The sequence below is a fragment of the Segatella sp. genome (assembly GCF_977051555.1).
Genome location: NZ_CDRSSE010000021.1, coordinates 1 through 50,005, shown reverse-complemented (window position 1 = coordinate 50,005; position 50,005 = coordinate 1). Strand labels below are relative to the sequence as shown.

Below are 50,005 nucleotides of genomic sequence, written 5' to 3'. Positions count from 1 at the left end.
CTCGAATGGCATCCAAAATAGGAACCGCCGTATGCGGAACCGCACGTACGGTGGTGTGGGAGGTCGGTAAGTGTGAAAATAGGAGGCAAATGCCTTTTGTGATTAGCATTTACCTCCTACCCGATTCGTTTTCAGGCAGCTGAGACTGCTTTCAGGCTGCTAAAACCATTTCAGGCAGCTGAGACGTCTGTCTTAACTCCTTAACTCCTAATCAGAAATCTAGAGCCCTCTAGCCTTGTAAATGCGGTCTTTGGCGTCGTTGATCTCCTGGAATTTCTTCTCGGCTGCACGGCGCACATCTTCGCCCAGCGCTGCTACCTTGTCAGGATGATGCTTGAGCGCCATCTTGCGGTATGCGGCCTTCACCTCATCGTTTGAGGCATCAGGACTGATGCCCAGAACACGGTAGGCATCATCCAGGCTGCCGGTTGAAGAAGCCCCGCTCTCCAGGTTCAGCATCTGGTCTACATCCTCGGCAGAAAGACCCATGTGGATGGCCATCTCCTTGAGTGCCTGAATCTCCTGGGGATTCACAACTCCATCGGCCTGGGCTATCATGACGAGGAAATTGAGCAACTGCAGGCGCTGCTCATACATCATGTTGGCACGTATCTGGTGGCAGCTGTCCTGTATCACCGAACGGTACTGCTGCATGCCCATCTGCTTCTGCTGTTCGAAGAGTTTGAGGAGAATTTCCTCGCCCTGCTGCTTGGCTGCCTCGCCGAAATTCTGATGCAGGAAGCGGCGCACCATCTCCATCTCAGAATGCATAATCTTGCCATCTGCATTGATGATGTAGGAGCTGAGCACCAGCAGCGAAAACATGAAGGAGTTTCGCTCTCCCTCATAGCTCTGCTGGCGGCTGTAGCCCTGGTTGCCGAAGCCCTGGCGGCCGTTGTGCTGCTGGCCGCTGTAGGCATCGTAGGCGTTGTTGTAATGGTGGTCGCTGTCGCGGTTTACCGCATCCAGTCCGTGCTCAAAGAGGGAACCGAGGGCATAGCCTGCCAGGGCTCCCAGCGGACCGGCTGTGATGAAACCGAGCACACCACCAATCCATTTACCTGCTGCCATCTTTTAGTTGTTGAAATAGTAGAGGAAAGAAGCGATGCCTGAGAGGGCTGGCTTGCGCTGACCTTCTATTTCGATGTCAAACTTGATGCTGGTCTTGCAGATGCCACGGATGTTCTGGATGTCGTGGAGAGTGGCTACCAGGCGCACGCGTGAACCGGTGATGACTGGCTGACCGAACTTCATCTTGTCCATGCCGTAGTTTACGAGCATCTTGAGGTTGTTTACCTCGATAATCTGCTGCCAGAGGTATGGGAGTACTGAGAGGGTGAGGTAACCGTGAGCAATGGTGCTGTGGTAAGGGCTCTCTACCTTGGCGCGCTCTACGTCTACGTGGATCCACTGTGGGTCGAGTGTAGCGTCTGCGAACTTGTTGATACGGTCCTGGTCAATCTGCAACCAGTCTGATTCTCCTAACTTCTCACCGAGGTGAGATGCAAATTCCTCGTAGGAATTGATTACTAATTTTGCCATTTCTTATTTTTCTCTTTATTATAAATATTATTGTTTTCTATTTTCCGTCTTCCGCTTCCAGCTTTCAACTATTAACTCAAATCAGTCTCTTCTGAAAATATCGCGGGTGTAAACCTTTTCTTCCACATCATCCAGACATTTGTCATACCGGTTGGCGATGATGGCCTGGCTCTGCTGCTTGAAGGCATCCAGGTTGTTTACGATGCGGCTTCCGAAGAAGGTGGTTCCGTCTTTCAGCGTAGGTTCGTAGATGATAACCTGCGCGCCCTTTGCCTTGATGCGCTTCATCACGCCCTGTATGCTGCTCTGGCGGAAGTTGTCGCTGTTGCTCTTCATCGTGAGGCGGTATACACCGATGGTGCAAGGCTTCTCTTCCTCCTCGCTGAAGTTGTTCTGGTTGGCATAATCGTAGTAGCCAGCCATGTTCAGCACGCGGTCGGCGATGAAATCCTTGCGGGTGCGGTTGCTCTCCACAATCGCCTGAATCAGGTTCTCAGGCACATCGGCATAGTTGGCGAGCAGCTGCTTGGTATCTTTCGGCAGACAGTAGCCGCCGTATCCGAAGGAAGGGTTGTTGTAGAAGGTGCCGATGCGAGGGTCCAGACCCACTCCGTCGATAATCGCCTTGGTGTCGAGACCCTTCATTTCGGCGTAGGTATCCAGCTCGTTGAAGTAGCTCACGCGCAGGGCGAGGTAGGTGTTGGCGAAGAGTTTCACGGCTTCTGCCTCGGTAAGTCCCATGAACAGGGTTTCTATGTCTTGCTTGATGGCTCCCTCTTTCAGCAGTTCTGCAAAGGTGCGGGCTGCCTGGTCCAGTCGCTCGTCATCGTTCGGTCTGCCCACGATGATGCGGCTCGGGTAGAGGTTGTCGTAGAGTGCCTTGCTCTCGCGCAGAAATTCAGGAGCGAAGATGATGTTCTTGCTGCCTGTCTTCTGGCGGATGCTTTCGGTGTAGCCTACCGGAATGGTGCTCTTGATGACCATGATGGCATCGGGATTCACCTGCATCACCAGACGGATGACTTCTTCTACGTGCGAGGTGTCGAAGTAGTTTTTCACCGGATCATAGTTAGTTGGTGTGGCAATCACTACGAAGTCGGCATCCTTATAGGCTTCTTCTCCATCGGTTGTGGCTTTGAGGTTGAGTTCCTTTTCAGCCAGATATTTCTCTATGTATTCGTCTTGGATAGGCGAGCGGCGCGAGTTGATGCGCTCCACCTTTTCGGGTACCACGTCTACTGCCACCACCTCATGATGCTGGCTCAGCAGGGTAGCGATGCTCAGGCCTACATATCCTGTACCGGCTACGGCGATTTTTATCTTTTTATTCTCCATTTCTTTCTGTTCTTTTAGGCAGTCTATACCTTAATATATATATTAGTTGCAAAGATAATGCAAAAGGAGGAGACTACAAAATGAAAATGGGTTTTTTATTAAAAAATAACGCGAGAAAGAGGATGGGGAGAGAAAGGAGGCAGGAAAAGGAGTGCTCAACAAGGCCTCCAAAATTTGCGAATTCTAAAACGGATGGCCGGTTGGGCGGAAATTCGCAAATTTTGAAGGCTGGGGAAACTCTGTTTAAAAACTTCCGGACTGGCCCCGATGCTCTCATAATGTCAATAAATCGGAATAATCAGGAATGGTCTCTAAAAATACATATTTTTTACTTTCATAATCCATCTTGCAGATGTAATGCTCCAGCCCGTTGCTCACCACCAGGAAGTCGACGTGGAGCAGAAGATTGTAGACCGAAATCTGGTCGAATACTTTCTGCGTGATAGGGATATGAGGGGCCTTGTACTCGATAATCATGCGGGGCTGGAGCTCACGGGAGTAGAGCACACTGTCGGCGCGCAGCACCTTGTCGCCACATTTCAGCTGGATTTCGTTGGCGAGCAGCGAGGCTGGATACCCCTTGTGCTCGATGAGAAAATGAACGAAATGCTGGCGCACCCACTCTTCGGGAGTGAGCGTGATGAACTTCCGGCGCAGCACATCCAGTATCTGGGGATGCTGTTTTGAGCCCGAAATCTTAATGTCGAAAGAAGGCAAATTTAAACGAATCATTTTTCTATACCTTATTATATATATGGTTATGTTTCTTTCTTTTCTGTTTTCGATATGGCTTCTTTTCTTCTTTTAACCATACCTCGTTTTCAAAAACTACCTCTTTTATATAGGCAGTTCAATTTATTTTTTGTAACTTTGCAGTCGAAGTGCAGCTGAAAACTGCACCTCAGAAAACTGCGAACCTGGAGGCGGAGCAAATGCTTGTCTGCACCCCCGGAGTTTGCTGGGTGCAAAGTTACAAAAAATAATCCAATGGTAGAAAAGAAAAGTGCAATAAGTTACGAGTCAATCATGAAAGATTTGAAGGCTCGGAAGTATTCTCCCGTCTATGTTCTGATGGGCGAGGAACCTTTTTATATAGATAAGATCTGCGACTACATTTCAGAAAATGTGCTCCAGCCCGAGGAGCGTGACTTCAATCAGACGGTGGTTTTCGGAGCTGATGTTACGGGTGCGCAAGTGGCAGATTTGTGCAAGGGCTACCCGATGATGGCGGAGTATAGAGTGGTGGTTGTGAAAGAGGCTCAGAATTTGCGGAATTTGGAAGCGCTCGAGAAGTACCTCGAAAATCCGGTAAAAACAACCATCCTTGTTTTCTGTCATAAAAACGGCAAGCTCGACAGTCGTAAAAAGTTTTCTGCTCTCGCTGCCAAGGCGGGTGTGGTTTTTGAAAGCAAGAAGCTCTACGACCGAAATCTGCCGGGCTTCATCGAGACTTATCTCAAGACCCGCAAGGCGACCATAGAACCCAAAGCTACCCAGATGGTGGCTGATCATGTGGGAGCAGATTTGCACCGACTCACTTCCGAGCTCGACAAACTGCTCATTTCTCTTCCTGAGAACGACCGGCGTGTTACTCCGGAGATTGTGGAGCGAGAAATAGGGGTGAGCAAAGACTTCAATGCCTTCGAGCTGAGAAGTGCCATCGTCAGCCGCGATGTGTTCAAGGCAAATCAGATAATAAATTATTTTGACAACAATCCGAAGAGCGGTTCTCTCTTTACGCTTCTCCCGATGCTCTTTACTTATTTCCAAAACCTGATGATTGCTTATTATGCACCCAACAGGCAGAACGAAAATGAGCTCGCAAAATTCCTGGATTTGCGCTCAGCTTGGGCTGCGCGCGAATATATTACAGGAATGAGGAACTATACGGGCGTGAAAGTGATGGCGATTATTGAGAAGTTTAAGGAGGTGGATGCGAAGATAAAGGGACTGGATAATCCATCCACTCCGGTGGGTGAACTGATGAAAGAACTCATCTTTTTTATCCTTCACTGATGCTGATGAGCGAGGTGGGGGAGAGTAGGCGAGCTCCTGCTGAGAGTTTTCTCTTGGCAGGAGCTCGTTTCCGTTTTCGCCCTTCTTTGCCGCCTGTTTCCAGAAAGCAGTCAACTAGCGTTTAGCATTATAAATTTGCCCGAAATAGGCGATTTTTGGCTCTTTTGGGGGCGCTTACCTGGCCTCATTTTTGGCGATTTTTGGGCAAAAATGGGAGATTTAAGCGATTTTTTGAGCTAGATGCCTATTTTTCGGTTTTGTCTGAAAATAGACTTAACTTTATTGGTTATCAGTAACTTAGCTAAATTAACCCTCTTCATTACTCGCGAATTTGCCCGTTTTCTTGCCGGTGGGCTTGAAAACGCTAGAAATGGAAAAATTTGCCATTTCCCGTTGTCTGAAATTTGGTGTTTGCATTTGTTAAGGTTTACGTTTCCTAAGTTTATGTTTTTAAATCCATAAATCAAAATGGGTGATTTTGATTTATAAATATAAATGCAAGAAAACTAAATACACGAATTTATGTTTTATATTTATAAAAATAAAGGTAAAACAGAGTGTTTATGGTTATGAATGAATAAATATTCATACTGTATTTTGAATTTGTAAATGTCGAAAACTCAGTTAGTTATGTGTTTTAGTTGTTTTATAAACCATAGACTTTTACATAGGTGTGGGGTAAACATTGCATAAATCGCTCTATATGCCTTTATTTGGGTGGTTTATGGTATGAATAACCAGTGATTTAGCCTAAATCTATAAAGAAAAGGTTCGTCATATATTTTGATTGATTGGTTTATATTTATAAAACTAAATCTAAAAACCGAACACTGGAGTGAGTAGAATTCGAATTTATAAACAGAAACCTAAAGTTTAAAAATCTAAATTTATTCAGAAATATTTGGTTATTCTAAATTTTTGCTTTATCTTTGTAAAATCAACCGAAAAAGGGCCCAAAAGTGGCTTGTTCGGAAATAAAACATCGTATCAGTAGAAAAATGAACGCTAAAAATTTTAGAGCATGAAAGATAGAATCAGACAGCTGATGGAGGACCAACACCTCACTCAGCAAAATTTCGCTCAGATGATCGGAATCTCGACCGCTACGCTGAGCAATATTTTCAACGGGAAGACCAATCCATCGCTTAGCATTGTGGATGGCATCCATAAGAGTTTTCCTCAGGTAAACGTTTATTGGGTACTCTACGGTACTCCTCCTATGTATCAGAACCAGGCTTCCCAGGGTGGCGGCGAAGAGGGTGCTGCAGACATGTATCAGGGCATTACGGATGGAGCAGCCGGTGGTGCTGAGGGGATGAAGCAGGGCAGTCAGCCTTCTGGAGCCGCCTCTGCCGAGCCTATGCTCGATTTTGGAGCCGAAGGAGCCGCAGCCTCCCCTACTTCTCCTTCGCTCTTTGACCAGCCTCAAATGCAAGGTGTAAATCGTACACCTAAAAATGTCGCCCAAGCGGCGGTAAAATATGTAGACAAACCGCAAAGAAAGATTACTGAAATCCGTATTTTCTACGATGATCAGACCTGGGAAACCTTCGTTCCTAAGAAATAAAGTAGGGATTGGAGAACCCTAAAACAAACACATAGGAGCGGCGATAAAGAAAAAATATTTCTTTTCTTTTCGTAAATTCGGATTTTTGATGTACCTTTGCATCGTAGAAAACGTAAGTGGGCGTAACTGGAAGCTACGCGTACCTATTATAATATACGTACATTATATAATAAGCATATTAAAAATTAGCAATAAGATGAAAAAATATGTTCTCGACCTGAAGGTGGTTTCTGTAGAGGCGCTTAGCGATAAGCACGTTTTGATTAAGCTTACCGATGAGAAACCTTTGCCTGAAATCTTGCCTGGCCAATTCGTAGAAGTAAGAGTAGACCATTCGCCTACTACCATGCTTCGCCGTCCTATCTCTATCAATTTCGTGGATCGTGAAAATAATCAGCTCTGGTTGCTCGTAGCAATGGTGGGCGATGGTACCCGTCAGCTCGGACAGCTCAAGACGGGCGATGTGCTCAACTGTATGCTGCCTCTCGGCAACGGCTTCACCATGCCTACCGGGAAGAGCCAGAAATATCTGCTCGTAGGTGGTGGCGTAGGTGTGGCTCCGCTCCTCTATTTCGGAAAACTCATCAAGGATTTCGGGGCTGAAGTTACCTTCCTGCTGGGTGCACGCAAGGCTACAGATCTGCTCGAACTGGATGAGTTTGCCAAGATCGGAAAGGTATGTATCACTACTGAGGATGGATCGGCTGGCGAGGTAGGTTTCGTTACCAACCACTCTGTTCTGGAGAACGAGAAGTTTGATATGATTTCTACCTGCGGACCTAAGCCGATGATGGTGAGCGTGGCTCGCTTTGCCAAGAAGGCTGGCGTGGAGTGTGAGGTTTCTCTTGAGAACAAGATGGCGTGCGGTGTGGGCGCTTGCCTCTGCTGCGTAGAGAAAACTACCGAGGGTAACCAGTGCGTCTGCAAGGATGGACCTGTCATCAATATCAAGAAACTTACTTGGGAAATTTAAGTGAAGAGTGAAGAATTCGTTGGAAACGAAGAACGAAGAGTGAAGAACGGAGAATTCTCTTGTCTTTGTTTGTAAAAACATTTTTAAGTAAAACAGAAGATTATGGCTGATTTAAGTGTAAAGATAAATGATTTGGAGTTGAAGAACCCTGTGATGACTGCATCGGGTACTTTCGGCTACGGATTGGAGTTTGCCGATTTCGTTCCTCTGGAGGAGATTGGCGGTATTATCGTGAAGGGCACTACTCTGGAACCGCGCGAGGGAAACGACTATCCGCGTATGGCCGAAACGCCTCAGGGCATGCTCAACTGCGTAGGTTTGCAGAACAAGGGTGTGGAGTATTTCTGCTCTCACATTTATCCTCAGATCAAGGACATTGATACCAATATGATTGTCAACGTGAGCGGACATTCGCCTGAGAGTTATGCCGAGTGTGCGGCGCGCATCAACGAGCTGGATAAGATTCCTGCCATAGAGCTGAACATCTCCTGTCCTAACGTGAAGGATGGCGGCATGGCCTTCGGTGTAACCTGCGAGGGTGCTGCCAGCGTGGTGAAGGCGGTGAGAAAGGTTTATAAGAAGACTCTCATCGTGAAGCTTTCGCCTAATGTTACCAGCATTGCCGACATCGCCCGTGCCGTGGAGGCTGAGGGTGCCGATTCTGTTTCGCTCATCAATACGCTGATGGGTATGGCGGTGGATATTGAGAAGCGCCAGCCTCTCTTGAGCATCCGCACGGGTGGTTTGAGCGGTCCTTGCGTTAAGCCTGTTGCCCTGCGCATGGTTTGGGATGTAGCTCATGCCGTAAACATTCCGGTTGTTGGTCTGGGTGGCATTTCTTCTGCCAAGGACGCCATTGAGTTCCTGATGTGCGGTGCTACGGCCATTGAGATTGGTACAGCCAACTTCATTGATCCTGCGGTTACGAAGAAGGTGAAGGATGGAATCAACGAGTGGCTTGATGCTCACGGATGCAAGAGTGTGACTGAGATTATCGGGGCCATCAAGTAAATTACACCTTATTATAATAAGGAGTGGCTTATACCTTGACGCCCTGTTTTAGGGCGTCAAGTGGGTTAACTCATTGATATACAATAGAGTAACTTTTTGTAAAAATATAAGGTTATGGATTTGAATCAGATAAACCCTGTTCTGATGCTGGCAACGCTGACTCAGCAGATTGTAGAGCAGGAGAAAGAATTGGCTGCTAAGAAGGATTCTGCGGAACAGGAGACTTCTGCGGAACACTCGTCTGTAAAAGCCTCTCTGAGCGAGAATCTCCTGAAGCGCGGCAATCTGCTGATGCAGATGGGCGACAAGGATGGTGCCGGAAAGGACATGAAGCGCTACCTGGAGCTGAACCCGGAGAAAGTAGGGGAGCTGACAGGAGAATTCAAGGCCGAAGGCAGAGAACATTGCAGATAATAGGAAAGAGCCGCCTAGCTTTTGGGGACATTTTTTTGCATTTTTCCGCGTCCTGATGATAAAAATCGGGCAAAAACATGTTTTTTAGCATAAAATATAAGGAAAATGAAGAAAAATATATCAAGTTGTTTGGCAGTGTCAAAGAAAAATGTTACTTTTGCAAACGAGTTGAGATTTTAGCAAGTTGAGACTCGAAAAAACTGAGCACTGCCTGCTCCTTATAATATATAAAGAGGTGTAAGGAAGAGTTCGGAATTCTGAGCACAGACAAGCTCCTTATATGAAAAGGGCTAGGCTCGGAAAGAACAAAAGTGAGTAACATATAAAATGTAAAGACAATGAAGAAGTTTAACGCATTCTTTTTTAGCTATTACTTTTACTTTGCAAATAATTGTAAAGCGGGAAGTTGCGTGTAAATTTCAACTTAGGATATTAGATTCTTGAAATCATCGAAACGGTCCCGCTCTTATAGAGTTGGACCGTTTTTCGTAACAATAGACAAGATAAAAGAAACATGAAGAGAATAGCAATTCAAGGAGAGCTGGGATCTTTCCACGACATTACTGCCCACCAGTATTTCGAGGGCGAACAGATAGAACTTATCTGTTGTGCTACCTTCGAAGAGGTGTTTGAAAACATCAAGCGCGACCCTACCGTGGTAGGCATCTGCGCCATAGAGAACACCATTGCGGGCAGCCTGCTCCACAATTACGAACTGCTCAGACAGAGCGGAACCACCGTGGTAGGCGAGCACAAACTCCACATAGAGCACAGTATCTGCTGTCTGCCGGAAGATGACTGGAGCACCCTGCAGGAAGTTCACTCCCATCCGGTAGCCCTGATGCAGTGCGGCAAGTTCCTGGCAAACCACCCAGGCCTCAAGGCTGTGGAGGCAGAAGATACCGCAGGCTCGGCAGCTTACATCGCCCAGCACAAGGTGAAGGGGTGGGCAGCCATCTGCTCTTCTTATGCCGCCCACATGTACGGCATGAAGGTGCTGCAGGAAGACATTCACGACAATCCGCACAACTACACCCGATTCCTCGTGGTCTGCAATCCGCAGAAGGCAGCCCTGCTCCGACCTATTGAGAAGGCCAACAAGGCAAGTATCGTGTTCAGCCTCTCACATGATAAGGGATCGCTCTCCAAGGTGCTCACCATCCTGAGTTTCTACGACATCAATCTCACCAAGATACAGTCGCTGCCAAACATCGGACATGAATGGGAATACCTCTTCTATGTAGATCTCACCTTCGACAACCTCACCCGATACCGCCAGAGCATCGACGCCATTACACCACTCGTGAAGAAGATAAAGGTGTTGGGCGAATATGAGGAGAAGGAGTAGGGATTTTTCAATGTTAAATGTTAAGTGTTAAATGTTAACTTGTTAGCAGTAAGCTTGGCATTTGACATGATGAAGATTCCGAAAGAGTAACTTAACATTCAACATTTAACATTCAACATTATAGATAATTATGATACAACCAGCCAATAGAGTAACGGAAATACAGGAATACTACTTCAGCCGCAAACTGAAGGAAGTGGCTAAACTTAATGCCGAGGGCAAGGACATCATCAGTCTGGCCATCGGAAGTCCGGATATGCCGCCTTCTAAGCAGACCATAGACAAGCTCTGCGAGGTAGCCAACAATCCAAACGCACACGGATATCAGCCTACGGTGGGCATACCAGAGTTGCGCAAAGCAATGGCTGGTTTCTATAAGCGCTGGTATGATGTAGACCTCGACTGGGCTACTGAAATCCAGCCCCTCATAGGTAGCAAGGAAGGCATCCTGCACGTAACGCTCGCCTTCTGCAACCCTGGCGACGAGGTGCTCATCCCGAATCCGGGATACCCTACCTATACCGCCATCAACAAGATTCTGGGCACCAAGATTACCTACTACGACCTGAGAGAAGATAACGGATGGCAGCCCGATTTCGACGCGCTGGAGAAGATGGACCTGAGTCGCGTAAAGCTGATGTGGACCAATTATCCTAACATGCCGACAGGCGGTGTGGCGAAACGCGAAACCTACGAAAAGCTGGTAGCATTCGCCCGGAAGCACAACATCGTGGTAGTAAACGACAACCCATATTCGCTCATCCTCAACGAGCATCCGATGAGTATCATGCAGGTGCCGGGAGCCAAGGACTGCTGCATCGAGTTCAATTCGCTGAGCAAGAGCCACAACATGCCGGGCTGGCGTGTAGCGATGATTTCGAGCAACAAGACCTTCATCTCATGGATTCTGAAGGTGAAGAGCAACATAGATAACGGAAGCTTCCGCGGTATACAGTTGGCAGCTGCCGAGGCGATGCTGAACAATACGGATGAATGGCACCGCGAGAACAATATCCAGAACTACCGCCGACGCCGCGACATTGCCGAGGAGATTATGAAGGTGCTCGGATGCGAGTTTGACCCTAACCAGGTGGGCATGTTCCTTTGGGGCAAGATACCTGAGAAATATGCCGATGTAGAAGACCTGACAGAGAAGGTGCTGCATGAGGCACGCGTCTTTATCACCCCTGGCTTCATCTTCGGAACCAACGGCAAGCGATACATCCGTATCAGCCTCTGTGCCAAGGATGAGAAGATGAAAGAGGCCCTGGAGAGAATCAAGAAGGTTTTTGAAAGGTAAAAGGCCTTTGAAAGGTAAAAAGGTAAAAGGGTAAAAAGGTAAAAAAGCCTTAGCACCTTTGAAAGGAGGTAAAAAAGAGCCTTTTCCCCTTTCCGTCCCCGTTCCCAGCGATTCCATCGCTGGTCCCCAAAGAGAAAGAAAAAAGTAAAAATTAAAAATATACGACTATGGAATTAGAATTAGAACCATTGAATTTTCCTAGTGATCAGGAACGCCCTTGCGTCATTGCCGGCCCTTGCTCGGCAGAGACAGAAGAGCAGGTTATGACTACCGCTAAGCAGTTGGCTGCCAAGGGTTGCCACATGTTCCGCGCCGGTGTGTGGAAGCCACGCACCAAACCGGGAGGCTTCGAGGGTAACGGCGAAACAGCTTTGCCTTGGATGAAGCAGGTGAAGGAAGAAACAGGCATGCTGACAGCTACTGAGGTGGCTACCCCAGAGCATGTAGAGCTCGCACTGAAATATGGAATCGACATTCTGTGGGTAGGCGCACGTACATCTGCCAACCCATTCGCCATGCAGGCACTTGCCGACAGTCTTCAGGGCGTAGATGTGCCTGTGCTCGTCAAGAACCCGGTAAACCCAGACCTCGAACTCTGGATTGGCGCCCTGCAGCGTATCAACCAGGCAGGCATCAAGAAACTCGGTGCTATCCACCGCGGTTTCTCCAGCTTCGATAAGAAGATTTACCGCAACCTTCCTATGTGGCAGATTCCTATTGAGTTGCACCGCCGCATACCACAGTTGCCAATCATCTGCGACCCTAGCCACATCGGTGGCCGTCGCGATCTCATCGCCCCTCTCTGCCAGCAGGCAATGGACTTAGGTTTCGATGGCCTCATCGTTGAGAGCCACTGCAGCCCAGACGATGCATGGAGCGATGCCAAGCAGCAGGTTACTCCAGAGGTGCTGGATTACATCCTCAGCCTCCTCGTAGTGCGCGATGAGCATTATTCTACAGAGGGTCTGCATCAGCTGCGCGGTCAGATTGACGAGTGCGACAACCAGCTGATGGATCTCCTGGCTAAGCGTATGCGCGTTTGCCGCGAGATTGGTACCTACAAGAAGGAGCACAACATGACCATCGTTCAGACCAACCGTTACAACGAGATTCTCGACAAGCGTGGTGCCCAGGCAGCTCTCTGCGGCATGAGCCCTGAGTTTGCCGCTCAGATTTTCGAGCACATCCATGAGGAGAGTGTCCGTCAGCAGTTGGAAATCCTGAACCAGAAGTAAAAGGAAACTGGCGATGAGAATATTGATTATGGGAGCAGGTAAGATGGGAAGTTTCTTCATCGACCTGCTCAGCTTCGACCACGAGGTGGCGGTTTTCGAGAAGGATGCCAAGCGACTGCGCTTCACCTACAACTGTTACCGCTTCACCAAGATGGAAGAGATAGAGATGTTCCGTCCCGAATTGGTCATCAATGCGGTGACGGTGAAATATACGCTGCCAGCCTTCGAAGAGGTGCTGCCACATCTCTCTCACGACTGCATCATCAGCGATATTGCTTCGGTAAAGACCGGACTGCAGGAGTTTTACGAGAAGAGCGGTTTCCGCTTCGTGAGTACGCACCCTATGTTCGGCCCAACCTTTGCCAATCTGAACCAGCTTTCAGAGGAGAATGCGGTCATCATCAAAGAGGGTGACTACATGGGCAAGATATTCTTCAAGGACCTCTACCAGAAGTTGGGATTGAGTCTGCATGAGTATACGTTTGATGAGCACGACCAGACGGTGGCTTATTCGCTGAGTATTCCTTTCGTGAGCACCTTTGCCTTTGCGGCAGTGATGAAGCACCAGGATGCTCCGGGCACCACCTTCAAACGCCATATGCAGATAGCCAAGGGCGTGCTCAACGAAGATGATTACCTGCTGCAGGAAATCCTCTTTAACCCATACACATCGGGTCAGGTGGCACAGATCAGAGAGGAGCTTGCTGAGCTCATCGATATCATCGACCACAAGGATGCGAAGCGTATGAAACTCTTCCTCACCAAGATTCGCAATCATGTGAAGGAAGATATTGAGATTAAAGAAAAATAAGATTGTTAAATTTAAGGGGGGCTTATATTATTTCCCCCCATCCGTAAATTTGCAGGTTTTGCATGTGAATGTAGAACTTACGTTATTTAAGATAGATTAAAGATTAAAGGTCTTGCATGTGAATGTAGGGCCTTTTTTTGTATATAATAAGGAAAAAAGGGGGCAAAATGAAAATATGTAAGGAGATTGGGGCGATTTATGAAATATTATTTGTACCTTTGCACCCACAAATCAAAGGATAGATTGTAGAATCAATAAAACAGGAGAGCAGTTCTATTATGAGTGAACAGAAAGAAATGAAAAATATGAAGAATGCTGCAGAGGCACAGACCGCTGGGCAGAATACAACAGAAACAATAGTGAAGCAGACGGAAACTGCTGATGCTGCAAAGCAGAATGATGCTGCAGAACAGCAGACAGATGCTGCTGCTTTTCAGGTAGTGAACGAGGGCTTTTCAACCCACGAAGCTATTGAAGAGGCTAAACGCTGCCTCCACTGCAAGATTCCGCAGTGCAAGAAGGGATGCCCGATTGGTAACGACATTCCTGATTTCGTACACGAACTCTCTATGGGTAACATGGGTGCAGCGATGAGCATCATCAATGCCAAGAGCAATCTGCCTGCCATCTGCGGTAGAGTATGCCCTCATGAGAAACAGTGTCAGGGTAACTGTGTGCTCGGAAAGAAGGGAAAACCGGTACAGATCGGTAAGCTGGAGCAGTTTATTGCCGACTTTGATACCAAGATGAATCTCTCGCGCGAGAAACTGCCACAGAAAACACGTGGTCGTGTGGCTGTCATCGGTTCGGGTCCTGCGGGCTTGACCGTAGCCGGAGATCTGGCGCGTCAGGGCTTCAACGTCACAATTTTCGAGGGGCAGGCTGAGCCGGGAGGCGTACTGATGTACGGTATTCCTGAGTATCGCTTGCCTAAGTCGGTAGTGCGCGATGAGGTGGCTAAGATTGCTGCCCTCGGTGTGCAGTTTATCACCAACTGCATGGTGGGCGAGAACAATGTAACCATCGACAGTCTGTTCCGTGCAGGCTACGACGCCATCTTTATGGGCACAGGTACCAGCGTGCCTCAGAATATGGACTCTACACCGGGCTCCAAACTGCATGGCGTGAGCCAGAGTACTTACTTCTTGCACAACGTAAATGCCTATAACGAAGGCGCTTTGACCCGCGACATGGTTCCTCTGCGCGACGGCGAGAAGGTGGGTGTCATTGGTGGTGGAAACGTGGCCATGGATGCTGCCCGTACCGCTATCCGTCTGGGTGCCGACGTAACCGTGTTGTACCGTAAGACCCAGGAAGAGATGCCAGCCATCCAAAGTGAATATGAGGATGCTGTGAAGGAAGGCGTGAAATTTGAGTGGAAAACTACCGTGGAGGCCTTCCTGAAGGGCAAAAACGGTCGTCTCGGAAGCTGTGTACTGAACACTCCTGAGGGAGAAAAAGTAGAAAAATTCGACAGAATCTATCTCGCCATCGGTTCAAGACCAGCCAACCGTATCGTTTCTACCACTGCCGGAATCGAGGTGGATGAGAAGGGATATGTAAAAGTTGTTGAACGTCCGTTCGGTATGACTACCCGTCGCGGTGTGTTCGCCGGAGGTGATGTGGTACACCGTCCGCAAACTGTAGTTCTGGCAATGAAGGCTGCCAAGGAAGTGGCTCAGGGCATCGCTCAGTATGTAGATGCCATCAAGCTTCTTGAAGAGGCTAAGAGAATCGAGCAGCGCGGAATAGTAGAATAATTACATGAATTCAATAGAATAAGTGAATTATTTCTGTAGTAAAGAAACGGATTCTACAGGGAGTTGTCACTAGGCTCGGCAGATGTGCTGACTGCAGTCGGCAGACCTGCTGACTAGGCTCAGCAGAGCTGCTGAGCCTAGGGGTAATATCTGAGAAGCTATGTGCTTTGACTTAAAAAGCTATATGTTTTGACTTAAAAAGCTATATGTTTTGACTTAAAAAGCTATATGCTTTGACTCAAAAAACTATATGTTTTGACTTAAAAAGCAGTGTGTGCTTACTTATAAAAATATTTCTTAGTTTAAAAACCGTATCTTTCCTTTGAATGATACTATATAAATAGACCAACTGTTATAGACGCTTAATTTTTTTACATTACTCTTTAAATGAACTTAAACTTCTTGGGAAATTTAAAGAAATATCAGATTTAATCATTACTTTTGTATCAGATTCATATATAGTAAGAATAAGTAATTTGTCTGGTACAAAGATAAAGATATAAATCAGAGAAAAAGCATGAAGCGTATCATATTGATTTTAACAGTATTGCTTGCCATATTAGGGCAGGTAGCCTATGCGCAGAAAACTTGTGTTATCGCATCGGCAGAAAATCATGTGCCTATTCGTGAAGCACTTATTCATACCAATAACAATCATTGGGCAAGAACAGATTATCGGGGCTATTGGACGATGCGCTATCAGTTTGACTCGGCAACCGTATCGAAACCAGGTTTTATGAAGGCAACTATCCGGTACAAGGAACTGCCGGATACTCTGTTTCTTTTGCCGGATGCCAAACAATTAGGCGAAGTGACTGTTTGGGGTAAGAATCAGGAAGGCATTAAAAATATGGAAGAGGATATACAGGAGAGGATAAACTCTGTGCCAACTTCATCTGCGGGCATCGGTTTTGATGCTTTCGGCTGGATGGATAAACAGGGGAAACGTGATAGAAAGCATCTGCAACAGGCTAAAAAGGTATTTGAAAAAATGGAACATAAGGATCCGGTTGTAGCTGCTTATGAAAAAGCAACGGGGAAGAAGTATGAATTGACTAATCCGTATGATGTCTCGGCTTTAAAGAAAGATCCTACATCTGAAATGGCTACAGTAGAAGAAAAAGCAACTTCTGGTGCTGAATCAATATCGAAAAAGAATCCGGATAAATAAGCACAAGAGGAAACTGAAGAAATGAGCTCGGGAAAGACAGGGCGAAAGCAATTTTAGCCAACTGGATAAAAAAAAGCATAAACAACTTGGCTTTCTCGAAAAAAAGTCGTATCTTTGTAGCCAAAAAATATAAAGAAAGAAAAATGTTTGAAAATTTAAGTGATAGACTGGAACGCTCATTCAAAATATTGAAGGGCGAGGGAAAAATTACAGAAATCAACGTGGCGGAAACCATGAAGGATGTGCGCCGTGCACTCCTCGACGCCGACGTAAACTATAAAGTAGCTAAGGAATTCACCAATAAGGTGAAGGAGAAAGCACTCGGCATGAATGTGCTCACAGCCGTGAAGCCGGGACAGCTGATGATTAAACTGGTTCACGATGAGCTGGCAGAACTCATGGGCGGTGAAGAAGCCCCATTGAAGCTCGAAGGTCATCCGGCAATCATCCTCATGAGCGGTCTGCAGGGTTCGGGTAAGACTACCTTCAGCGGTAAGCTTGCCAACATGCTCAAGACCAAGCGCGGCAAGAAACCATTGCTCGTAGCCTGCGACGTTTACCGTCCGGCAGCTATCCAGCAGCTCCATGTAGTGGGTGAGCAGGTAGGTGTTCCGGTTTACAGCGAGCTAGAGAACAAGGATGTGCTCAGCATCGCCGATCACGCCATCCAGCAGGCTAAGACCAACGGCAACGATGTTGTAATCGTCGATACAGCGGGACGTCTCGCCATTGATGAGCAGATGATGAACGAGATCAGTAATCTCAAGAATCATCTCCGTCCAGACGAAACCCTCTTCGTGGTTGACTCCATGACCGGTCAGGACGCCGTAAATACAGCCAAGGAATTTAATGACCGCCTCGACTTCAACGGCGTTGTTCTCACCAAACTCGACGGTGATACCCGCGGTGGTGCTGCCCTCAGTATCCGTACCGTGGTAACCAAGCCAATCAAGTTTATCGGTACCGGTGAGAAGATGGAGGCCATTGATGTATTCCATCCAGCCCGTATGGCAGACCGAATTCTCGGCATGGGTGACGTGGTATCCCTCGTAGAGCGCGCACAGGAGCAGTTCGACCTGGAAGAGGCCAAGAAACTGGAGAAGAAGATCAGAAAGAACCAGTTCGACTTCAACGATTTCTACAACCAGATCCAGCAGATCAAGAAGATGGGTAACATCAAGGATCTCGCAGCGATGATTCCGGGTGTAGGTAAGGCTATCCGCGACGTAGACATCCCTGAGGATGCATTCAAGGGCGTAGAGGCCATCATCCAGAGTATGACCCCTAAGGAGCGCACTAACCCAGCCATCCTCAATACATCACGCCGCCAGCGCATTGCCAAGGGTTCGGGCACCAACATCCAGGAGGTGAACAAACTCATCAAGCAGTTTGACCAGACCCGCAAGATGATGCAGATGATGACCGGCAACAAGATGGCGCAGATGATGAGCCGCATGAAGGGTATGCCAGGCATGCCTAAGATGCCGGGAATGTAAGAAGTGAAGAGTGAAGAACGAAGAGTGAAGAATTCATATGTTCTGCAACTTAACATTTAACATTGAACATTTAACATTAAAACAGAATAAAATGCAGCTTATAGACGGAAAGGCGACGGCAGCCGCCATCAAGGAACAGATAGCCCAGGAGGTGGCACAGATTGTGGCCGCCGGTGGCAAGCAGCCACATCTGGTAGCCGTGCTCGTAGGGCACGACGGAGGCAGCGAAACCTATGTGAAGAACAAGGTGCTGGCCTGCGAGAAGTGTGGATTCAAGTCGACCCTCATCCGTTATGAGGAGGATGTTACCGAAGAAGAGCTCCTGCAGTGTGTTGACAAGCTGAACCAGGATGATGATGTTGACGGATTCATCGTTCAGCTTCCTCTGCCTAAGCACATCGATGAGCAGAAGGTAACCATGGCAATTGATTACCGCAAGGACGTAGACGGATTCCACCCGGTAAACGTGGGCAGAATGGCGCTCGGTATGCCTTGCTTCATCTCAGCCACTCCGCTCGGTATCCTCACCCTGCTGCAGCATTATAATATAGAAACCAGTGGCAAGAAATGCGTCATTCTGGGCAGAAGCAACATCGTAGGCAAGCCAATGGCTCAACTGATGATGCAGAAGCAGTATGGCGATGCCACCGTCACCGTATGCCACTCCCATTCCAAGGATTTGAAGAAGGAGTGTCAGGAGGCGGATATCATCATCGCAGCCATCGGCCGTCCTGATTTCGTGACAGCTGATATGGTGAAGCCGGGAGCTGTAGTCATTGATGTGGGTACCACCCGCGTGCCTGATGCTACGAAGAAGAGTGGTTTCCGCCTGAATGGTGATGTGAAATTCGACGAGGTGGCAGAGAAGTGTTCCTTCATCACTCCTGTTCCGGGAGGCGTTGGTCCGATGACCATCTGTTCGCTGATGAAGAATACGCTGGCTGCCGGCAAGAAGGAATATTACAACTAAAAGAAGATTCCGGCTTTTAGGGACTGGTATTCTAGGGAAGATAATTATTCAGAAAAAAGCAGTGTTAAAATCACTGCATACTTGATTTTTTATAACTCTCTAATTTGTGGGGCAGGGCGCAGTGATGCACCCTGCCTTTTTATCACCGTTTCGGCGGATTTGCAACCGCTAAAATGATCGGCGGGAGAAATGCAAGAAAACTCAAAACAGAAACAAACATTTAATCTAAAAATAGAAACATGATAAAACTTAAGTACGTATTTACATCAGCGCTGCTCGTGGCAGCTGCCAGCGGCATTCAGGCTGGCAGTAAGCAACTAGCCGTGCAGACCGACAAGGATGCCCCTGCATACACCATACAGGGCAAGGATTCCATCTGCCAGATATTCATCTATTCGCCAGCACCCAACCAGGGCTTGCATCTGGCTTATTTCACCGATGACGAGCGTTGGATTGACGTAGGACAGCTCTGCGCCAGCGACTACGGTCCGTGGGGTGCAGAAAAGAAGATGTACAACCCCTTCGTGGTAAAAGCTAACGACGGCACATGGCGCGCACTCTGGAGCGTGAACCAGCATTCACCGCAGTTTGCCGTTGCCTATTCAGAAGACCTCATCACCTGGCGTCCGCAGGATTATCCTATCATCCGCGAAAAAGGCGTGAAGGATGTGGCTGCCTATCAGATGGATGACGGCAACTTCGATATCTATCTCAAGACATCCAAGGGCAAGCGATACGTACAGGCAAGCAACGATTTCCGCATCTTCAAGGAGGATACACTGGAAGCTTCTGCTGACGATATACTTTGGCAGCGCGACACCGCAACCATCGGCGGAAAACTTTTCCAGGGCTGCGATTTCGAGGTGCCTGCCGTGCATCTCAACTACATCCGCTCCTGGTTCCATGCCCTCTCAGAAGAGGCAAAACTCAATGGACAGCCGATGCCGAAGACCGATGCCGACCTCGCAGCTTATGCCAAGGACAACCACATCGACCTGCCGAAAGATTCGGAAATCCCTGCCAACCTCAGCATCAATCCACAGAAATCTCATCGCATCTCCAATAAGCTTATGGGCATCTTCTTCGAAGACATCAGCCGCGCTGCCGATGGAGGACTCTGTGCAGAAATGTTGCAGAACGGCGATTTCGAATATAACATGGAAGATCACCGCCACCAGTGGAATGCCACCACAGCTTGGGTGGGCGTGGAGAAAGAGGGCATTGCTACCGAAAACGGGGTGAGCCGGAACAATCCACATTACGCCGTTCTGGGCACTACACCTATTTATAATATAGGCTGGGACGGCATCGTCATCCGTCGGGGAGCTGCCATTGAGGGCAAGGAGGGCAAGCATCAGCCTGCCATCTACGAGGTGAGTCTGCACGCCCGATGCATCGACGCCAAGAAGAAAGACCTCACCCTAGCGCTCGTAAACCAGGAGGGATTGCCGGTATGCCAGACCAAGATTAAGGTGCAGGGAACTGACTGGAAGGAATATAAGGCGCAGCTCATCGTGACCGATAAATATGAGGGCGAACTCGCCAGCGAAGCCACCACCAAGGAGGGCAAACTGGGCAAGAACATCCGCTTCGCCATCCTGCCTAAGGGCGAGCAGAAAGTTGCGGTAGATTTGGTAAGTCTCAAACCACAAGATACTTACAAGGGTCATGGATTACGGAAAGACCTTGCCGAAGCCATTGCCGACCTGAAGCCTCGCTTCGTGCGCTTCCCGGGTGGCTGCATGCTCCACGGACAGGGACTCAAGAACATCTACCACTGGAAGGAGAGCGTGGGACCGCAGAAAGACCGTAAGCCAGCTTACAATATTTGGGGCTATCATCAGACCCGCCAGCTGGGATTCTATGAATATTTCCAGTGGTGCGAGGATATGGGAGCCGAGCCGTTGCCGGTATTGGCGGCAGGTGTTCCTTGCCAGAACTCTGTGGCTGATGAGCGCGGAGTGGCTGGTCAGCAGGGCGGAATCCCGATGAGCGAGATGCCGCAGTACATCCAGGATGTGCTGGACCTGGTAGAGTGGGCGAATGGTGACCCTGCCACTTCAAAATGGGCGAAGATGCGAGCTGATGCAGGTCATCCGGCTCCGTTCAACCTTAAGATGATAGGCATCGGCAACGAAGACCTTATCTCTACCGATTTTGAGCAGCGCTACCTGATGATCTGCAAGGCTGTGAAGCAGAAATATCCTCAGCTTGAGGTGGTGGGCACCGTAGGTCCGTTCCACTTCCCGTCTTCTGACTATATTGAGGGTTGGAAGATTGCTCGCGAAAACAAGCGCTGGATTGATGCCGTAGACGAGCATTATTACGAGCAGCCGGGCTGGTTCCTGAACCATCAGGATTATTACGACCATTACGACCGCAAGGCTCCTAAGGTTTATCTGGGCGAATATGCATCCCGCGGTGCCAATGCGGTAGACAATGCGCTGGCTGAGGGCATCCACCTCTGCAATGTGGAGCGCAACGGCGATGTGGTAGAAATGACATCCTATGCTCCTCTCTTGTGTAAGGACGGATACAGCAACTGGCAGCCGGACATGATTTACTTTGATAATAATAATGTACGCGCGAGCGAGAGCTACAAGATGCAGAAGATGTTCGGTCAGCATGCCGGCGACCTCTACATCTCATCCGTGCTCAGTCTGCCGGATGCGCTGAAGAAATATGTGGGCACCAGTGTGGTGAAGAATTCTAAATCGGGCAAAACCTGGCTTAAAGTGGTGAATGCCTTGCCTCGCACGCTGAAACTCTCGGTTTCTGGCTTGGGCAACAAGCAGGTAACCATCGCAGGCAGAAGCGCTCAGGTTTTTGAACTTTAGCTTTCTTCAGAAGATGTTTTCTGATAGAAACGGATAGAACCAATAATGGCTCAGATTATTCATTTTGAGTAAAATAGAATGGAGAAATAGAATATTAAAATGTTCTTTTTCTCCATTTTTTATGTTTTACAGCATAAAATATGGCCAAAAATTTGGTAGTTAATAATTTTTTTTATTATTTTGCACCTTGAAAATGAAGTTTTAAGTAATTTATATAAAATCAAATTTTAGAGAGAAAATGAAAAAGTTAGTATTAATGTTTGCTGCTGCCGTTATGGCAGTATCTGCATCTGCTCAGACTACACAGGAGAGCAAGTTCTTAGACAATTGGTATCTTGGTGTAAACGTTGGAGCAGCTACAAAGACTACTCACAATGCATGGTTCAAGAACGTAAACCCATCAGTAGGTGTACGTCTCGGAAAGTGGTTTACTCCAGTTTGGGGTGCTGCAGTAGAGGCTGACCTCTATGCTCGTAACCGCAACCTGCCTTATACACACAAGACTTTGGTTCGTGGTGCAAGCGGTAAGTTCATTGGTACAATCAATGCAACAAACCTCTTCTTGGGTTACAAGGGCGAACCACGTAAATTCGAAATCATCCCATTGGCAGGCATCGGTGGTTACCACTCTTTCAACCTTCATAATGGCAACCTCAATGCCCTCACAGCTAACGCAGGTGTTGACTTCGCATTCAACCTCGGCGCAAACAAGGCTTGGCAGGTATATGTAGAGCCATCTATGAATTGGTTCCTTCACGACAACAAGAGTGCTTGCAATGGTTGCCAGTTTGATGTTAACAAGTCTGCTTTCCAGGTTAAGGTGGGTGTTAACTACAAGTTCAAGGGTTCTAACAACTCTCACAACTTCACTATCGTAACTCCACGCGACCAGAACGAGATTGATGGTTTGAATGGTCAGATCAACAACCTCCGCAACGACTTGAATAGCAAGGATTCTGAACTCGCAGCTAAGGACAAGCAGATCAAGGATCTCCAGAATGCGCTCAATGAGTGCCAGAAGGCTCCTAAGTATGTAAAGCCAGCTACTGCTACCAATTTGCAGCCAACAGTATTGTTTACTGTAGGTAAGTCAAAAGTAGAGCGTAGCCAGATGCCAAACATCGAGATGATTGCTCAGTATATGAAGAATCATCCAGATGCTAAGGTTGAAATCAAGGGTTATGCATCTCCAGAGGGTTCTAAGGAACTTAACCAGAAACTTTCTGAGGCTCGTGCCAATGCTGTAAAGAACATTCTCGTTAAGACTTACAAGATTAGCGCAGATCGTCTTCAGGCTAAGGGTATGGGTGCTACTGACAAGCTCTTCAAGCAGGTTGAGTTCAACCGTGTTGCTACATTCAATGATAACAATGCAGCTGAATAATGAAATAAGTAGTTTCAGATATTTGGTCTTGTGACCAGGTCCTCCCAAACTTCGGTTTAGGAGGATTTTTTTTTCTTCTTTTCTTTCTTACATGTCTGGCAGTCTCGCTTTATACTTTTTCGTCAGGTAATCTTAATAAGATAAGAGTTCGGTGTGGTTAATAAGCTCTTTCTTATTTTTTTTTTTGCACAAAATCAGTAGAAATGAGTATCGGTCGTGATAAATTGTAAGCATTTTATTTGTTTTTCTAACAAAAATACGAAGTTTTGTGAAATTTTATACGAAATTAGTTGGCTATTACATAAAATCTCTGTATCTTTGCAGGCAAATTATAACAAATGGGCTCGAAAGAGCCCTTTTAAGCAAGGAAATAAAAGAAAAAAAAGATATGAAACATCCATTAAGAAGTAGCGTCTGCACTGAAGGCAGAAGAATGGCAGGTGCCCGAGCACTCTGGGTAGCTGCAGGTATGAAACACGAGCAGTTTGGTAAACCAATCATTGCTATCGTGAACAGCTTTACTCAGTTTGTGCCAGGTCATACCCATCTTCATGAAATCGGTCAGATCGTCAAGAAGGAAATCGAAGCTATGGGGTGCTACGCAGCCGAATTCAACACCATCGCCGTTGACGACGGTATCGCAATGGGACACGACGGAATGCTCTATTCCCTCCCAAGCCGTGACATCATTGCCGACTCTGTAGAATACATGGTCAATGCTCACAAGGCCGACGCCATGATCTGCATCTCAAACTGCGACAAGGTAACCCCAGGTATGCTCATGGCATCTATGCGACTGAACATTCCTACCGTGTTCTGCTCAGGTGGACCTATGGAAGCCGGACGCTGGAAGGGTGAGAACGCCGACTTGATTACAGCTATGATTAAGGGTGCTGATACAAGCGTTTCTGACGAGGAGATGACGCAGATTGAGCAGTGCGCCTGCCCAGGTTGCGGTAGCTGCTCAGGTATGTTTACCGCCAACTCAATGAACTCACTCACCGAGGCCATCGGTCTGAGCTTGCCAGGCAACGGAACCATTCTTGCTACCCACAAAAACCGCATCCAACTTTTTAAAGATGCAGCACGCCAGATAGTTAAGAACGCTTATGCATATTATGAGGACGGCGACGAGAGCGTATTGCCACGCAATATAGCTACCCGCGACGCATTCCTCAACGCCATGACCCTGGACATCGCCATGGGCGGAAGCACCAACACCGTGCTCCACTTGCTGGCAGTAGCTCAGGAAGCTGGCGCAGACTTCAAGATGGAAGACATCGACCAATTGAGCCGCAAGGTGCCTTGCCTCTGCAAGTTGAGCCCTAATACCCAGAAATACAGTGTGCAGGAGTGCAACCGCGCAGGTGGTATCCTCGGTATCCTGAACGAGCTGAACAAGGGCGGTCTGATCAACGGCGCCGTAAAGCGTGTTGACGGCAAGACACTCGATGAGCAGATGAAGAAATACGACATTACCGGCACTGAGATTGATGCCGAGGCTGACAGAATCTACCACTCAGCACCGGGCAGAAAGTTCTCTACCCAGATGGGTAGCCAGGACGCTCAGTGGGAGAGTCTAGACACCGACCGCGCCGAGGGTTGTATCCGCGACCTTGAGCATGCTTACACTAAAGATGGTGGATTGGCAGTGCTCTTCGGCAATATCGCCCAGAACGGTTGCGTAGTGAAGACTGCAGGTGTAGACCCAGTGCTCTGGCATTTTGAGGGTCCGGCCGTATGCTTTGATTCTCAGGAAGATGCATGCGAAGGCATCCTCGACGGCAAGGTTAATTCAGGCGACTGCGTAGTCATTACCCACGAGGGTCCAAAGGGTGGCCCTGGTATGCAGGAGATGCTCTACCCAACCTCTTACATCAAGAGCCGTCACTTGGGTAAGGAGTGTGCGCTCATCACCGACGGCCGCTTCTCAGGCGGTACATCAGGCTTGAGCATCGGTCACATCAGTCCTGAGGCTGCAGCAGGTGGTAACATCGGCAAGATTAAGGATGGCGACATCATCGTCATTGATATCCCTAGCCGCTCCATCAATGTGAAACTCTCTGACGAGGAACTCGCAGCACGTCCACAGCAGCCGCTGAAGCGCAACCGCGTGGTTAGCAAGGCACTGCGCGCTTATGCCCAGAGCGTAAGTTCGGCAGATAAGGGCGGTGTGAGAATCATCGACTAGTCTTCGAGAGTCTTTGAAAAGACAGTTTTTCGAGTCTTTGAGAAAAGAGAAAAGTTTTTGAATTATTCAGAATAATAATAGATAAATGGCAAAAGAAGTAATAACAGGAGCCGAAGCACTGATGCGCTCCCTGAAAAACGAGGATGTTAAAACCATCTTTGGATATCCGGGCGGCAGCATCATGCCAGTGTTTGATTCACTGTATGGTTACACGAGAGGTGAAAAGAAGATGTTTGACCACATCTTGGTACGTCACGAGCAGGCTGCTGCTCACGCTGCACAGGGTTATGCCCGAGTCAGCGGCGAAGTGGGCGTCGCTCTTGTCACTAGTGGTCCTGGAGCTACTAATACATTGACCGGCATCGCTGATGCCATGATGGATTCTACACCAATCGTAGTCATCGCCGGACAGGTAGGCGTAGGTGCCCTGGGTACCGATGCCTTCCAGGAGGTTGACCTCGTGGGTGTTACCCAGCCAATATCCAAGTGGTCTTACCAGATACGCCGTGCCGAGGATGTGGCATGGGCTGTGAGCCGTGCTTTCTACATCGCCCGCAGCGGACGTCCTGGACCTGTAGTTCTCGACTTTACGAAGAATGCGCAGGTGGCTACATGCGAGTGGGAACCAGTGAAATGTGAGAAGGTTACATCTTATAATCCTTATCCTAAGATAGATGAAAAGGCAGTGGTTGAAGCTGCCGAACTCATCAACAACGCCAAGAAACCATTCGCCCTCGTGGGTCATGGAGTAGAGCTTGGCGGTGCACATAATGAACTCATCGAATTCCTCGAGAAGGCAGATATCCCTGCGGGCAGAACCCTGCTCGGCCTTTCTGCCCTGCCTAGCAACCACCCGCTCAACATGGGTATGCTCGGCATGCACGGTTCTTATGCTACCAACATGAAGACCCAGGAGTGTGATGTGCTCATTGCCATCGGTATGCGTTTCAGTGACCGTATCACAGGCGTACCTTCAAAGTATGCTCCTCAGGCCAAGATTATCCATCTGGATATTGATAAGGCGGAGATTGACAAGGTTATCAAGACCGATGTGGCTGTTGTAGGCGACTGTAAGCAGAGTCTGCCAGCTATTACCCGTCTGCTGAACAAGAATGTTCACCGCGAGTGGAGAGATTCCTTCGAGGAATACCGCCAGCAGGAACAGGAGAAGGTAATAGAGAAGGATATTCATCCTAAAGAGGGACCACTGCTCATGGGCGAGGTTACCAATGTAGTAACGGAAGCTACTCATAATGAGGCAGTTCTCGTAAACGACGTAGGCCAGAATCAGATGATCAGCAGCCGCTACTTCAAGTTTACCAAGAAGCTGAGCATCGTAACAAGTGGTGGCTTCGGAACCATGGGCTTCGGTCTTCCGGCAGCCATCGGTGCCACCTTCGGCGCTCCCGACCGTACCATCTGCTGTTTCTTCGGCGACGGTGGCTTCCAGATGAACATCCAGGAACTCGGCACCATCATGGAGCAGCAGGCACCGGTCAAGATGATTCTGCTGAACAACAACTATCTGGGCAACGTGCGCCAGTGGCAAGACCTGATGTTCGGTGGCCGTCACTCCTTCACCCACATGATGAATCCTCATTATGCAGAGATAGCCAAGGCCTACGGAATACCATACGATGTGGTAATAGACCGCAAGGACCTTCAGGCTAAGGTGGAGAAGATGATCAGCACCAAGGGGCCTTACCTGCTGGAGTGCGCCATCAAGGAGAATGAAGACATCGTTCCGATGACGCTGCCGGGCAAGAGTGTAGATGAGATGCTGCTCGAGTTGAATTATTAAAAGCTCTCGGCTATATATATAATAAGGTGTAAATTCCTTTATGGGGGAGCATCCTCCGAAAAGGAAAGACTCCGAAAAGTAACCGATTATTTTAAAATTTGGAAAAATGGAGAATAACAACGAAAAGAAATTATATACATTGCTTGTTTACTCAGAAAACATTGCCGGTATCCTGAATCAGATTACCGCCGTGTTTACTCGCAGACAGGTAAACATCGAGAGCTTGAATGTTTCGGCCAGCAGTATCAAGAATATCCACAAGTATACCATTACGGTTTGGAGCGATGAAGAGCAGATTGAGAAAATCAACAAGGCAATAGAGAAGAAGATTGACGTGGTGAAGAGCGATTACTACACCGATGACCAGATCTTCATCCATGAAGTGGCTCTCTTCAAGATTTCCACTCCGGTATTGCTTGAAAATCCAGAAGTGTCGCGCACCATCCGCAAGCATGATGCCCGCATGATGGAGGTGAATCCTACCTACAGCACCGTGCTGCTGGCAGGACTTACCGAAGACATCGCCGACCTCTTCCAGCAGCTCAACAGCTACGACTGCCTCCTTCAGTATACCCGAAGTGGCAGAATCGCTGTTACGAGAAGTTTCGATGAGCCAATCTCTGATTATCTCAAGCAGAATTCAGAAGATTAGAATCCTATAAAAATATTGAGCCCTTTGTTCTTCTGGCTTCAAAACTAGATGAGCAGAGGGCTTTTTCGTTTTAAAATAACAAGACAAACAACAAGATAAAAGGACGAGATAGATATTATGGAACAGAAAATATTAGATAAGGTAGGGCGTTACAAATTCCTTTCGGAACCTTTCCACTGCGATTTCAGCAGCCACCTCTTTATGGGGCATCTCGGAAATCATCTGCTCAATGCTGCCGATTTTCACAGCAACGACCGCGGGTTCGGCATGAACTACCTCATGCCCCGACATAAAACATGGGTTCTCAGCCGACTGGCCATTGAGATGACAGAGATGCCGAAGTCTTACGACCGCTTTGTGGTAGAAACCTGGTGCGAGAGTGCCATGAAATATTTCACATCCCGAGATTTCAAAATCTGCGGCAAGACATCATCATCCGAAGAAGCCAAGGTTTACGGCTACGGCAAAAGCGTGTGGGCAATGATTGATACGGAAACCCGACAGCCTGTTGATATTTTTGAAATTCACGACGGGCTTATCAAGGAATATATTGATTCAGAAAAACCTTGTCCTATCCAGGCAAGTTCGAGAGTGAAAATGGGCAAGGAAGCCAAGCTGGTGAGAACCATTGATACCTATTATAATGATGTAGATGTAAACGGCCACATCAACTCGGTGAAATACATCGAACATATCCTTGACCTCTTTGATCTGGATTATTACAAAACTCACTTTTTGCAAAGATTTGAGATAGCTTACGTAGCAGAAAGTCACCAAGGTGACCAACTTCATTTCTATTTGGAAGAAACAGGTGAGGCTGAAAAAATGCAAGAATACTGCATAAAGATAACAAAAACAGGCAAAAATGACGCAAATGAGGTGGAAGTTGTAAGAAGTAAGGCTAAATTTATTAAAAATTGAAAGAAAAATTTGGTAGTTTCATTTTATTTGCTTACCTTTGCACACAGAAAATAAAAATAAACCCAGAGCCGCCTTCTTGGATAGGGGGTGGACGGATCAAACAGGCTCTCTTTGGATAAGAATACAGCTCGCATCCGTATGGACAAGTATAACCCGCGGCTCCACAAACGGCAAGCCGCACAAAAAAAATAAAAATTATGGCAGAAATGAATTTCGGTGGCGTAATGGAAACTGTTGTCACCAGTCATGAATTTTCATTGGAGAAAGCACGTGAAGTATTGAAGAACGAAACTATCGCAGTTATCGGCTATGGTATCCAGGGTCCTGGTCAGGCTTGTAACCTTCGCGATAATGGTTTTAATGTCATCGTCGGACAGCGTCAGGGTAAGACCTACGAGAAGTGTCTGAAGGATGGTTGGGTTCCTGGTAAGACTTTGTTCTCTATCGAGGAAGCTGCAGAGAAGGGTACTATCATCTGTATGTTGCTTTCTGATGCCGGTCAGATTGCATGCTGGCCAAAGATCAAGCCATACCTCACACCAGGTAAGACTTTGTATTATTCACATGGTTTCGCTATCAACTGGAGCGATCGCACAGGCGTTGTTCCACCAAAGGATATTGATGTAATCATGGTTGCTCCTAAGGGTTCTGGTACTTCTCTCCGCACTATGTTCTGTGAGGGTCGTGGTTTGAACTGCTCTTACGCTGTATATCAGGATGCATCTGGCAAGGCAGAGGATAAGACTATTGCCTTCGGTATCGGTATCGGTGCCGGTTATTTGTTCAAGACAACATTCCAGCGTGAGGCTACTTCTGACCTCACAGGTGAGCGTGGCTCATTGATGGGTGCTATTGAGGGATTGTTGGAGGCACAGTATGACGTGCTCCGCGAGAACGGTCACTCACCATCAGAGGCTTTCAACGAGACTGTTGAGGAGCTCACACAGAGCCTTGGCCCTCTCTTCGGTGCTAAGGGTATGGATTGGATGTATGCTAACTGTTCTACAACAGCTCAGCGTGGTGCTCTTGACTGGGCTCCTCGTTTCCGTGAGGCTATCAAGCCTGTAATGGAGTGGTTGTACTACTCTGTAAAGACTGGTAATGAGGCTCAGATTTCTATTGACAAGAACTCTCAGGCTGATTACCGCGAGAAGTTGAACGCTGAACTCGAGGCTATGCGCAACAAGGAAATGTGGCAGGCTGGTGTTACAGTTCGTAAACTTCGCCCTGAGAATAACTAATTTTTTTCTCGTACATAATGTTGAAAAGGGAATGGCCCGAGAGGTGTCGTTCCCTTTTTTCTGTTTAGATGGGAGTATAAGCAATTGCATAAGGTAACAGGGGGATAAGTATTACTTATGATATATCCTCCTGTTATCTCATTTACGGTTCAAGTACGATTTTATCTCCATCAAGATAAAACATATTCTCTGCAACCATTTCTTCAAGAACTGCAGCCATATCTTCTGAATCATATTTCAGTTGGTTTAATTCTGTAATGTCATGTGGCTTTCCGTCTTTCAGCAAGTCTAGAATTTCTGATATAATAGTTTGCTTCTGGGGTATTTTGTGTTCTATGCAGACATCACATATCCCGCAGTCGTCCTTCATTTTCGTTTTTTCGCCAAAATAACTCAGAAGCTGGCGCGAACGGCAGATGCTGTCGTTCTTTGCATAACTGATAATGCTCTTGATGTGGGCAGTAAACTGTTTCTTGCGTACTTCCCATACCTCCTCTGGGATGATAACTCTGAAACCATCTTCCCTAGGACGCATGTAGCTGATATAAGGTGTCTTGCGGCGGGGAATGAAGTCGATGATGTGGCGGGCACTCAGATTTTTCAGAATCATGTATACCTGCTGACGGTTTAGTTCGCTTACACGCTCTATCAGCGACTCATCAATGTAAACGTAGTCGGTAAACAGACCGCCGTAATTACGCAGAAGCCCCGTAATAACAGACTCTTCCTTCTCCGAAACATTCTCTAGCAGATAGAGATCATTTCGGCTGATGTTAAATCTGATTCTTGCTTTTCCGTCAGGATTGTCCTCGTATTGGATATAGCCTGAGCGCTCCAGAATGCGCAGCGCCGAGTCTACGCGGGTAGGAAAGTACTTGTAGGTGAAGCAGAACTTCTCTATCTCGAACATGAAAGTCTGTCCCATTCCGCTTCCAACTGCAACCTGGAAAAAGTAAGCAAGATGCTCGTAAACGTCTTTGATGAATTCTTTGTCAGGGAAGGTTTCGTCAATGCGTTTCATGAGTTTGTTTTCATCGCTCTGATTATAGAGCAGCACTGCATATGCTTTTTCGCCGTCTCTTCCGCCTCGTCCAGCCTCTTGGAAATAGGCTTCCAGCGAGTCAGGACAGTCTATATGAATTACCATTCTCACATCAGACTTGTCTATTCCCATGCCGAAAGCATTGGTCGCTACCATGACCCTTATCTCGTCATTCTGCCAGTTTTTCTGTCGGGTATCTTTCACGTCGGAATCCAGTCCGGCATGGTAAAATGTAGCAGAAATTCCCTGATTGTTCAGAAGTTCTGCCATCTCTTTGGTTCGTTTTCGGCTTCTTGCATAAATGATTGCCGAGCCTTGGGTACATTGCAGAATATGAACCATTTCGGTCACCTTGTCGTTGGTGGTGCGCACCACATAGGCAAGATTCTTACGGGCAAAACTCATTTTGAATACGTTTTGCTTCTTGAAGTGGAGCTGGTTCTGGATATCTTCTACCACATCGGGAGTGGCCGTTGCCGTAAGGGCAAGGACCGGTACACCAGGCTTCATATCTCTTATTTTCGCAATGTCGAGATAAGACGGGCGGAAGTCGTACCCCCACTGACTGATGCAGTGGGCTTCATCTACTGTGATGAAACTCACCGGAATGTGGCGAAGTTTGGTCTGGAACAGTTCTGAAGAAAGGCGTTCTGGCGAGACATACAGAAACTTGATTTCGCCGAAAATACAGTTTTCCAATATTCGGAGAATCTCCTGACGCGACAAGCCTGTGTAGATGGCTTCTGCCAGGATGTTACGGGCCTTGAGATGCTGCACCTGGTCTTTCATCAGCGCGATGAGCGGAGTTACCACAATGCAGACACCCTTTTGGGCAAGGGCCGGAACCTGGAAGGTGATGGATTTACCGCCACCTGTAGGCATAAGACCAAGGGTATCCTCACCTCGGGCTATACTCTCGATGATGTCTCGTTGTATGCCGCGAAAGTCAGGATACCCCCAGTATGTATGTAGTATTTCTTGAAATTTATCTGCCATTTTTTGATGCTTTTGCCCTTACAGATTTCGATGCTTTTGCGCCCTTACGGATTAGCACTCCGAAGCTGTGTAATCCGTGTAATCAGTGCCTAATCCACATACTTGGGGCTAAGTACCTTATCCTTCGTTCGGACGGATGTCTTCTATCTGAAGTTGAACTTGGTTTTTCTTGAAAACATTTTCTTCTATGGTGAAGGCTATGTCGAAGCTTCGCTTACTCTTGATGTAGCGGGCTGCTGCACTCTGACCGAAAGCAATGCCGTTTAAAACGGTGCTCGATTTGGAGTCTACCAGTTCCAACTTGATGTGCTCCTGTTCTCTGCCTACCACCTTGCTGGTGCCGTAATCATATACCCGGTTGGTGCAGAAAATAGGTTTCTGGTTGCACGGACCGAAAGGAGAGAAGCGCTTCAGGTCGGCTTGCAGATGCTTGGTAATGTCTTTGAAATCAATTTCAGCATCAATGTTGAGCATTGGCTCTGTCTGTTGAGGCGAAATGTGCTCTTCTACATAATGCTGGAACCGGTCTCTGAACTCTCTTACCTTATCCCATCTCAGGGTGAGTCCGGCAGCATAGGTATGACCGCCGAAATTGAGCAGAAGGTCGCGGCAGCTTTTGATGGCTGAGTAGATGTCAAATCCCGTAACGCTGCGTGCCGAACCGGTAGCCATGTCGCCATCCCGGGTCAGAACCACGGTAGGGCGGAAGTAGATTTCGGTGAGTCGGGATGCAACAATGCCGATGACGCCCTTTTTCCATCCTTCATCATAAAGCACGATACTGGAGTTGTGTTTCATACTTTCCAGACGCGACACGATGCTGTTGGCTTCTTCAGTCATCTGCTTGTCTATGTCTTTGCGCTGCTCATTATACTCATTGATGTGTCTGGCCATGCGCAGGGCAGAGGAATAATCTCTTTCTACCAGCAGATCTACGCTCAGTTTACCGTTTTCCATTCTGCCGGAAGCATTGATGCGGGGACCGATCTTGAACACAATGTCGCTCATCGAGAGCTCGCGTCCGTTCAGGCCGCAGATGTCGATGATGGATTTCAGACCGATACTTGGATTAGTATTCAGCAACTTAAGACCATGGAAGGCGAGTATTCTGTTTTCATCTACTACCGGCACAATATCGGCTGCAATACTGACGGCACAGAAGTCGAGCAGGGGGATGAGCCTGGAGAACGGAATGTTGTTGTTCTTGGCAAAAGCCTGCATAAACTTGAATCCTACACCGCATCCGCAGAGATGCTTGAAAGGGAACGGATCGTCTGGGCGCTTCGGATTGAGTATGGCCACAGCGGGTGGCATCACGTCGTCAGGGACATGATGGTCGCAGATGATGAAGTCTATTCCCAGACTCTTGGCATATTCTATCTCCTGGATAGCCTTGATTCCACAGTCTAGAATAATAATCAGTTTTACACCAGTCTGATGTGCAAAATCTATTCCTTTCTTACTCACTCCGTAACCCTCGTCGTAGCGGTCGGGGATGTAGTAGTCAATGTTTGAATAGAATTGCTGCAAGAATTTGTACACCAGGGCAACGGCGGTGCATCCGTCTACGTCGTAGTCTCCGTAAACGAGGATACGTTCCTTTCTACCCATTGCATCGTTCAGGCGGTCAACGGCAATATCCATGTCTTTCATCAGGAATGGATTGATGAGATCTGAGAGCTGTGGTCGGAAGAACCGTTTGGCTGCAGATTCAGTCGTAATCTCGCGCTTGATGAGCAAATGGGCAAGAACCGGGCTCATGTTTAGCTTGGCGCCTAATTCTTCAGCTGCTTTTTGCTGTTCAGGTGTTGGTGATTCGTAATTCCATTTAAAATGCATTTTAATTATTTTTTATTTCTGCCCCCAAAGTTACGAAAATAAAATGACAAAAGGAAATGTTTAGGGAGGAATTTTACCAAATTACCTAGAAATAAGTAAAAATAAGACTTGTTGGCAAACAAAAATAAGTAAATAAGCGATTTCGTGGTAAACCGAAATAAGTAGATATGAGTTTTCGTGGTAAACCGAAATAAGTAGATATGTGATTTCTTGGCAAAACAAAAAAGGCAGCAAACTCATCGGTTTGCTGCCCCTTGAATATTTTTGTTTAGGAGAAAGTTCATAGAAAGTCTATAAACTATTAACTATAAACTCCTAACAGAATTAGATTCCGAGCTTCTTGCGGATGTCCTTAGGGAGGGCATTCTTGTTAACCATGAAGTCCATAGTCTTGTAAGCTACGAAAGCCTTGGTCATGTACCAGGTTCCCTTGTAGTCACCATACTCGCCCCAAGAGTTCTTAACCATGTAGTACTCCTTGCCGTTCTGGTCCTTAGCGATACCGTAGATGTGCATACCGTGGTCATCTGTTGTCTCCCAGTTGTCGAATGCTTCCTGGCGCATAGCCTGTGTAGGAACAATCTCAGGAGCATTTACGCCAAGAGAATCAAACTTCTCCTTCTTCTCGTCTTTAGAGAGCTTGAACCAATGGTCAGCATCTGTACCGGCCATAGAGCGAACCTTCTTTACATCGTAAGCGATACCGAGACCCTTGCGAGTGAAACCGTCTTCTGTTACGTCACCGCCCCAAGCTACTGTGTAACCATTGTTTACAGCGTTGTCGATGATCTTGCAGATGTCTTCCATAGGAACGTTGTAGCTCAAAGGCCAGCGCCAGTTATCCTGTACCTCAACAGCAAATTTGCTCCACATTGGGTGGTGGGTGTAGCTGGTGATGGTTACATAATCATCAAGATTCAAACCGAGGCTCTGGCAGAAGCTCTGTGGAGTATACTGCTTGCCCTCGTATGTGAACTTCTCAGGAGTCTTACCGATGTATGAGTCGATGATGCCCTGAAGACCGCTCTTCCAAGCTGGAGAAAGCTTCTTGGCTGTGCTCTTTGCTACTGCCTCTACGTATGGAGTCATTACGTTGAAGAACTCACCAAAGTTAGCCAGAGAGTCACCTGTCAATGAACCTGGAGCTGGCATGGCAGATTCAGGTACGATACCGTAGTGCTGCAAAGCATAGAGTACATCGTAGGCGCTACCACCCTCTGAGAAGCTCACGTCGCCGTGCATTCTTACTGCCAATGTGGCGCGGTCCATATAAGTCTTGTTGGCTACGAACATCTCGCTGAGGTCGTAGGTTTTGCCTGTCTTCTTCAAGATTTCGCTCTCGAAGTAGCTGAGGGTAGAGTAAGCCCAGCACGTACCACTGCGGTTCTGGTCCTTGATGCTAGTGATAGGATTCTGCTTTACTACAGTAAATACAGGTTTGTTCTTTGCTACTTCTGCAGAGTCTGCAGCTTTCTTCGCATTTGCTCCTGTGGCTACCAAAGCCATCAAGGCTGCAACAATCATAGTTTTCTTCATGAATTCTTTTCTCTTTATATTTATGTTCTTGTTATATCTTCTCTCTGATTCCTTTTTCTGAAATGATTTCTCTTTCAGGAATTTTATTCCTTGTTGGCTGCCATGAACTCCTCAACATCTTTTGGATGATAAGGTATGCGGTCTTTGCCCAGGAATCTGCAACCATCTTTGGTGATGAGTACATCGTCCTCAATTCGGATACCACCGAAATCTTTATAGGTCTCAATCTTGTCGAAGTTGAGGAATTCTGCACAGTGACCGGATGCCTTCCAGTCGTCGATGAGGGAAGGGATGAAGTAAACTCCCGGCTCGTCGGTTACCACGAAACCTTCCTGCAGACGGCGACCCATACGCAGGCAGTTGGTACCGAATTGCTCCAGATTAGGGCGTACCTCTTCGTCGAAACCAACGTTAATCTGGTCGAGGTTCTCCATGTCGTGAACATCCATTCCCATCATGTGGCCCAAACCATGAGGCAGGAACATGGCGTGTGCTCCAGCCTTTACAGCCTCTTCTGTATCACCCTTTGCAAGTCCGAGCTCCTTCATGCGGTTGAAGAGCAGGCGGCATACAGAGAAGTGTACGTCTGCCCATTTTACTCCTGGCTTGGCTACATCTAGCGCATGGTCGTGGCATTCTTCTACAATAGAGTAGATTTCCAACTGGCGCTGGCTGAACTTTCCGCTCACCGGCATGGTGCGGGTGTTGTCTGAACAGTAGTTGTTCATAGTTTCTGCACCTGCATCACAGAGTGCCAGTCTGCCTTCTTCCAGTACATTCATAGATGGATAACCATGCTGAATTTCACCGTGCTGACTGAAGATGGTTGGGAAACTGACCATGGCTCCGTAAGAGTGGGCAATGCCGCTTACCTGACCTGCAACATATTTTTCTGTCACACCCGGACGTACGAGCTTCATCGCTGTGGTATGCATCTTGTATCCGATGACAGCAGCACGCTCCAATTCCTCGATTTCTTCCTGGGTCTTAGTTGAACGCATCTTCACAACAGCCTTGATGAGGTCCATGCTGGCCTCTTCTTTCTGTTGGTTAGGATGGATGCCCAGAAGGTCGAATACCTGCAGCTTGATGTCGTAGCGGTAAGGTGGCAGGAAATGAATCTTGCGCTTCTTTGACATGGCGTCGTTGCAGATAGTCTTGAGCGTTTTCATAGGTGCTGAGTTGTGAACGCCTACCTGCGCTGCAAGATCGTGAACATTGTCAACGCTTCCGTACCATACGATGTCTACGAGGTCGATGTCGTCGCCAATCAGGGTTTCAATATCGTTGTCTATATCTATCACACCTACCAGACCGTCGCGCTGCAATCCGAAATAATAGAGGAATGTCGAGTCCTGACGGAAAGGGTAATATCCGTTATTAGGGAAATTACATGGTGAATTGTTGTTTCCGAAAAGTATAATTACGCCGCTTTTCACAAGCTTCTTCAACTCCTGTCTGCGGCTGATGTAAGTCTCTTTGCTGAACATATTTTTAGTATTTTACATTATTTTGCTTGCAAAGTTAGCAATTATTTCCCAAAAAATACGTATCTTTGCAAGCAAAATTGAATAAAACGCGTAAATTTATAAATAATTAATATAAAAACGGCTTTTTGCTAGACAAAATGTAAGAAAATTGTCTATGCTGCGAGCAAAATATAATTATTTTCAGAATTTTAAAAGCAGAGAGTGTGTTATGAAATTGAATTTAAAAACAACAGGTTTGGTTCTTGAGGGAGGAGGCATGCGAGGGGTCTTCACCAGTGGGGTACTGGATGCCTTCATGAAGCATGATGTTCATTTCCCTTATACGGTGGCTGTATCGGCTGGGGCATGTAATGGCATGTCGTATATGAGCCGCCAACCTCGGCGTGCCCGTATCTCTAACATCGATTATCTGGCCCGATACCAGTATATCGGTATTCGCCATCTGGTGACCCAGGGGTGTATCTTCGACCGCAAATTGCTCTACGATAAGTTTCCAAACCAGCTCTTACCCTTCGATTTTGATACCTATTTTAAGTATGCTGATGGTTTCGAGATGGTTACTACAAATTGTCTTACGGGCAAGGCTATGTATCTTTCCGAGAAGCATGACAGGCAGCGTGCACTGGATGTTGTGCGTGCTTCCAGCAGTTTGCCATATGTGAGCAAGATTGTGGAAGTGGATGGCATTCCGATGTTGGATGGTGGTATTGCGGACAGTATTCCGGTACAGCACGCCATTGACATGGGGTGGCAACACAATGTGGTTGTCCTGACTCGCAACAAAGGATGGCGTGATATGGGCAAAGACCGTAAGATACCTTATTTATATAAGAACTATCCTCGCCTGCGTGTGGCTCTGAGTCACCGTCATCGGGCTTATAACGAACAGATCCAGCTTGTAGATGATCTGGAGGCTGCGGGTAAGATTACCTGTATCCGTCCAATCCGTCCGTTGGAAGTTGGCAGAATAGAGAAGGATACCGATAAACTGGAACGCCTCTACGAAGAAGGTTTCATGCTGGGTGAGGCTTTCTGCGAAAAATGCATAGAAAAAGAATAATATTAATATAGAAAAAGAATAATATTAATAAGGTGTAGTTGATAAATAAGGTGTAGATGATAAATAAGGTGTAGAGTTTTAGTATATGGCTTGAGAATGAGTAGAATGGTGGTTTTTAGGAACGGATTACACCGTGCCTAAAAATCACCGTTCTGGGTATGATAGTAATCAGCAATGATTTCTTCTTATTTCAGCAGGTCAGGGCGCAGGCGCTTGGTTCTTTCCATGGCCTGGTCGAATTCCCACTGGCGAATCTTGGCTTCGTTGCCACTGAGCAGAATCTCCGGAACCTTCCATCCCTTGTAGTCGGCAGGACGGGTGTAGATAGGGGCGGCAAGAATGTCGTCCTGGAAACAGTCGGAAAGTGCACTCTGTTCGTCGCTGATAACACCCGGAACCAGTCGGATGACGGCATCTGAGATGATGGCTGCAGCAAGTTCGCCACCCGTTAGCACATAATCACCTACACTGATTTCTCGGGTAATGAGATGGTCGCGCACACGCTGGTCAATACCCTTGTAGTGACCGCAGAGGATGATGAGGTTACCCTGCATCGACATTTCGTTGGCTATCTTCTGGTTGAAAGTTTCACCATCTGGCGAAACGTAAATCACGTCATCATACTCGCGCTCCGCCTTCAGCGCAGCAATGCAGCGGTCTATTGGTTCACATTGCATCACCATGCCGGCACTTCCGCCGTATGGATAGTCGTCCACACGCTTCCATTTATCTAATGTGTAGTCACGCAGGTTGTGCAGATGAATCTCCGCTAGACCCTTCTTCTGCGCACGTGCCAGAATGGACTCATTGAAGAATCCCTCCAGCATCTCTGGTAATACTGTAATAATGTCTATTCTCATAACATCTGCAAAAATAATAAATAATGCGGAGAGTACCAAAAATTTTTGCTTTTTCTTTCATTTTAACTCCTCTTTTCTTCACTTTCCTTTCTTTTTTCTCTGTTTTCCTGCCTTTCCGTAGCCATTCTTGTCTTTTCATATCATAATCCTGCTTTTCCGGAGAAAGAGAGTGATTAATGTATAAATATGCAACAAAATTATCAAAAAACAGAAAAATCATATCAAAATGATAAATTTTCGATAAAAGATGCTACTATCTGTAGAAAAAGTTGTATTTTTGCAAACAGAATTGCTTGAAAGAGTGTATAATTAATTAAAATTGTGAACAAGATGATATTGGACATTGAAATGCTGAGAAGCTTTTACGCTTCGTATTCGGAAAGTGTAGCCCAGGCTAAGGCTATGGTGAAACGACCTCTTACTTATGCCGAGAAGGTGCTCTTTGCACATCTTTTCGACCCAACACAGTTGCGACCATATAAAAGAGGTGTGGAATATGTTGACTTCCGACCTAATCGCGTGGCGATGCAGGATGCGACTGCGCAAATGGCGCTCTTGCAGTTCATGAATGCGGGTAAGGACAAGGTGGCCGTACCTGCTTCCGTACATTGTGATCACTTGATTCGTGCCGATGTGGGCGCAACACAAGATCTTCCTGAGGCTTGCAAGACCAATAAGGAGGTTTACGACTTCCTGAAGTCTGTTTCTCAGAAATACCATATCGGTTTTTGGGGACCAGGTGCCGGAATCATCCATCAGGTAGTGCTCGAAAACTATGCATTCCCTGGAGGTATGATGGTGGGTACTGATTCTCATACTCCTAATGCCGGCGGTCTTGGCATGGTGGCAGTAGGTGTAGGTGGTGCTGATGCCGTAGATGTGTTGACCGGTCAGCCTTGGGAACTCAAGATGCCACGTCTCATTGGTGTGCATCTCACAGGTAAACTCTCTGGCTGGGCCACTCCTAAGGATGTGATTCTCGAAATCCTCGGCATCCTTACCGTAAAGGGCGGAACCAATGCCATCCTCGAATACTTCGGCGAGGGATTGAACAGCATCTCTACTACCGGCAAGGCTACCATCTGTAACATGGGAGCCGAATTGGGTGCCACATGCTCTATCTTCCCATTCGACCAGAATGCCAGCGAGTATCTCCGCAAGACAGGCCGTGAAGAAATTGCATCTCTCGCACAGATGAATGCAGCCGAACTCCGTGCTGATGATGAGGTGTTGGCAGATCCGTCTGCTTTCTACGACCAGATTGTTGAAATTGACCTTTCTAAGGTTGAACCTCATCTTAACGGTCCGTTCACTCCAGATGCAGCCACACCAATCTCTCACATGAAGGCAAAAGGTCCTGCCAACGATTATCCGATGGTAGTAGAAGTAGGATTGGTAGGTAGCTGTACCAACTCTTCTTATCAGGACTTGGCCCGTGCTGCCAGCATTGCCCGTCAGGCTTATGAGAAAGGTATTGAGGTGAAGGGACAGCTTATCATCAACCCGGGTTCAGAGCAGATTCGCTATACAGCCGAGCGTGATGGCATCCTCGATGATTTCAAGAAGATTGGAGCCCTCATCATGACCAATGCCTGCGGTCCTTGCATCGGACAGTGGAAGCGTCATACCGATGATAATTCGCGCAAGAATGCCATCGTTACCTCTTTTAACCGAAACTTCCGCCGCCGTGCTGATGGTAACCCTAATACGTTTGCCTTCATCGGCAGTCCAGAGCTCACCGTGGCTCTCACCATTGCGGGCCGTCTCGACTTCAATCCGGCTACTGATACCTTGCTGGATAAGGATGGTAACAGCGTGATGCTCGATGCGCCTACAGGTTTCACCTTCCCTCCTAAGGGTTTTGCCGTAGAAGATAAGGGATTCATTGCCCCAAGCGAAGAAAATGCCAATGTAGAGGTAGTCATTGCGCCTGACAGCAACCGACTCCAGAAACTTGCTCCGTTTGCTCCATGGGATGGAAAAGACCTGACAGATATGCCGCTTCTTATCAAAACCGAGGGCAAATGTACCACCGACCACATCTCTATGGCGGGTCCTTGGCTGAAGTTCCGTGGACATTTGCAGAACATCTCCGACAACCTTTTAATGGGTGCCGTTAATGCCTTTAACGGTGAGAGCAATAAGGTGAAGAACCAGTTGGATGGTGCTTATGTCGAGGTTTCTACCGCTGCCAAGGCTTACAAGGCAAAAGGCATCAGCAGCATCGTGGTGGCAGAGGATAATTATGGTGAAGGTTCTTCCCGTGAGCATGCAGCTATGGAGCCTCGTTTCCTCAACGTGAAGGTGATTCTCGCCAAGAGTTTCGCCCGCATCCACGAAACCAACCTGAAGAAGCAGGGTATGCTTGCCCTCACATTCTGCAACAAGGATGATTATAATAAGGTACAGGAGGACGACCGCATCTCTTTGACAGGTTTGAAGGAGTTTGCTCCAGGTTCTAAACTCACCGTCACCCTGAAGCACAAGGATGGTTCTGAGGATAGTTTCGAGGTTGAGCATACTTATAATGATACACAGATTGCATGGTTTAAGGCAGGTTCTGCATTGAACTTTGCTGCAAAGAAATAATAGTAGCCATGCAGCTAAAAAAGTAACAGTTATGAATAAAGAATATTTAATATATAAATTAAGCGATGAGGTAAAAAACTCATGCAAGATTGATAAGGATGCATTCAAGAAGTTCAATGTGAAGCGTGGACTTCGTAATGAGGATGGCTCTGGTGTGTTGGTCGGACTGACCAATATCGGTAATGTAGTGGGTTATGAGCGCGATGCAGAAGGTAAGTTGACTCCTACAGAAGGTAAACTTTATTATCGTGGTTATGAACTTGATGACCTGGTAACTCCTCTCTTGAAGGAGAAGCGCTTCGGATTCGAGGAAGTAGCCTTCCTGCTGCTCTCGGGCCAGTTGCCTGATAAGGAGGAATTGGATGCTTTCAAGGAACTTCTGAACGATAATATGCCGCTTGATCATCGTACGATTACCCATATCATCGAGCTGGAAGGCAGCAACATCATGAACATCCTGGCCCGTTGTGTGCTCGAAATGTACACCTTCGATCCGAATCCGGATGACATCAGCCGTGACAATCTGATGCGCCAGAGTATTGAGTTGATTGCCAAGTTCCCAACCATCATTGCTTATGCATACAACATCTACCGTCACTCTGTTCAGGGTAGAAGTCTACATATTCGTCATCCTCGTGAGAATCTCTCTATTGCTGAGAACTTTCTTTATATGATGAAGCATGAGAACTATTCCGAATTGGATGCCCGTATGCTCGACCTTCTCCTGATTATCCAGGCTGAACATGGTGGTGGTAACAACTCAACCTTTACTGTACGTGTTACATCTTCCACCCGTACAGATACTTACAGCTCTATAGCTGCAGGTATAGGTAGTTTGAAGGGTCCTTTGCATGGTGGTGCCAATATCAAGGTTATCAATATGTTCCACCATCTGAAAGAAGCTATCAAGGATTGGGGTAATGTAACCGAACTTGATACTTATCTCAAGCGTATGCTCAACAAGGAGGCGTACGACAAGACAGGTCTCATCTATGGTATCGGTCATGCGGTCTATACATTGAGCGACCCACGTGCCGTAGAATTGAAGCGTCTGGCGGGTGAACTTGCCAAGGAAAAGGGTAGAGAAGACGAGTATAATTTCCTGAAGCTGATAGAGCAGGAAGGTATCAAATGTTTGCAGGAACATCGCGGAGGCAGCAAGCCTGCGTGTGCAAATCTTGATTTCTACAGTGGCTTTATCTATGAAATGATTGGTTTGCCACAGGAAATCTATACCCCGATTTTCGCCATGGCACGTATCGTAGGTTGGACTGCCCATCGTATTGAAGAACTCAATTTCGAAGGCCGTCGTATCATTCGTCCTGCCTATAAGAATATTCTTGGAGAACTTGAATATCAGCCACTTAACGAGAGATAAAATCCTCTTGATATCATAAAGGAGGGCAATGTCCATTATCGGGTGTTGCCTTTTCCTGTCTATATACAAGCAGGCTATTGTCAAGTGATGCAGTGAAGTTTTTGTTTTGACCATTAGAATTAATATACGTTAAATATTCAAAGTAGTATGTAGTAAATTTGGAGAAATGAATATTTATTCTTATCTTTGTAGCCGAAAAGTATAAAGAAAAGTATAAGTATTGAAGTTTTAACCGTCTAGTTTTAAGACAAAACAGTAAATGGATTGCATGGAAAAAGAATTTGAAGATTACTGGAATAAGCACCAGAAAAGATTAATCTTGAATGCTCCAAAAGCGCTACGCGATGAATACATCGAATCTACTAAGCTCGACAGCCCGATAGATTGGGTCTGTTTTATCCTGCCTGTGGCTTTAGGTATTGGTCTTCAGCCTGTTTTGGATATTCAGAGTGAGATTCTATCTTGGGCAGTTGTATTGCTTATTGTGGTAGTTTGTTTTGCTGTGATGCAGCTGGTAAAGCCTATGTTGCAGAAAAAGAAATCTACCATACAAGTGGTCAAGAGCATCAAAGCTTATTATTACGAAGTATACAAGAAAAATGGTTTAAAGAAATTAGAGCCTTGGAATTAATTCCAAGGCTTTTTTGTTTGTTGAAACCATTATACAATCATGAAATCACTCATCACATCATCCGATATGTAGAGACCTTCCCGTGTGAGAGAGAGTCTGCCGTTCTTTATTTTCATCAGTCCCCGGCTGATATGAGGCTGGGCTTCCTGGAGCAGTTTGTCTGCCAGTTCTTTTCCGAATTCCTGCTCCATCTTCATGAGGCTTATTCCGTCGCTTGTTCGCAAGGCGGTTGTTATCAGATCGTTGTAACGGGTGGAAATGTCGAGCTGCTCACTCTCTGAAGGCAGAATGCCATCGCCGATGCTTCGAATGTAAGTTTGGATGTTTTCGATATTCCAGCTGCGCTGCTTTCTGTTGTAGGAGTGGGCGGCTGCTCCTATGCCGATATACGGCACCTCGTGCCAGTAACTGCTGTTGTGGCGCGAACGGAACCCCGGACGGGCAAAATTGCTGATTTCATAATGTTCGTAGCCTGCCCCAGTGAGCTGGTCTATCAGCATTTCATACATCTTGCGACTGGTTTCTTCATCTATTTCACTAATCTTTCCCTGTTCCAGCATACGGTAGAGTAGGGTTCCCTCTTCGTACATCAGACTGTAGGCAGAGATGTGTTCTACATCTAGCTGTATGGCGTGCCTGATGTCGCTCATCCATTGGGATAGAGATTCTTCGGGAAATCCAAACATCAGGTCGATACTGATATTGCTGATGCCGATGTTGCGGAGCCGGGTGACGGCTTCTTCTACCTCTTCAGCGTTATGACGGCGATGCAGAAAGCGTAAACGTTCGTTGCTGAAGGTCTGTGCCCCCATGCTGATTCGGTTGACGGGAAGTTGCTTCAGCGTTTCGCAGAAGTGCTCGGTAACATCATCCGGATTGCATTCCATCGTAATCTCCATATTATCTGCCAGGGTGTAGTTTTTTCTGATAGCAGAGAATATTTGGCTGAGTTGGGAGCCGTTGAGTTGACTTGGGGTTCCGCCGCCCAGATAGATGGTTTCGATGGTGTCATCGCTTCCGAGTGCGGCTTTTGCCGGTCGCATCTGCATCTCCCGGCAGAGAGCATCAACGTAATCATCTCTCAACTTGAGAGAGGTAGTACTGTAAAAACCGCAGTAGATGCACCGGCTTTCACAAAAGGGGATATGTATGTATAGTCCTGCCATATTTCTGAACTTATTTTTCTATATATAATAAGGTGTAAAGACAAAAACATGTCTAAACAAAGTGCAAAAGTACTAATATGTTTTAAAAAACAGAAGTTTTTTGCCCAAAACTTTTGGCAATGTGCGATTTTTTTTGTACTTTAGTAGCATGAAACAGAAAAACCGAAGGTTTGACTGTGGATTGCAACTAGCAAATTTAAGTATAACCCTTAAAAATCTATAAGCGTCATGAGAGTTTATCAGACTAATGAGATTAAGAACATTGCGCTGTTGGGCAGTGCGGGTAGCGGCAAGACTACACTTGCCGAGAGTATGTTATTTGAAGCAGGCGTTATCAAGCGTAAAGGCTCTGTAGAGGCGAAAAATACGGTGAGCGACTACTTCCCAGTTGAGTTGGAATACGGCTACTCTGTGTTCCCTACAGTTTTTCATGTAGAGTGGAACAACAAGAAGCTTAACATTATAGATTGCCCAGGTAGCGATGATTTCGTAGGTGGTGCCATCACATCACTCAATGTTACCGATCAGGCAGTTATCCTTATCAATGGTCAGTATGGTCCAGAGGTAGGTACACAGAACAACTTCCGTTATACAGAGAAGTTGGGTAAACCTGTTATCTTCCTGGTAAACCAGCTCGACTCAGACAAGTGCGACTTTGATAATATCATAGCCACCATGAAGGACATTTATGGTTCTAAGTGTGTGCAGATACAATATCCTATCGAGACCGGTTCAGGCTTCAATGCTCTCATTGACGTCTTATTGATGAAAAAATATTCCTGGAAGCCTGAGGGCGGTGCTCCTATTATTGAAGATATTCCAGAAGAGGAAATGGAGAAAGCCATGGAACTTCATACGGCTCTTGTAGAGGCTGCAGCCGAGAACGATGAGGGACTGATGGAGAAGTTCTTCGAGAGCGAGAGCCTGACAGAAGATGAACTTCGCGAGGGCATCCGCAAGGGATTGGTTACCCGTAGCATCTTCCCTGTGTTCTGCGTCTGTGCAGGTAAGTCGATGGGCGTTCACCGCCTGATGGAGTTCCTGGGCAATGTGGTTCCTTTCGTAAGCGAGATGCCGAAACTGCATAATACACGTGGTGAGGAGATTACTCCAGACAGTAATGGTCCTGAGAGTGTTTACTTCTTCAAGACAGGTATGGAACCTCATATCGGCGAGGTAAGCTACTTCAAGGTGATGAGCGGCTCTATCAAGAATGGTGACGATCTGACCAATGCTGATCGTGGTTCTAAGGAGCGTATCGGACAGATTTATGCTTGCGCAGGTGCCAACCGTGTGCCTGTAGAGCAGTTGAATGCCGGTGATATCGGCTGTACCGTGAAGATGAAGGATGTAAAGACCGGCAATACCCTTAATGGTAAGGGTGCTGAATGGCGTTTCGACTTCATCAAGTATCCTAACCCTAAGTATTCACGTGCTATCAAGGCTGCCAATGTTCAGGATACAGAGAAACTGATGGCTGCACTCCTGAAGATGCGCCAGGAAGACCCTACTTGGATTGTTGATCAGAGCAAGGAATTGCGCCAGGTAATCGTAAGAGGACAGGGTGAGTTCCATCTCCGCACGCTGAAGTGGCGTCTGGAAAACAACGAAAAACTCAATGTGACTTTCGAAGAGCCACGTATTCCATATCGTGAGACTATTACCAAGAAGGCTCGTGCCGACTACCGTCATAAGAAGCAGAGTGGTGGTTCTGGTCAGTTTGGTGAGGTTCATCTCATCGTTGAACCATACGCAGAAGGTATGCCTGATCCAACATCATTTACCTTCAATGGTCAGGAATTCAAGATGAATATCAAGAGTCGCGAAGAGGTTAGTTTGCCATGGGGTGGTAAACTGGTATTCCTCAACTCTGTGGTTGGTGGTGCCATTGATGCCCGCTTCATGCCGGCTATTCTGAAGGGTGTTATGGACTGTATGGAACATGGTCCGTTGACAGGCAGTTATGCCCGCGATGTGCGCGTTATCGTTTATGATGGTAAGATGCACCCTGTAGACAGTAATGAACTTTCGTTCATGCTTGCTGCCCGCCATGCGTTCAGCGATGCCTTCAAACAGGCTGGTCCGAAGATTCTGGAGCCTATCTATGATCTGGAGGTTTATGTACCTGCTGATTTCATGGGCGATGTGATGAGTGATCTCCAGGGACGCCGTGCCCTCATCATGGGTATGGATAGTGAGGCTGGTTATCAGAAATTGAGTGCAAAGATTCCTTTGAAGGAACTTGCAAGCTATTCTATCTCTCTCAGTTCATTGACTGGTGGACGTGCTTCATTCACTACCAAGTTTGCCAGCTACGAGTTGGTTCCTTCCGACATTCAGAGCAAGCTGATTGCGGATCATGAGGCAGAATTGGAGAAAGATGCTGAATAGCAATCATATTAGGTTAGAGAAAAATCTCTCTTATATAAATTAAAATTTTATGTTGATATGACCAATATGGGGAAGTGTGCATGTGATATGTATACTTCCTCTCTTTTTTTTATGAAAAACGGATATTTGGTTTTGTATATGAAACTAAAATTATAGAAAACTGTTAAAATCCAGAAAAAGCCAATAAATAATTAACGGTTTTAAGTTAACTGATTAAGAAATTTCTTATCTTTGCCACCATGAAGAAGAAAACGATTTGGACCATAGCCATTATCATGGGCTTTTCGTTCCTTGCGCTGCTGTACTTGCAGCTCAGTTACATCCAGGAGATGGTAAACATGAAGAAGGAACAGTTTGACGAGTCGGTCAACAGAGCCCTGTATCAAGCTTCAAGAAATTTGGAGCTTAATGAAACTCTGCGCTATCTCGAAAAGAATGTCAACGAGACAGAACGTAAGGCCAATAAAGATAAGAACAAGGGAACGGCAGTTTATTCAACTTTCGAACTGAAGACAAATGCCACACATCCTGGCAATATGCCGAAGGCGATGATACTGCGTAGCGATAAGAACTCGCTGACAGAAACACAGAAGTCGCTTCAGGAAATAGTGAAGAACCGCTATGTCTATCAGAAAGCGTTGCTGGATGAAGTGGTATATTCTATCCTTTATTCGGCATCAGACAAACCGCTGAAGGAGAGAATCAACTTCAAGCAGCTGGATCAGGACCTCAAGGCTGAGATGATGAATAATGGTATCAACATACCTTATCATTTCACCGTGACTACCCAGGATGGACGAGAGGTTTACCGTTGTCCAGACTATACGGACGAGGGTGAGGAGTACAGTTATTCTCAAGTGCTATTCCGCAACGACCCTCAGTCGAAGATGGGTGTAGTAAGAGTTCATTTCCCGGATATGAACAGCTATATCTTCTCTAGTGTGCGCTTCATGATTCCTAGTGTCATCTTCACGCTGGTACTGCTGATTACCTTCATCTTTACCATTGTGGTCATCTTCAGGCAAAAGAGGTATACGGAGATCAAGAACGACTTCATCAATAACATGACCCACGAACTGAAGACTCCGATTGCCAGTATCAGTCTGGCAGCGCAGATGCTCAATGATACTTCGGTGGCAAAGAGCGAACAGATGCAGAAACATCTGGGTAACGTGATTAACGACGAATCGAAGCGCCTGCGATTCCTTGTAGAAAAGGTGTTGCAGATGAGTATGTTCGACCGTAAGAAGGCTGTGTTCAAGAAGAAAGAACTTGATCTGAATGAAATGGTTGAGAATATTGCCAATTCCTTCTCGCTCCGCGTTGAGCATACAGGTGGTAAGGTCTATACCGATATCGAAGCCATCGATTCGGGACTCTATGTTGACGAGGTGCATTTCCAGAATGTTATCTTCAATCTGATGGATAATGCCGTGAAATACCGTAAGCCGGACGAACCGCTTAACATCACGATGAAGACCTGGAATGATGAAGAGTATCTGTATCTCTCGATTACGGATACCGGTCTGGGTATGAAGAAGGAAAACCTGAAGAAGATATTCGACAAGTTCTATCGTGTACATACAGGCAATGTCCATGATGTGAAGGGATTCGGACTGGGATTGGCTTATGTCAAGAAGATAGTAGATCTTCATGATGGTGAAATCAAGGTAGACAGCGAATTGGGCAAGGGTACAACCTTTACCATCAAGTTGCCGGTGATTCACAGTTAAAAATTGCAGAAATAGAATATAAGGAATATTAATAATTTAAAAAGATAAAGATATGGAAGAGAAAATTAAAATCTTGCTTTGCGAGGACGATGAAAATTTGGGTATGTTGCTTCGCGAATATTTGCAGGCAAAGGGATTTACTACAGTTCTGTGCCCTGATGGCGAGGTAGGTTATAAGGAATTTAATAAGAACAAGTTTGATATTGCAGTACTCGACGTGATGATGCCAAAGAAGGACGGCTTCACCCTGGCACAGGAAATTCGCCAGACCAATGCCGACCTCCCTATCATCTTCCTTACTGCCAAGACATTGAAGGAAGATATCCTCGAAGGTTTCAAGATTGGTGCTGATGATTATATCACCAAGCCATTCTCTATGGAAGAGCTTGTGTTCCGTGTTGAGGCTATTCTCCGCCGCGTACGTGGCAAGAAGAGCAAGGAGTCTACCATGTATCACATCGGTGACTTTACCTTCGATACACAGAAGCAGCTTCTTACCATCGGTGAAAAGCAGACCAAGCTTACCACCAAGGAGAACGAACTTCTTGCTTTGCTCTGTGCTCATTCTAATGAGATTCTGCAGCGCGATTTTGCTCTGAAGACCATTTGGATTGATGACAATTACTTCAATGCACGCTCAATGGATGTTTACATCACCAAACTCCGCAAGCATCTGAAGGACGATCCTCAGATTGAAATCATCAATATCCATGGTAAGGGATACAAACTGATTGTTCCTAACGAGGATTAAATGTTTTAGAAATAGGGAAGAGATTCTCTAAGATATAAAAAAGGATAAGTCGATGACCGGCTTATCCTTTTTTTAATGAATATACAAATCCGGCTACTCCCGCCAGAATGAAAAAGAGGCCAGCGAAGAGCACGCTGTTTCCCGGGATGGAAAATGCAAAACTGGCAACCATCAGCAGGACGCCTAAAACAATGAAAGCCATGCCCATAGATGGTAGGGTATGGAGCAAACTAATCAGTTTCTTATTCATTTTTGCCATATTCTTTACAGTTTAGAGGTTGTTTTTGTACTATTAACAATTATTTTGTGCAAAAGTACGAAAAATATTTGGTTAATTCAAGAAAAAGTCGTAATTTTGCACCGCAATTCGTGAAAAGGCTGTGTTTTCGCACACATTTTCCGGTTTGCACGAGAATTTTTATATTAATATTTAATCATTTAAAGTAGTATGAATCAATACGAAACCGTTTTCATTTTGACTCCCGTTTTGTCTGATGAACAGATGAAGGAAACGGTCGCTAAGTTCGAGAAGGTACTCACCGATAATGGTGCTGAGATTCTGAACAA

The 50,005-nt window shown here is 46.7% G+C and carries 39 protein-coding genes; 28 read left to right on the top strand and 11 right to left on the bottom strand.

The features are described from left to right. Positions 1-219 precede the first annotated feature (219 nt). The 4 genes from ACWJAO_RS06915 to ACWJAO_RS06900 all read right to left on the bottom strand — a co-directional run bounded on the left by ACWJAO_RS06915 (position 220) and on the right by ACWJAO_RS06900 (position 3,609). Positions 220-1,071 (bottom strand): TerB family tellurite resistance protein, encoded by an 852-nt coding sequence (locus ACWJAO_RS06915; RefSeq protein WP_449139720.1) that lies wholly within the window; start codon positions 1,069-1,071, stop codon positions 220-222. Between the two features lie 3 nt (positions 1,072-1,074). Continuing rightward, entirely contained in the window at positions 1,075-1,542 is a 468-nt protein-coding gene (locus ACWJAO_RS06910; RefSeq protein ID WP_006847353.1) for a MaoC family dehydratase, read from the bottom strand. Between the two features lie 81 nt (positions 1,543-1,623). Beyond that, positions 1,624-2,877, bottom strand: coding sequence for a nucleotide sugar dehydrogenase (locus ACWJAO_RS06905; protein ID WP_449139719.1), 1,254 nt, complete (start codon positions 2,875-2,877; stop codon positions 1,624-1,626). A 273-nt stretch (positions 2,878-3,150) separates the two neighbouring features. Then, a complete protein-coding gene (locus tag ACWJAO_RS06900; protein ID WP_296080226.1) occupies positions 3,151-3,609 on the bottom strand; it encodes a type I restriction enzyme HsdR N-terminal domain-containing protein in 459 nt (152 codons plus the stop codon). 255 nt (positions 3,610-3,864) lie between these two features. Between ACWJAO_RS06900 and holA the strand changes: the two genes are divergently transcribed. The 20 genes from holA (at position 3,865) to ilvC (ending at position 29,976) form a co-directional block, all read left to right on the top strand. After that, on the top strand, positions 3,865-4,893 hold the full coding sequence (gene holA / locus ACWJAO_RS06895; protein ID WP_449139718.1) for a DNA polymerase III subunit delta: 1,029 nt from the start codon (positions 3,865-3,867) through the stop codon (positions 4,891-4,893). Between the two features lie 1,021 nt (positions 4,894-5,914). Beyond that, positions 5,915-6,460, top strand: coding sequence for a helix-turn-helix transcriptional regulator (locus ACWJAO_RS06890; protein WP_449139717.1), 546 nt, complete (start codon positions 5,915-5,917; stop codon positions 6,458-6,460). A 196-nt stretch (positions 6,461-6,656) separates the two neighbouring features. Further along, the gene (locus tag ACWJAO_RS06885) at positions 6,657-7,433 is read left to right on the top strand and encodes a dihydroorotate dehydrogenase electron transfer subunit (RefSeq protein WP_449139716.1); all 777 of its coding nucleotides are present in this window, start codon (positions 6,657-6,659) and stop codon (positions 7,431-7,433) included. 102 nt (positions 7,434-7,535) lie between these two features. Next, positions 7,536-8,444: a dihydroorotate dehydrogenase gene (locus tag ACWJAO_RS06880; RefSeq protein WP_287797485.1), complete on the top strand. Its 909-nt coding sequence runs from the start codon at positions 7,536-7,538 to the stop codon at positions 8,442-8,444. Between the two features lie 114 nt (positions 8,445-8,558). Next, positions 8,559-8,858, top strand: a complete 300-nt coding sequence (locus ACWJAO_RS06875) for a hypothetical protein (protein ID WP_449139715.1) — start codon at positions 8,559-8,561, stop codon at positions 8,856-8,858. 514 nt (positions 8,859-9,372) lie between these two features. Then, entirely contained in the window at positions 9,373-10,206 is an 834-nt protein-coding gene (locus ACWJAO_RS06870) for a prephenate dehydratase (protein WP_449139714.1), read from the top strand. Positions 10,207-10,336: 130 nt separating this feature from the next. Next, positions 10,337-11,506: a pyridoxal phosphate-dependent aminotransferase gene (locus ACWJAO_RS06865; RefSeq protein ID WP_449139713.1), complete on the top strand. Its 1,170-nt coding sequence runs from the start codon at positions 10,337-10,339 to the stop codon at positions 11,504-11,506. A 167-nt stretch (positions 11,507-11,673) separates the two neighbouring features. Continuing rightward, positions 11,674-12,741: a bifunctional 3-deoxy-7-phosphoheptulonate synthase/chorismate mutase type II gene (locus ACWJAO_RS06860; RefSeq protein WP_118085840.1), complete on the top strand. Its 1,068-nt coding sequence runs from the start codon at positions 11,674-11,676 to the stop codon at positions 12,739-12,741. 13 nt (positions 12,742-12,754) lie between these two features. Beyond that, a complete protein-coding gene (locus ACWJAO_RS06855) occupies positions 12,755-13,552 on the top strand; it encodes a prephenate dehydrogenase/arogenate dehydrogenase family protein (RefSeq protein WP_449139712.1) in 798 nt (265 codons plus the stop codon). Positions 13,553-13,848: 296 nt separating this feature from the next. Continuing rightward, positions 13,849-15,312, top strand: a complete 1,464-nt coding sequence (locus ACWJAO_RS06850; RefSeq protein WP_449139711.1) for an NAD(P)-dependent oxidoreductase — start codon at positions 13,849-13,851, stop codon at positions 15,310-15,312. A gap of 517 nt (positions 15,313-15,829) precedes the next feature. Further along, entirely contained in the window at positions 15,830-16,483 is a 654-nt protein-coding gene (locus ACWJAO_RS06845) for a hypothetical protein (protein ID WP_449139710.1), read from the top strand. A gap of 143 nt (positions 16,484-16,626) precedes the next feature. Next, the gene (gene ffh / locus ACWJAO_RS06840; RefSeq protein WP_449139709.1) at positions 16,627-17,979 is read left to right on the top strand and encodes a signal recognition particle protein; all 1,353 of its coding nucleotides are present in this window, start codon (positions 16,627-16,629) and stop codon (positions 17,977-17,979) included. Positions 17,980-18,070: 91 nt separating this feature from the next. Then, positions 18,071-18,949: a bifunctional methylenetetrahydrofolate dehydrogenase/methenyltetrahydrofolate cyclohydrolase FolD gene (gene folD / locus ACWJAO_RS06835; protein ID WP_449139708.1), complete on the top strand. Its 879-nt coding sequence runs from the start codon at positions 18,071-18,073 to the stop codon at positions 18,947-18,949. A gap of 239 nt (positions 18,950-19,188) precedes the next feature. Then, on the top strand, positions 19,189-21,786 hold the full coding sequence (locus ACWJAO_RS06830) for an alpha-L-arabinofuranosidase C-terminal domain-containing protein (protein WP_449139707.1): 2,598 nt from the start codon (positions 19,189-19,191) through the stop codon (positions 21,784-21,786). A gap of 238 nt (positions 21,787-22,024) precedes the next feature. Continuing rightward, entirely contained in the window at positions 22,025-23,170 is a 1,146-nt protein-coding gene (locus ACWJAO_RS06825) for an OmpA family protein (RefSeq protein WP_449139706.1), read from the top strand. A gap of 388 nt (positions 23,171-23,558) precedes the next feature. Further along, entirely contained in the window at positions 23,559-25,361 is a 1,803-nt protein-coding gene (gene ilvD / locus ACWJAO_RS06820; protein WP_449139705.1) for a dihydroxy-acid dehydratase, read from the top strand. A gap of 85 nt (positions 25,362-25,446) precedes the next feature. Then, positions 25,447-27,162 carry a biosynthetic-type acetolactate synthase large subunit gene (gene ilvB / locus ACWJAO_RS06815; RefSeq protein ID WP_449139704.1) on the top strand — a complete coding sequence of 572 codons (1,716 nt, stop codon included), beginning with the start codon at positions 25,447-25,449 and terminating at the stop codon, positions 27,160-27,162. Between the two features lie 106 nt (positions 27,163-27,268). Beyond that, positions 27,269-27,814 carry an acetolactate synthase small subunit gene (gene ilvN / locus ACWJAO_RS06810; protein WP_449139703.1) on the top strand — a complete coding sequence of 182 codons (546 nt, stop codon included), beginning with the start codon at positions 27,269-27,271 and terminating at the stop codon, positions 27,812-27,814. A gap of 117 nt (positions 27,815-27,931) precedes the next feature. Further along, positions 27,932-28,735, top strand: a complete 804-nt coding sequence (locus ACWJAO_RS06805; RefSeq protein WP_449139702.1) for an acyl-[acyl-carrier-protein] thioesterase — start codon at positions 27,932-27,934, stop codon at positions 28,733-28,735. 197 nt (positions 28,736-28,932) lie between these two features. After that, the gene (gene ilvC, locus ACWJAO_RS06800; protein WP_144152272.1) at positions 28,933-29,976 is read left to right on the top strand and encodes a ketol-acid reductoisomerase; all 1,044 of its coding nucleotides are present in this window, start codon (positions 28,933-28,935) and stop codon (positions 29,974-29,976) included. Positions 29,977-30,118: 142 nt separating this feature from the next. Here ilvC and ACWJAO_RS06795 read toward each other — a convergent pair whose 3' ends face one another. From ACWJAO_RS06795 to ACWJAO_RS06780, 4 genes are all read right to left on the bottom strand, one after another. Next, the gene (locus tag ACWJAO_RS06795; RefSeq protein ID WP_449139701.1) at positions 30,119-32,014 is read right to left on the bottom strand and encodes a RecQ family ATP-dependent DNA helicase; all 1,896 of its coding nucleotides are present in this window, start codon (positions 32,012-32,014) and stop codon (positions 30,119-30,121) included. Between the two features lie 117 nt (positions 32,015-32,131). Next, positions 32,132-33,853 carry a single-stranded-DNA-specific exonuclease RecJ gene (gene recJ, locus ACWJAO_RS06790; RefSeq protein WP_449139700.1) on the bottom strand — a complete coding sequence of 574 codons (1,722 nt, stop codon included), beginning with the start codon at positions 33,851-33,853 and terminating at the stop codon, positions 32,132-32,134. A gap of 324 nt (positions 33,854-34,177) precedes the next feature. After that, on the bottom strand, positions 34,178-35,389 hold the full coding sequence (locus tag ACWJAO_RS06785) for an aminopeptidase C (RefSeq protein ID WP_449139699.1): 1,212 nt from the start codon (positions 35,387-35,389) through the stop codon (positions 34,178-34,180). An 83-nt stretch (positions 35,390-35,472) separates the two neighbouring features. Beyond that, on the bottom strand, positions 35,473-36,879 hold the full coding sequence (locus ACWJAO_RS06780) for an aminopeptidase P family protein (protein WP_264900488.1): 1,407 nt from the start codon (positions 36,877-36,879) through the stop codon (positions 35,473-35,475). A gap of 208 nt (positions 36,880-37,087) precedes the next feature. Between ACWJAO_RS06780 and ACWJAO_RS06775 the strand changes: the two genes are divergently transcribed. Beyond that, positions 37,088-37,939, top strand: coding sequence for a patatin-like phospholipase family protein (locus ACWJAO_RS06775; protein ID WP_449139698.1), 852 nt, complete (start codon positions 37,088-37,090; stop codon positions 37,937-37,939). 185 nt (positions 37,940-38,124) lie between these two features. On the opposite strand, the gene trmD is transcribed toward ACWJAO_RS06775, so the two are convergent. After that, positions 38,125-38,799 (bottom strand): tRNA (guanosine(37)-N1)-methyltransferase TrmD, encoded by a 675-nt coding sequence (gene trmD, locus ACWJAO_RS06770; protein WP_006847387.1) that lies wholly within the window; start codon positions 38,797-38,799, stop codon positions 38,125-38,127. Between the two features lie 330 nt (positions 38,800-39,129). Here trmD and ACWJAO_RS06765 point away from each other — a divergent pair, with 330 nt between their 5' ends. From ACWJAO_RS06765 to ACWJAO_RS06755, 3 genes are all read left to right on the top strand, one after another. Further along, positions 39,130-41,388, top strand: coding sequence for an aconitate hydratase (locus ACWJAO_RS06765; protein ID WP_264902650.1), 2,259 nt, complete (start codon positions 39,130-39,132; stop codon positions 41,386-41,388). 31 nt (positions 41,389-41,419) lie between these two features. Then, positions 41,420-42,766, top strand: coding sequence for a citrate/2-methylcitrate synthase (locus tag ACWJAO_RS06760; RefSeq protein WP_317511579.1), 1,347 nt, complete (start codon positions 41,420-41,422; stop codon positions 42,764-42,766). A gap of 268 nt (positions 42,767-43,034) precedes the next feature. Continuing rightward, a complete protein-coding gene (locus tag ACWJAO_RS06755) occupies positions 43,035-43,397 on the top strand; it encodes a hypothetical protein (protein ID WP_287837099.1) in 363 nt (120 codons plus the stop codon). A 29-nt stretch (positions 43,398-43,426) separates the two neighbouring features. Here ACWJAO_RS06755 and hemW read toward each other — a convergent pair whose 3' ends face one another. Next, positions 43,427-44,563 (bottom strand): radical SAM family heme chaperone HemW, encoded by a 1,137-nt coding sequence (gene hemW / locus ACWJAO_RS06750; protein ID WP_449139697.1) that lies wholly within the window; start codon positions 44,561-44,563, stop codon positions 43,427-43,429. A 228-nt stretch (positions 44,564-44,791) separates the two neighbouring features. Here hemW and ACWJAO_RS06745 point away from each other — a divergent pair, with 228 nt between their 5' ends. The 3 genes from ACWJAO_RS06745 (at position 44,792) to rprY (ending at position 49,438) form a co-directional block, all read left to right on the top strand. Next, the gene (locus ACWJAO_RS06745) at positions 44,792-46,954 is read left to right on the top strand and encodes an elongation factor G (protein ID WP_006847394.1); all 2,163 of its coding nucleotides are present in this window, start codon (positions 44,792-44,794) and stop codon (positions 46,952-46,954) included. A 239-nt stretch (positions 46,955-47,193) separates the two neighbouring features. Next, positions 47,194-48,687, top strand: a complete 1,494-nt coding sequence (locus ACWJAO_RS06740; protein ID WP_449139696.1) for a sensor histidine kinase — start codon at positions 47,194-47,196, stop codon at positions 48,685-48,687. Between the two features lie 52 nt (positions 48,688-48,739). After that, a complete protein-coding gene (gene rprY / locus ACWJAO_RS06735) occupies positions 48,740-49,438 on the top strand; it encodes a response regulator transcription factor RprY (protein WP_006847396.1) in 699 nt (232 codons plus the stop codon). Positions 49,439-49,499: 61 nt separating this feature from the next. Here rprY and ACWJAO_RS06730 read toward each other — a convergent pair whose 3' ends face one another. After that, positions 49,500-49,697, bottom strand: coding sequence for a hypothetical protein (locus ACWJAO_RS06730; protein WP_287828126.1), 198 nt, complete (start codon positions 49,695-49,697; stop codon positions 49,500-49,502). A 189-nt stretch (positions 49,698-49,886) separates the two neighbouring features. On the opposite strand from ACWJAO_RS06730, the gene ACWJAO_RS06725 reads away from it, so the two are divergent. Continuing rightward, on the top strand, positions 49,887-50,005 hold a 119-nt coding region (locus ACWJAO_RS06725; protein WP_449139721.1), incomplete at its 3' end, for a 30S ribosomal protein S6.

Coding starts and splice junctions, on each gene's coding strand:
- ACWJAO_RS06915 (WP_449139720.1), bottom strand. CDS start 1,071: ATGGCAGCAGGTAAATGGATTGGTGGTGTGCTCGGTTTCATCACAGCC.
- ACWJAO_RS06910 (WP_006847353.1), bottom strand. CDS start 1,542: ATGGCAAAATTAGTAATCAATTCCTACGAGGAATTTGCATCTCACCTC.
- ACWJAO_RS06905 (WP_449139719.1), bottom strand. CDS start 2,877: ATGGAGAATAAAAAGATAAAAATCGCCGTAGCCGGTACAGGATATGTA.
- ACWJAO_RS06900 (WP_296080226.1), bottom strand. CDS start 3,609: ATGATTCGTTTAAATTTGCCTTCTTTCGACATTAAGATTTCGGGCTCA.
- holA (WP_449139718.1), top strand. CDS start 3,865: ATGGTAGAAAAGAAAAGTGCAATAAGTTACGAGTCAATCATGAAAGAT.
- ACWJAO_RS06890 (WP_449139717.1), top strand. CDS start 5,915: ATGAAAGATAGAATCAGACAGCTGATGGAGGACCAACACCTCACTCAG.
- ACWJAO_RS06885 (WP_449139716.1), top strand. CDS start 6,657: ATGAAAAAATATGTTCTCGACCTGAAGGTGGTTTCTGTAGAGGCGCTT.
- ACWJAO_RS06880 (WP_287797485.1), top strand. CDS start 7,536: ATGGCTGATTTAAGTGTAAAGATAAATGATTTGGAGTTGAAGAACCCT.
- ACWJAO_RS06875 (WP_449139715.1), top strand. CDS start 8,559: ATGGATTTGAATCAGATAAACCCTGTTCTGATGCTGGCAACGCTGACT.
- ACWJAO_RS06870 (WP_449139714.1), top strand. CDS start 9,373: ATGAAGAGAATAGCAATTCAAGGAGAGCTGGGATCTTTCCACGACATT.
- ACWJAO_RS06865 (WP_449139713.1), top strand. CDS start 10,337: ATGATACAACCAGCCAATAGAGTAACGGAAATACAGGAATACTACTTC.
- ACWJAO_RS06860 (WP_118085840.1), top strand. CDS start 11,674: ATGGAATTAGAATTAGAACCATTGAATTTTCCTAGTGATCAGGAACGC.
- ACWJAO_RS06855 (WP_449139712.1), top strand. CDS start 12,755: ATGAGAATATTGATTATGGGAGCAGGTAAGATGGGAAGTTTCTTCATC.
- ACWJAO_RS06850 (WP_449139711.1), top strand. CDS start 13,849: ATGAAAAATATGAAGAATGCTGCAGAGGCACAGACCGCTGGGCAGAAT.
- ACWJAO_RS06845 (WP_449139710.1), top strand. CDS start 15,830: ATGAAGCGTATCATATTGATTTTAACAGTATTGCTTGCCATATTAGGG.
- ffh (WP_449139709.1), top strand. CDS start 16,627: ATGTTTGAAAATTTAAGTGATAGACTGGAACGCTCATTCAAAATATTG.
- folD (WP_449139708.1), top strand. CDS start 18,071: ATGCAGCTTATAGACGGAAAGGCGACGGCAGCCGCCATCAAGGAACAG.
- ACWJAO_RS06830 (WP_449139707.1), top strand. CDS start 19,189: ATGATAAAACTTAAGTACGTATTTACATCAGCGCTGCTCGTGGCAGCT.
- ACWJAO_RS06825 (WP_449139706.1), top strand. CDS start 22,025: ATGAAAAAGTTAGTATTAATGTTTGCTGCTGCCGTTATGGCAGTATCT.
- ilvD (WP_449139705.1), top strand. CDS start 23,559: ATGAAACATCCATTAAGAAGTAGCGTCTGCACTGAAGGCAGAAGAATG.
- ilvB (WP_449139704.1), top strand. CDS start 25,447: ATGGCAAAAGAAGTAATAACAGGAGCCGAAGCACTGATGCGCTCCCTG.
- ilvN (WP_449139703.1), top strand. CDS start 27,269: ATGGAGAATAACAACGAAAAGAAATTATATACATTGCTTGTTTACTCA.
- ACWJAO_RS06805 (WP_449139702.1), top strand. CDS start 27,932: ATGGAACAGAAAATATTAGATAAGGTAGGGCGTTACAAATTCCTTTCG.
- ilvC (WP_144152272.1), top strand. CDS start 28,933: ATGGCAGAAATGAATTTCGGTGGCGTAATGGAAACTGTTGTCACCAGT.
- ACWJAO_RS06795 (WP_449139701.1), bottom strand. CDS start 32,014: ATGGCAGATAAATTTCAAGAAATACTACATACATACTGGGGGTATCCT.
- recJ (WP_449139700.1), bottom strand. CDS start 33,853: ATGCATTTTAAATGGAATTACGAATCACCAACACCTGAACAGCAAAAA.
- ACWJAO_RS06785 (WP_449139699.1), bottom strand. CDS start 35,389: ATGAAGAAAACTATGATTGTTGCAGCCTTGATGGCTTTGGTAGCCACA.
- ACWJAO_RS06780 (WP_264900488.1), bottom strand. CDS start 36,879: ATGTTCAGCAAAGAGACTTACATCAGCCGCAGACAGGAGTTGAAGAAG.
- ACWJAO_RS06775 (WP_449139698.1), top strand. CDS start 37,088: ATGAAATTGAATTTAAAAACAACAGGTTTGGTTCTTGAGGGAGGAGGC.
- trmD (WP_006847387.1), bottom strand. CDS start 38,799: ATGAGAATAGACATTATTACAGTATTACCAGAGATGCTGGAGGGATTC.
- ACWJAO_RS06765 (WP_264902650.1), top strand. CDS start 39,130: ATGATATTGGACATTGAAATGCTGAGAAGCTTTTACGCTTCGTATTCG.
- ACWJAO_RS06760 (WP_317511579.1), top strand. CDS start 41,420: ATGAATAAAGAATATTTAATATATAAATTAAGCGATGAGGTAAAAAAC.
- ACWJAO_RS06755 (WP_287837099.1), top strand. CDS start 43,035: ATGGAAAAAGAATTTGAAGATTACTGGAATAAGCACCAGAAAAGATTA.
- hemW (WP_449139697.1), bottom strand. CDS start 44,563: ATGGCAGGACTATACATACATATCCCCTTTTGTGAAAGCCGGTGCATC.
- ACWJAO_RS06745 (WP_006847394.1), top strand. CDS start 44,792: ATGAGAGTTTATCAGACTAATGAGATTAAGAACATTGCGCTGTTGGGC.
- ACWJAO_RS06740 (WP_449139696.1), top strand. CDS start 47,194: ATGAAGAAGAAAACGATTTGGACCATAGCCATTATCATGGGCTTTTCG.
- rprY (WP_006847396.1), top strand. CDS start 48,740: ATGGAAGAGAAAATTAAAATCTTGCTTTGCGAGGACGATGAAAATTTG.
- ACWJAO_RS06730 (WP_287828126.1), bottom strand. CDS start 49,697: ATGGCAAAAATGAATAAGAAACTGATTAGTTTGCTCCATACCCTACCA.